At 46.2% G+C, this 57,671-nt stretch carries 56 protein-coding genes and 2 riboswitches (2 of these 58 cut by a window edge); of the genes, 30 read left to right on the top strand and 26 right to left on the bottom strand.

Features of this window, described 5'->3' with window-relative positions; all coding sequences use genetic code 11:
- The 3 genes from ABEW32_RS02550 to ABEW32_RS02540 all read right to left on the bottom strand — a co-directional run.
- Positions 1-312 carry the 5' end (the start) of an SDR family oxidoreductase gene (locus ABEW32_RS02550; RefSeq protein ID WP_430184408.1) on the bottom strand. The gene continues 429 nt to the left of window position 1, outside the view, so only the first 312 of its 741 coding nucleotides appear in the window; it begins with the start codon at positions 310-312; its stop codon lies off the left edge, out of view.
- Between the two features lie 29 nt (positions 313-341).
- Positions 342-920, bottom strand: a complete 579-nt coding sequence (locus tag ABEW32_RS02545) for a TetR/AcrR family transcriptional regulator (RefSeq protein ID WP_430184406.1) — start codon at positions 918-920, stop codon at positions 342-344.
- 134 nt (positions 921-1,054) lie between these two features.
- Complete coding sequence (locus tag ABEW32_RS02540; RefSeq protein ID WP_430184404.1) at positions 1,055-1,600, bottom strand: glutathione peroxidase; 546 nt, start codon at positions 1,598-1,600, stop codon at positions 1,055-1,057.
- 230 nt (positions 1,601-1,830) lie between these two features.
- Between ABEW32_RS02540 and ABEW32_RS02535 the strand changes: the two genes are divergently transcribed.
- Positions 1,831-2,613 carry a YheC/YheD family protein gene (locus ABEW32_RS02535; RefSeq protein ID WP_430184402.1) on the top strand — a complete coding sequence of 261 codons (783 nt, stop codon included), beginning with the start codon at positions 1,831-1,833 and terminating at the stop codon, positions 2,611-2,613.
- Between the two features lie 113 nt (positions 2,614-2,726).
- Here the strand turns inward: ABEW32_RS02535 and ABEW32_RS02530 are convergent, their stop codons facing one another.
- The gene (locus tag ABEW32_RS02530) at positions 2,727-3,437 is read right to left on the bottom strand and encodes an SDR family oxidoreductase (protein WP_430184400.1); all 711 of its coding nucleotides are present in this window, start codon (positions 3,435-3,437) and stop codon (positions 2,727-2,729) included.
- Between the two features lie 31 nt (positions 3,438-3,468).
- The gene (locus ABEW32_RS02525) at positions 3,469-4,020 is read right to left on the bottom strand and encodes an NAD(P)H-dependent oxidoreductase (protein ID WP_430184398.1); all 552 of its coding nucleotides are present in this window, start codon (positions 4,018-4,020) and stop codon (positions 3,469-3,471) included.
- Positions 4,021-4,183: 163 nt separating this feature from the next.
- On the opposite strand from ABEW32_RS02525, the gene ABEW32_RS02520 reads away from it, so the two are divergent.
- Together ABEW32_RS02520 and ABEW32_RS02515 are read left to right on the top strand one after the other, a co-directional pair.
- On the top strand, positions 4,184-4,534 hold the full coding sequence (locus tag ABEW32_RS02520) for a winged helix-turn-helix transcriptional regulator (RefSeq protein ID WP_064962804.1): 351 nt from the start codon (positions 4,184-4,186) through the stop codon (positions 4,532-4,534).
- Positions 4,535-4,688: 154 nt separating this feature from the next.
- Positions 4,689-5,204, top strand: coding sequence for a DUF2798 domain-containing protein (locus ABEW32_RS02515; RefSeq protein ID WP_430184678.1), 516 nt, complete (start codon positions 4,689-4,691; stop codon positions 5,202-5,204).
- A 60-nt stretch (positions 5,205-5,264) separates the two neighbouring features.
- On the opposite strand, the gene ABEW32_RS02510 is transcribed toward ABEW32_RS02515, so the two are convergent.
- The gene (locus tag ABEW32_RS02510) at positions 5,265-6,005 is read right to left on the bottom strand and encodes an SDR family NAD(P)-dependent oxidoreductase (protein WP_430184396.1); all 741 of its coding nucleotides are present in this window, start codon (positions 6,003-6,005) and stop codon (positions 5,265-5,267) included.
- Positions 6,006-6,164: 159 nt separating this feature from the next.
- Between ABEW32_RS02510 and ABEW32_RS02505 the strand changes: the two genes are divergently transcribed.
- A complete protein-coding gene (locus ABEW32_RS02505) occupies positions 6,165-7,052 on the top strand; it encodes a LysR family transcriptional regulator (RefSeq protein ID WP_430184394.1) in 888 nt (295 codons plus the stop codon).
- 45 nt (positions 7,053-7,097) lie between these two features.
- Here ABEW32_RS02505 and ABEW32_RS02500 read toward each other — a convergent pair whose 3' ends face one another.
- Positions 7,098-7,967: an AraC family transcriptional regulator gene (locus ABEW32_RS02500; RefSeq protein WP_430184676.1), complete on the bottom strand. Its 870-nt coding sequence runs from the start codon at positions 7,965-7,967 to the stop codon at positions 7,098-7,100.
- A 249-nt stretch (positions 7,968-8,216) separates the two neighbouring features.
- Here ABEW32_RS02500 and rlmN point away from each other — a divergent pair, with 249 nt between their 5' ends.
- The 3 genes from rlmN to ABEW32_RS02485 all read left to right on the top strand — a co-directional run bounded on the left by rlmN (position 8,217) and on the right by ABEW32_RS02485 (position 11,069).
- Complete coding sequence (gene rlmN, locus ABEW32_RS02495; RefSeq protein ID WP_430184392.1) at positions 8,217-9,314, top strand: dual-specificity RNA methyltransferase RlmN; 1,098 nt, start codon at positions 8,217-8,219, stop codon at positions 9,312-9,314.
- A gap of 140 nt (positions 9,315-9,454) precedes the next feature.
- On the top strand, positions 9,455-10,156 hold the full coding sequence (locus ABEW32_RS02490; RefSeq protein ID WP_430184390.1) for a dihydroorotate dehydrogenase electron transfer subunit: 702 nt from the start codon (positions 9,455-9,457) through the stop codon (positions 10,154-10,156).
- Complete coding sequence (locus ABEW32_RS02485; protein ID WP_430184388.1) at positions 10,137-11,069, top strand: dihydroorotate dehydrogenase; 933 nt, start codon at positions 10,137-10,139, stop codon at positions 11,067-11,069. Before ABEW32_RS02490 ends, ABEW32_RS02485 begins: the two co-directional genes overlap by 20 nt.
- A 101-nt stretch (positions 11,070-11,170) precedes the next feature.
- Here the strand turns inward: ABEW32_RS02485 and ABEW32_RS02480 are convergent, their stop codons facing one another.
- Positions 11,171-11,353 (bottom strand): hypothetical protein, encoded by a 183-nt coding sequence (locus tag ABEW32_RS02480; RefSeq protein ID WP_063207447.1) that lies wholly within the window; start codon positions 11,351-11,353, stop codon positions 11,171-11,173.
- A gap of 288 nt (positions 11,354-11,641) precedes the next feature.
- On the opposite strand from ABEW32_RS02480, the gene ABEW32_RS02475 reads away from it, so the two are divergent.
- Together ABEW32_RS02475 and ABEW32_RS02470 are read left to right on the top strand one after the other, a co-directional pair.
- Positions 11,642-13,228: an ATP-binding protein gene (locus ABEW32_RS02475; protein ID WP_430184386.1), complete on the top strand. Its 1,587-nt coding sequence runs from the start codon at positions 11,642-11,644 to the stop codon at positions 13,226-13,228.
- The gene (locus tag ABEW32_RS02470) at positions 13,225-13,962 is read left to right on the top strand and encodes a response regulator (RefSeq protein WP_430184384.1); all 738 of its coding nucleotides are present in this window, start codon (positions 13,225-13,227) and stop codon (positions 13,960-13,962) included. The genes ABEW32_RS02475 and ABEW32_RS02470 overlap by 4 nt, the downstream gene beginning before the upstream one ends.
- A 51-nt stretch (positions 13,963-14,013) precedes the next feature.
- Here the strand turns inward: ABEW32_RS02470 and ABEW32_RS02465 are convergent, their stop codons facing one another.
- From ABEW32_RS02465 to rhaB, 7 genes are all read right to left on the bottom strand, one after another.
- Complete coding sequence (locus ABEW32_RS02465) at positions 14,014-15,033, bottom strand: 2-hydroxyacid dehydrogenase (RefSeq protein ID WP_430184382.1); 1,020 nt, start codon at positions 15,031-15,033, stop codon at positions 14,014-14,016.
- A 17-nt stretch (positions 15,034-15,050) separates the two neighbouring features.
- Entirely contained in the window at positions 15,051-16,106 is a 1,056-nt protein-coding gene (locus ABEW32_RS02460; protein ID WP_430184380.1) for an AEC family transporter, read from the bottom strand.
- Between the two features lie 439 nt (positions 16,107-16,545).
- Entirely contained in the window at positions 16,546-18,780 is a 2,235-nt protein-coding gene (locus ABEW32_RS02455) for a GDYXXLXY domain-containing protein (RefSeq protein ID WP_430184674.1), read from the bottom strand.
- Positions 18,781-18,922: 142 nt separating this feature from the next.
- Positions 18,923-19,819 (bottom strand): helix-turn-helix domain-containing protein, encoded by an 897-nt coding sequence (locus ABEW32_RS02450; protein WP_430184672.1) that lies wholly within the window; start codon positions 19,817-19,819, stop codon positions 18,923-18,925.
- A gap of 268 nt (positions 19,820-20,087) precedes the next feature.
- Complete coding sequence (gene rhaD, locus ABEW32_RS02445) at positions 20,088-20,933, bottom strand: rhamnulose-1-phosphate aldolase (RefSeq protein ID WP_430184378.1); 846 nt, start codon at positions 20,931-20,933, stop codon at positions 20,088-20,090.
- Positions 20,934-20,984: 51 nt separating this feature from the next.
- Complete coding sequence (gene rhaA, locus ABEW32_RS02440; RefSeq protein ID WP_430184376.1) at positions 20,985-22,241, bottom strand: L-rhamnose isomerase; 1,257 nt, start codon at positions 22,239-22,241, stop codon at positions 20,985-20,987.
- Positions 22,242-22,253: 12 nt separating this feature from the next.
- The gene (gene rhaB / locus ABEW32_RS02435; RefSeq protein ID WP_430184374.1) at positions 22,254-23,735 is read right to left on the bottom strand and encodes a rhamnulokinase; all 1,482 of its coding nucleotides are present in this window, start codon (positions 23,733-23,735) and stop codon (positions 22,254-22,256) included.
- Positions 23,736-24,065: 330 nt separating this feature from the next.
- A riboswitch (purine riboswitch) is annotated at positions 24,066-24,169 on the top strand.
- A 157-nt stretch (positions 24,170-24,326) separates the two neighbouring features.
- Here rhaB and ABEW32_RS02430 point away from each other — a divergent pair.
- From ABEW32_RS02430 to ABEW32_RS02395, 8 genes are all read left to right on the top strand, one after another.
- The gene (locus tag ABEW32_RS02430) at positions 24,327-24,944 is read left to right on the top strand and encodes a xanthine phosphoribosyltransferase (protein ID WP_430184372.1); all 618 of its coding nucleotides are present in this window, start codon (positions 24,327-24,329) and stop codon (positions 24,942-24,944) included.
- Positions 24,938-26,245, top strand: a complete 1,308-nt coding sequence (locus tag ABEW32_RS02425; protein ID WP_430184370.1) for a nucleobase:cation symporter-2 family protein — start codon at positions 24,938-24,940, stop codon at positions 26,243-26,245. Before ABEW32_RS02430 ends, ABEW32_RS02425 begins: the two co-directional genes overlap by 7 nt.
- 683 nt (positions 26,246-26,928) lie before the next feature.
- Positions 26,929-27,131: riboswitch (cobalamin riboswitch) on the top strand.
- Positions 27,089-27,232: a hypothetical protein gene (locus ABEW32_RS02420; RefSeq protein ID WP_430184368.1), complete on the top strand. Its 144-nt coding sequence runs from the start codon at positions 27,089-27,091 to the stop codon at positions 27,230-27,232. Its footprint overlaps the riboswitch before it by 43 nt.
- 114 nt (positions 27,233-27,346) lie before the next feature.
- Complete coding sequence (locus ABEW32_RS02415; protein ID WP_430184366.1) at positions 27,347-28,930, top strand: ABC transporter substrate-binding protein; 1,584 nt, start codon at positions 27,347-27,349, stop codon at positions 28,928-28,930.
- Between the two features lie 15 nt (positions 28,931-28,945).
- Positions 28,946-29,875 carry a nickel ABC transporter permease gene (nikB, locus tag ABEW32_RS02410; protein WP_430184364.1) on the top strand — a complete coding sequence of 310 codons (930 nt, stop codon included), beginning with the start codon at positions 28,946-28,948 and terminating at the stop codon, positions 29,873-29,875.
- A 14-nt stretch (positions 29,876-29,889) separates the two neighbouring features.
- Positions 29,890-30,705, top strand: a complete 816-nt coding sequence (gene nikC, locus ABEW32_RS02405) for a nickel transporter permease (RefSeq protein ID WP_430184362.1) — start codon at positions 29,890-29,892, stop codon at positions 30,703-30,705.
- Positions 30,705-31,613 carry an ABC transporter ATP-binding protein gene (locus tag ABEW32_RS02400; RefSeq protein WP_430184360.1) on the top strand — a complete coding sequence of 303 codons (909 nt, stop codon included), beginning with the start codon at positions 30,705-30,707 and terminating at the stop codon, positions 31,611-31,613. Before nikC ends, ABEW32_RS02400 begins: the two co-directional genes overlap by 1 nt.
- On the top strand, positions 31,610-32,413 hold the full coding sequence (locus ABEW32_RS02395) for an ABC transporter ATP-binding protein (protein WP_430184358.1): 804 nt from the start codon (positions 31,610-31,612) through the stop codon (positions 32,411-32,413). Before ABEW32_RS02400 ends, ABEW32_RS02395 begins: the two co-directional genes overlap by 4 nt.
- A 372-nt stretch (positions 32,414-32,785) precedes the next feature.
- Here the strand turns inward: ABEW32_RS02395 and ABEW32_RS02390 are convergent, their stop codons facing one another.
- From ABEW32_RS02390 to ABEW32_RS02375, 4 genes are all read right to left on the bottom strand, one after another.
- Entirely contained in the window at positions 32,786-33,769 is a 984-nt protein-coding gene (locus ABEW32_RS02390) for a FecCD family ABC transporter permease (protein WP_430184356.1), read from the bottom strand.
- On the bottom strand, positions 33,766-34,788 hold the full coding sequence (locus tag ABEW32_RS02385; protein ID WP_430184354.1) for a FecCD family ABC transporter permease: 1,023 nt from the start codon (positions 34,786-34,788) through the stop codon (positions 33,766-33,768). The genes ABEW32_RS02390 and ABEW32_RS02385 overlap by 4 nt, the downstream gene beginning before the upstream one ends.
- A 1-nt stretch (position 34,789) precedes the next feature.
- Positions 34,790-35,767 (bottom strand): ABC transporter substrate-binding protein, encoded by a 978-nt coding sequence (locus ABEW32_RS02380; protein ID WP_430184352.1) that lies wholly within the window; start codon positions 35,765-35,767, stop codon positions 34,790-34,792.
- Between the two features lie 99 nt (positions 35,768-35,866).
- Entirely contained in the window at positions 35,867-36,664 is a 798-nt protein-coding gene (locus ABEW32_RS02375; RefSeq protein ID WP_430184350.1) for a helix-turn-helix domain-containing protein, read from the bottom strand.
- Positions 36,665-36,778: 114 nt separating this feature from the next.
- Here ABEW32_RS02375 and ABEW32_RS02370 point away from each other — a divergent pair, with 114 nt between their 5' ends.
- The gene (locus tag ABEW32_RS02370; protein ID WP_430184348.1) at positions 36,779-37,795 is read left to right on the top strand and encodes an asparaginase; all 1,017 of its coding nucleotides are present in this window, start codon (positions 36,779-36,781) and stop codon (positions 37,793-37,795) included.
- Between the two features lie 35 nt (positions 37,796-37,830).
- Here the strand turns inward: ABEW32_RS02370 and ABEW32_RS02365 are convergent, their stop codons facing one another.
- Positions 37,831-38,778: a Gfo/Idh/MocA family protein gene (locus ABEW32_RS02365; protein WP_430184346.1), complete on the bottom strand. Its 948-nt coding sequence runs from the start codon at positions 38,776-38,778 to the stop codon at positions 37,831-37,833.
- A gap of 112 nt (positions 38,779-38,890) precedes the next feature.
- Between ABEW32_RS02365 and ABEW32_RS02360 the strand changes: the two genes are divergently transcribed.
- Positions 38,891-39,850: a helix-turn-helix transcriptional regulator gene (locus ABEW32_RS02360; protein ID WP_430184344.1), complete on the top strand. Its 960-nt coding sequence runs from the start codon at positions 38,891-38,893 to the stop codon at positions 39,848-39,850.
- Positions 39,851-39,892: 42 nt separating this feature from the next.
- On the opposite strand, the gene ABEW32_RS02355 is transcribed toward ABEW32_RS02360, so the two are convergent.
- Positions 39,893-40,138 carry a DUF6953 family protein gene (locus tag ABEW32_RS02355; protein WP_013373729.1) on the bottom strand — a complete coding sequence of 82 codons (246 nt, stop codon included), beginning with the start codon at positions 40,136-40,138 and terminating at the stop codon, positions 39,893-39,895.
- A 211-nt stretch (positions 40,139-40,349) separates the two neighbouring features.
- Here ABEW32_RS02355 and ABEW32_RS02350 point away from each other — a divergent pair, with 211 nt between their 5' ends.
- A complete protein-coding gene (locus tag ABEW32_RS02350) occupies positions 40,350-41,750 on the top strand; it encodes a transcriptional regulator (RefSeq protein WP_430184342.1) in 1,401 nt (466 codons plus the stop codon).
- Between the two features lie 210 nt (positions 41,751-41,960).
- Here ABEW32_RS02350 and ABEW32_RS02345 read toward each other — a convergent pair whose 3' ends face one another.
- Positions 41,961-43,697 carry an ABC transporter substrate-binding protein gene (locus ABEW32_RS02345; RefSeq protein ID WP_430184340.1) on the bottom strand — a complete coding sequence of 579 codons (1,737 nt, stop codon included), beginning with the start codon at positions 43,695-43,697 and terminating at the stop codon, positions 41,961-41,963.
- 147 nt (positions 43,698-43,844) lie between these two features.
- Between ABEW32_RS02345 and ABEW32_RS02340 the strand changes: the two genes are divergently transcribed.
- From ABEW32_RS02340 to ABEW32_RS02325, 4 genes are all read left to right on the top strand, one after another.
- A complete protein-coding gene (locus ABEW32_RS02340; protein ID WP_430184338.1) occupies positions 43,845-45,356 on the top strand; it encodes a DUF4153 domain-containing protein in 1,512 nt (503 codons plus the stop codon).
- Between the two features lie 13 nt (positions 45,357-45,369).
- A complete protein-coding gene (locus tag ABEW32_RS02335; RefSeq protein WP_430184336.1) occupies positions 45,370-45,936 on the top strand; it encodes a hypothetical protein in 567 nt (188 codons plus the stop codon).
- Between the two features lie 9 nt (positions 45,937-45,945).
- Positions 45,946-46,101 carry a hypothetical protein gene (locus ABEW32_RS02330; protein WP_430184334.1) on the top strand — a complete coding sequence of 52 codons (156 nt, stop codon included), beginning with the start codon at positions 45,946-45,948 and terminating at the stop codon, positions 46,099-46,101.
- A gap of 209 nt (positions 46,102-46,310) precedes the next feature.
- The gene (locus ABEW32_RS02325; RefSeq protein WP_016822626.1) at positions 46,311-46,748 is read left to right on the top strand and encodes a hypothetical protein; all 438 of its coding nucleotides are present in this window, start codon (positions 46,311-46,313) and stop codon (positions 46,746-46,748) included.
- A 72-nt stretch (positions 46,749-46,820) separates the two neighbouring features.
- Here the strand turns inward: ABEW32_RS02325 and ABEW32_RS02320 are convergent, their stop codons facing one another.
- Complete coding sequence (locus ABEW32_RS02320; protein ID WP_430184332.1) at positions 46,821-47,936, bottom strand: WG repeat-containing protein; 1,116 nt, start codon at positions 47,934-47,936, stop codon at positions 46,821-46,823.
- 237 nt (positions 47,937-48,173) lie between these two features.
- A complete protein-coding gene (locus ABEW32_RS02315; protein ID WP_430184330.1) occupies positions 48,174-48,887 on the bottom strand; it encodes an SAM-dependent methyltransferase in 714 nt (237 codons plus the stop codon).
- Between the two features lie 312 nt (positions 48,888-49,199).
- Between ABEW32_RS02315 and ABEW32_RS02310 the strand changes: the two genes are divergently transcribed.
- The 5 genes from ABEW32_RS02310 (at position 49,200) to ABEW32_RS02290 (ending at position 53,664) form a co-directional block, all read left to right on the top strand.
- On the top strand, positions 49,200-49,517 hold the full coding sequence (locus ABEW32_RS02310) for a PTS sugar transporter subunit IIB (protein ID WP_013312603.1): 318 nt from the start codon (positions 49,200-49,202) through the stop codon (positions 49,515-49,517).
- Positions 49,510-49,842: a PTS sugar transporter subunit IIA gene (locus tag ABEW32_RS02305; RefSeq protein ID WP_430184328.1), complete on the top strand. Its 333-nt coding sequence runs from the start codon at positions 49,510-49,512 to the stop codon at positions 49,840-49,842. Before ABEW32_RS02310 ends, ABEW32_RS02305 begins: the two co-directional genes overlap by 8 nt.
- A gap of 84 nt (positions 49,843-49,926) precedes the next feature.
- Complete coding sequence (gene celB, locus ABEW32_RS02300; protein ID WP_430184326.1) at positions 49,927-51,255, top strand: PTS cellobiose transporter subunit IIC; 1,329 nt, start codon at positions 49,927-49,929, stop codon at positions 51,253-51,255.
- A gap of 74 nt (positions 51,256-51,329) precedes the next feature.
- Positions 51,330-52,739, top strand: a complete 1,410-nt coding sequence (locus ABEW32_RS02295) for a glycoside hydrolase family 1 protein (protein WP_430184670.1) — start codon at positions 51,330-51,332, stop codon at positions 52,737-52,739.
- A gap of 214 nt (positions 52,740-52,953) precedes the next feature.
- A complete protein-coding gene (locus tag ABEW32_RS02290; protein WP_430184324.1) occupies positions 52,954-53,664 on the top strand; it encodes a GntR family transcriptional regulator in 711 nt (236 codons plus the stop codon).
- A gap of 98 nt (positions 53,665-53,762) precedes the next feature.
- Here ABEW32_RS02290 and ABEW32_RS02285 read toward each other — a convergent pair whose 3' ends face one another.
- The gene (locus ABEW32_RS02285; RefSeq protein ID WP_430184322.1) at positions 53,763-55,301 is read right to left on the bottom strand and encodes a family 43 glycosylhydrolase; all 1,539 of its coding nucleotides are present in this window, start codon (positions 55,299-55,301) and stop codon (positions 53,763-53,765) included.
- 364 nt (positions 55,302-55,665) lie between these two features.
- Here ABEW32_RS02285 and hmpA point away from each other — a divergent pair, with 364 nt between their 5' ends.
- Positions 55,666-56,895 carry an NO-inducible flavohemoprotein gene (gene hmpA, locus ABEW32_RS02280; RefSeq protein ID WP_430184320.1) on the top strand — a complete coding sequence of 410 codons (1,230 nt, stop codon included), beginning with the start codon at positions 55,666-55,668 and terminating at the stop codon, positions 56,893-56,895.
- Positions 56,896-57,008: 113 nt separating this feature from the next.
- Here hmpA and serS read toward each other — a convergent pair whose 3' ends face one another.
- Positions 57,009-57,671: the 3' portion of a serine--tRNA ligase gene (gene serS / locus ABEW32_RS02275; protein WP_430184318.1), read on the bottom strand. 627 nt of this gene lie beyond the right edge of the window; only the last 663 of its 1,290 coding nucleotides appear in the window; its start codon lies beyond the right edge, outside the window — the gene reads right to left on this strand; its stop codon occupies positions 57,009-57,011.

Raw genomic sequence — 57,671 nt, 5'->3', positions numbered from 1 at the left:
GGTCACCTCAGCCACCGGCTGGGTAATCATCAGCCCGGCGTTATTAACCAGAATATCCACTCTACCGAATTCAGCAATCGTATTTGTAAATAAGGCTTCAATATCGCTCAGCTTGCTCAGGTCAGCATGGAGAGCTATGGCCTTTCCGCCTTTTTGAGAAATGCCCGCTACCACTTCTTTAGCTCTGTCCGGACTGTTGGCATAATTGACGACTACACTAGCACCTAGATCAGCAAGCTGCTCGGCAATGGCACGTCCAATTCCTCTGGAGGAGCCAGTGATAATTGCTATTTTCCCTTCCAAATGCTTCATAAGTGCTAATCCCTCTTTCCTAATATTTTTTAAGAGATTCCTTTTTCTAAAAGCATCCACACTTCCGAGAACTCCTGATCAATCACCGGGCTCTTCCATTCGTAAGCATGAGCGGGATGATGAAAACGAGCTGTGGCATAGAAAAGCGTACGCGCCAGCTGGGTCGGTTGATCTGCTGTGATGCCACCGCGCACAATAATATCAGTGAGCTGATCCACAATGTGGGTGATATGCTGGTCGATTAAATCCGCAGCTTGCTCGGTAACTCGGGTATACATCTCGAACATTTCCTCGTCATCACGGGCATAATACTGTTTAAGTTCGACCAAGGTCTGTATATATCGTTTTAAATGCGGTGTTCCCAGCACAGAGGAATCCTGACATATCTCCGTTAACGGATTAATAATCTTTTCATCTAGCCATTTCTCGGTCACACCTTCAAGAAGCTCGGCTTTACTTTTAAAGTGTCGGTAAATGGTGCCGTGACTAACTCCTAACACTTTGGCAACATCAGTCACGGAGCTTTTGGCTACACCAAAACGTCTAAGTGTGTCTTCTGTCGCAATAAGAATCTGTTCCTTGGTCAGAATATCTGAGGATTTTTCCATAGAGACACGGTAGGGTTACCGTGTGAGTCACCTCCTTGAGGTCAGGATAACACAAAGAGTATCAAATGACAAATATGCGTTTTTGTCATTTGATACTCTTTTTTTAAAAGAATCTAAAGAAGTGACCAGGAAAACTACAATAGCGATTCGATGACAGGATCAATAGTACAGATTGGCGTTGTTACTTCAAATCTGGCTGTTACATAGCCGTCGCGATCAATCAGGAATTTGGAAAAGTTCCACTTGATACCGTCGCCAACGTATATTTCTGGATATTTCTCCTGCAAGAAATCGTCCATCCATTGGCCGTCTTTGGTAGGGGTATCGAAGCCTTGAAACGGTGCCTGTTGGGTCAGATACTGAAATAAAGGATGAAGGGATGAGCCTCTTACGTCCGTCTTCTCAAATAGTGGGAAGGTTACTCCATGCTTAATTTGACAAATTCCCTGAACCTCCGAATTGCTACCCGGCTCTTTTCCATTGAATTGGTTACAAGGAAAAGCAAGGATTTCAAAACCTTGTTCCCTCCGTCTTTCATAAAGCTTTTGCAGATCAGTGAATTGGCTGGAGAAGCTACACATGCTGGCAGTGTTTACAATAAGGAGAACCTTACCTCTATAGTCTGACAATTCAATCAGATTCCCGTTAATTGAGGTTGCTTGAAAATCATAAACAGACACGTTATCGTTCCTCCTCGTGTTATTTTTAATACATCATATATCTAGAGTTGTTATTGGTCCAATATATTATTGGAATCAAATTTATAGGTATTTGCAATAATCACGTCATGTAAAAACACACTGTTCATCTCTCTCTCTTGAAATCAAAGAAGACTTGGCGTAGAGAAAATAGGAGATTTGCCTCTTCCATAGCAAACTGTGGCATTCGCCGTTACCAAGATAGAATATAGATGCATATTCATGTAGTGTGTGCAAAAACCCAACAGAATCGAGGGATATTCGTGCCCATTGGAAAGATGATTCAATACAAGGAAATGCAACAACATCCCATTTTATGCTCGCACTTGCCTGAAACCCGCTGGATTACGAATGCAAGGACTTTACGGATGCTGGATACTTATCGCACAGTGTTCATCAAGCCTAATTATGGGAGTGGAGGAACCGGCATCATACGTGCGAAAAAGGTAGGGAGGAGATATGAGGTTCGTTGCGGCTCCAGTCGCAAAGTTGTTAGATCCCACGCCGTAAGAAGAGCCATTAGAAGCTACCGGAGACCTCATCGTCGTTATTTGGTACAGCAAGGACTCAAGTTAGCCAAGTACAAAGGTTCGATTTTTGATGCCAGAGTGTATATGCAGAAGCCGGAATCGGAATGGGTCATTTCAGGGATAACTGGCCGTGTCGCTGCACCTCAAAAGGTCGTTACCAACTATCGGAAGGGAGGACATGCGGCGCCGTTGTCCAAAGTGCTTTTAAGGGTTTTTAAAAATGACAGAGCGAAAATGAAAGAGATTTTGGACCAGGTCATTGAGCTTTCTAGAATCATTGCCGACACGATTGATAAAAATCATCCGGTTCGCGAGCTGGGCATCGATCTTGCTATTGAGAAGAGCGGCCAAATCTGGATTATTGAGGCCAATCCGCATCCAGGACATATGTTATTCAGGCAGCTCCCTAATCATAAGATGATTCGCAACATTTTGAGAAACAAACGTCGTATTCAGCGTCATTAGAATAAAGTGTTTTAAATCAATTATGAATAAGATAAGGAGGAGAATGCCCAAGCAGAGGTGCGGGAGCGTTCTCCTCCTTTTGTTGTATGACTGATCGATCTTAGCCAAAGCTTTTATGTTAAAATGTGCCCGCCATCCACATGGAGGACTGTCCCGGTCACAAACTGATTTTCAATCAAATAAAGTACGCCTCGTGCCACATCCTCCGCAAGTCCAACTCGTTTCACAGGAAGCCTATTCGCCACCGTACCATAGAATTGATTACGCGTGTTTTCAGGCATTTTACTGCGGGAAGGTGTATCAATAATGCCAGGGGAGACGACATTCACGCGAATAGGAGCAAGCTCTAACGCCAAAGTCTGACCAAGATTCGAAACTGCTGCATTCACAGCCCCAAGCGCTGAGGACCCAACCATCGGTTTGTATGCCACCACTCCTGAAAATAAGGTAATGGAACCTTGGGTTGAGAGTTGGGAGGACCCATATTTAGCTGCATAATACTGGCCCCAGAACTTATTTTCGAATAGTTTGCGGGCATCTGTCGTTTCCGATTGAAGGAATGATCCACCTGATGTTTCTGCTGCGCTCACTACAAGATGGTCATAGGAGCCCACTTTTTCGAAGAAAGACTTTACCTGCTGCTTATCTGTCGTGTCCAGCACATATATTGTTGCACGAGGGCCCAGCATCTCTTTGGCCTTGTGCAATTTACCTTCCGAGCGGCTGGCAATAATCACTTCTCCTCCTAACGAAATGATTTGCTTAGCTGTTTCTAAACCAATGCCTGAACTTCCACCTATAATCACAATCTTTTGGTTTTGCAAATGAATCCCTCCTATAGTTTAGCTGGATTTGTTACTCTTGGAATACGCCTTTCAAATGAACTGCGAGATCAGTAATAAACTGAGATATATTTGGGTTTTTAATGACGTCGTAGCATGCAAAGCTTTTTAAGGGCTCCATACCGAGAAATGCATGTGCAGAATGCAAATGACGGAGTGCCGCCTCTAGGCCATTGCCCTTAAAAAATTGAGTTGGATCATTAAAAGCTTTTTCTGGAGCATTCCAGGTCGTCGAGAACATATATTTCTTGTTGGTTAATAAACCTCCGCTCCCATATGTGCGAGAACCCGTAAAGAATACACCGTAAGCATAGACCTCATCCATATAGGTTTTTAATAATCCAGGAACACTGAACCAATAGATAGGTGTTTGGTAAATGACCACATCCGACCAGATAAATTTTTCCTGTTCCTCGCTGATGGTATAACCATTCTGAACAGACGTTGTCTTAACTTTGTTCTCTTCGCTTAAGAGACGCACCATATGGTCCATCAATGTTTGGTTCAGATTTCCTTCAGAAGAGTCATACTTTTGGTGACCATTAATGATTAATATATTTTTCAACTCTTCACCTCCTCGTAGTAGAGAAAACGTTATTGGCTACGACGATATTGTATATGTATTAAGTTCATTTATGGAAGTAGTGATATTTAATTCATATAGTTTCCTAAAGGGAACTATTGTGATACCATTGGGTTTAGAAGATTTTTTTGTGGAGGGAGTTCCTATGCATGTCCCAGAACCTATTGAATTGACGAAAGGAATACCAGGTCAGCCGTGCCCTATTGCCCAAACGCTTGATTTAATCGGAACCAAATGGACCTTTTTAATTATTCGTGACCTTCTGATCGAAGGAACACTGAGATTCAGCCAGCTTCAGAAATCCATGAAAGGAATTAGTCCCAAGACGCTTTCTCTGCGCCTAAGGGAGCTCGAAGACAACGGTCTATTAGAAAGAAAGGTTTATCCGGAGGTTCCCCCGCGGGTTGAATATTCGTTAACGGAAAAAGGGAAGCGCCTGGAAGGTATTTTTATTGAGCTGAAGAGATTTGGCTTAGATTTAAAAGCAGATCATTGAGGAATATAACTGAAACATGCAAGGTATCGTTGAATGAACGATGCCTTTTTTGTGTTCTGAAGCAGGTACTTATCGAAGCGTTCACAGATTGTTCACTTATGTGAGGGGTTGGACTATTTATATAATTAGCAAAGCAAAAGAAGGGACGATGGAATTGCCAACAACGAAGAAAGAAAATTTTTATTTTGGTTTAATGATGTGCTTGGGGATGGTCGTTTTCATGACATTGTATAATCTATATACAAATGGCTTGATTGGCACCATATCTCTAAAAGCAATGCTTCTTCAATTTATTTTATGTTTTATTACTGCTTTCGTATTGGAATTATGTATTGTCGGTCCCGTAGCCAAGAAGATAGCCTTCTCATTACCGTACGACAAAACCAAAAAGATATTTGTAATTCTATCCCTTTCATGTTGTATGGTCATGGGTATGGTTCTTAGTATGTCACTTTATGGTTTGGGAACGGCTTACTTTTTTAATAGTCTTTCGGGAGGCTCATTATTTAAAAATTACTTGTCTTTAGTTGTTAAGAATATTGTGTTTGCTCTTCCTCTACAGCTCTGCATTGTAGGGCCACTTGTTCGCTATTTATTTGTTAAATTTGTGAAGGGTACAAGTGTGGGAACATCATTAGGCAAAAACGTAGTTAACGACGGTATACGATAGCTCAACAGCCACCTTCTGCCTAAGAAGGCGGCTTGTTTTTTACCTAGAAGCTCAGCATCTTTATAGCGTTTGTCCGCTGTCTACCGTAATCATCTGGCCTGTCATGGCTTCCTGTTCGAGGGCAGAGCAGACCATGCTGGCAATATCTTCAGGCGTGGAAATGCGCTGTAGCAGCAGATGAGGAGCCAGTTGTTTCATTTGTTCTTCCCTACCTGCCCACCATCTGGTCGCCACCGCGCCTGGCACGATACAATTAACTCGAATATCAGGTGCCAGTGAACGTGCTAACGACTTGGTCAGCCCGTGGACGGCTGCTTTGGATACTGCATAGGGTAGTGAGGAACCTAGCCCTGTATGTCCAGCTATACTCCCCAGATTGACGATAGCTCCTTGTTGACTATGCTTCATATAAGGAGCTACAGCTCTGGCACAGTAAAACATGCCCTTCACATTGACATCCAAGAGATCATTCCACACTTCTTCTGTAACGGCCTCTAGATCGTCCATCGGAATATGATGTGTAATGCTGGCGTTATTCACCAGCACATCAACTGTGCCGTATTGCTGAACAATCTGCTCGATCATCGCTCGAACTTCCTGATCTCGGGAAACATCTGCTTGTAATGCAATTGCACGTCCTCCCTGCTCAAGTATCCTACGTACAGTTTCCTCTGCATCGTCTTTAGAGCGGGAATAGTTTACGACGACTGTAGTCTTTCGGTCCGCCAGCTCCATACATATCGCTCTCCCAATTCCTGTGCCGCCACCTGTAACCAGTGCTACTTTTTGATATAAATTCATGTATATTCGCTCCTTATCCAACTCGCTAGTTTTGTGTGACCCAAATAATACAAACTGATATAGATCATTGTAGAGAATGTATTATATTTTGTATAATTGAATTAAATGAATTTTGAATTCAATAAAATTGAATTAAACAAGCGACTTGGGAGTAAGAGAATGGATATTAAAGCACTTAAAACATTTCAGATGATTGTGAATTACGGGAGTTTTATGCGTGCAGCGGAAGCGCTGAATTATGTACAATCCACCGTGACGATGCAAATACAGAAGCTGGAATCCGATCTAGGAGTTCAACTGATTGAACGGGGCAAGAAAATAAAGCTAACTGCAGCAGGCAGGATGTTTTATGAACAAAGTCTGCACATTGTAAAAGATATGGAGCAATTGCAGGAAAATATGGAGAACCTGCAAAGGGGAACCGCAGGTGACATTCGTATAGGAGTGACCGAACCAACTGCCAGTTATCGTCTACCTGAAATTTTAAAACAATTTTTAACCCATTATCCTCTCATTCGGGTTTCTGTGGAGTTTGGGAATACCCCTACATTAAGCGAGCGTATTCTCCAAGGGGATGTGGACATCGCATTATGCTCTGCTCCGGATTTGGGCTCAGCGCTATATTTTGAACCTTTATTTAAGGAGAACTTTGTAGTTTTGATGCCTGAACAGCACCCTCTTGCACAAAAGGAGTACATTGAACCTGTAGATTTACAAGGGCACCGACTACTTATTACGTCGTCTATCTGTCCTTATCGGCGCAAACTTGAAATGGTCATGAAGGAACATGGAATAACCATGCTAGACACGATGGAAATTGGCAGCATGACAGCACTGAAATCTTATGTGGAATGCGAATTGGGGATTGCCCTGGTGCCACAAATTCTGGTCGATCCTGTCCCGGCAGGAACAGTGGTCAGGGAATTAAGCGGCAGCCTGATCGATATGACCCTTGGTCTTCTGTGTAAAGCAACCGAGGCACCGCTGAAGCTGGCAAGCTCAAAGCTATATTCTGTGTTAAAAAAGGAGCTTGGACAATTGTCCTGAGCATACGATATCAAACCGACTGCAGTAGGCAGCCGGTTCGAATGTTTATTTTTTCGTAATCGGAATCCATACTTCACTTCGGTAGTCCTCTGCATGAGCGTCCCCCATAGTATACACTTCCAGCTCGGGACCGCCTGAATGCTCATAATTGCTGGCAGGGAACCATTCCTGGTAAATTCTTTGCCATACCTTCTGGATCGAGTGCGGCATAGGGCCGATGGATGTAAACACGGCCCAGGTTGCAGCCGGGATGGTTCTGGCTTCTAATCCGTTCGAGGTTGCTACGTCTTCGTTACCCTCTGCGGCGATAAGGTAGCTAAACGTCTCCTCACCATGCTTCATGTCCAGACATATACCGAGTATATCGTCGCCTGTCCCCAAGGCATGAATGCGATCTGATGTGCCATCTGCGTTAAGCTGATCCCAGAATTTTGGGATTTCCCGAAGATTATCACCGTTTTTAGTAGTAACTTGAATGGACTTCCCAATGACCGTAAAGGCCGCCTTCTCTACAATTTTATAATCCATTTCCTGGTCTCCCTTCAGCGATAGGTGGAAGGTGATGCGCGGAAAGGCTTTCAGGTTCACTCCCGGGTTTCTGGCCTCAGAGGGAGAAATACCGTGTACCTTTCGGAACGCTTTAGAAAAAGATTCGGGGGAATCATATCCGTATTTGAACGCAACATCCAGTACTTTGGTGGTAGAAAGACTCAACTCCTGAGCAGCCAGGGTCAATCGACGTTTGCGCACATATTCTGCTACCGTAACGCCAGTCAGCATATAAAACATCCGTTGAAAATGAAAGGGAGACGAGTAGGCCGCCTTTGCAATTTCATCGATATCGAGGGGCTGCTGCATTCTCTCTTCCATTAGATCAAGTGCGTTCTTGATCCGAACCAACCATTCCAACCCCATCACCTTCCTTGGTTGTAATCATATCATTCACGGTGTCCATCATCCTGTCTTTGCGTGCTGTTATTGGACAGGATTTCATCAGCCTGCCCCCTTGTGTTCATAATTAAAATTTGGGACAATAAAAGAAGTGTTTGAATAGCGCAGAGCGCTCAAACATGCTATGATGCAATGATAGTTGAGACGAGTCGTGATGGCTAGGGTTTATATATAGAAATACGAATTTTAACGTTTGTGAAAAGAGGATCGAACATGAAAAAGGAATCCATTTATGGATTAACGCTAGACCAATTGGCAGCATGGCTCATGGAGCATGGACATAAAAAATCTCGGGCATTGCAGGTATGGGACGCATTGTACCGCAAACGGATTACTGATTTTGCGGCGATGACGGAGGTTCATGAGGATTGTACTCGCCTGTTGGCAGAGCACTTCTCTATCGAAACCCTGGAAGAGCACGTGAAGCAACAATCAGCAGACGGGACGGTCAAGTTTTTGTTCCGCTTGCAGGATGGTAATCTAATAGAGACGGTACTGATGCGGCACAAGTTTGGGCTTTCCGTATGTGTGACAACACAGGTGGGCTGCAACATTGGATGCAGCTTCTGTGCGAGCGGATTGTTGAAGAAGAGTCGTGACCTTTCCAGTGGTGAAATTGTAGGACAAATCATGAAGGTGCAGCTGTATCTGGACCAGGAACGTCCGGGCGACCGGGTTAGTCATGTCGTAGTAATGGGCATTGGCGAACCGTTTGATAATTTTGTGAACCTGTCCGATTTCATTCGGGTCATTAAGGATCACAAAGGACTGGCGATTGGGCCACGGCATATTACTGTGTCCACCAGTGGTCTTGCTGATAAAATCATTGAATTTGCAGATTCGGATCTGCACGTCAACCTTGCGATCTCCCTCCATGCTCCGAATAATGAGATTCGTACCCGCATTATGAAGATCAATCGGGCGATCCCGATTGAGAAGCTCATGCAGGCGATTGATTATTATTTGGACAAAACCAATCGTCGGATTACGCTAGAGTACATCCTCCTGAAGGATGTTAATGACGGTAAGGAGCATGCGCTCGAACTGGCTGAGCTGGTGGGCCATCGCCGTAATCTGGCGAACGTGAACCTGATTCCGTACAATCCGGTGGATGAGCATAGTCAATATCAGCGGAGTGAGTCGGAGTCGATCACTGGCTTCTATGATGTTCTGAAAAAACAAGGCATTAGCTGTAGTGTTCGGCTGGAGCACGGAGTTGACATTGATGCGGCCTGCGGACAGCTACGCAGCAAGCAAATTCGCAAAGATGCCAACAACAGCCGTAATGCGGAACGCGAAGCGATTAGCTAAAATGCACAAGCGTACTCTCTAACAGGAGTACGCTTTTTTTATACATAAGCTATGGAACAAAACGCCAACTGTAAATGTGAAAATAGTCACGTATTAGTTGCTGCTTTTACGTTATAGTGAGTGGTTAGTGGAGGGGTTATATGGCTAACGTAATTTCAAATGTGGCGCTCGTTCCGGGCATTTATGTAATGAAGATAGAGGGCAAATTTAAAGGGAAAATGGGTCAGTTCTACATGCTGCGCAGCGGGAATGGTTACCCACTCCTGCCCAGACCCATCAGCATTTATGATATCGGGGAAGAAAGCATTTCCTTTTTATACCGGGTTGTTGGAGAGGGGACCAATCTATTTTCCCAGTTACAGCCTGGTCAGGAGATTCAGTTGGAAGGACCTTTCGGAAACGGGTTTCCGCAGGTCGAGGGCAGTTTAGCTTTAATCGGCGGAGGCATGGGTACAGCCCCATTGTTATTAGCTGCAAAATATTACCCGCATGCAGACGTTTATCTGGGGTTTGCACAGCAAGCTTTTGGGGTTGAAGCGTTCGAGGCCGTGGCGGCATCTGTGCAAGTTAAGGTAGGGGGAAGCATCGTCGAACAGGTAGATCCGGCTCGCTATGCGAATATGTTTTCTTGTGGGCCCACTCCGATGCTGCAAGCACTCGCGCTGAAAACGGCGGGTACATCGTCCCGTTTATATATTTCAACAGAAAGACACATGGCCTGTGGTATTGGCGCATGTTTGGGCTGCACCATGCGTACCCGTGGAGGCAATCGGAGGGTATGTAAGGAAGGGCCTGTATTCCCGGTGGAGGAGGTGGAGTTTGATGATCTCCATGGCATGTAATATAGCAGGTGTACCGTTCAAAAACCCGATTATCATGGCGTCCGGTACGTTTGGGTTCGGGCGTGAGTATGCGGAATTTTATTCTCCTGAGCTACTCGGCGGCATCGTCGGCAAGGGACTAACCCTTCATCCGAAGGCAGGGAATACGGGGCAACGAATACATGAGACAGCATCAGGCATGCTGAATAGTGTAGGACTGGAAAATCCGGGTGTGGCGGCTTTTTTGAAGGATGAACTGGATGACATGACTCGTTGGAATACGGCTATTATTGCCAATGTAGGCGGCTCCAATCTGGAGGAGTACGTACAGGCCGTAGCTATGATTACGGAAAATGCGCAAAAACGCCGTACAATGAACCGTAGAGGCGTTGATATGCTGGAATTGAACATATCATGTCCCAATGTGAAGCAGGGTGGAATGCAATTTGGTATCCAGACGGAGGTAGCACGGGAGGTTGTGCGTCAGGTGCGCAATGTGACGGCGCTTCCGCTAGTTGTCAAGCTGTCTCCCAATGCAGAGAACATCACGCAGATGGCGGTTATGTGCGAGGAAGAAGGCGCGGACGGCGTTTCGCTGATCAATACATTTTCTGCAATGAAAATAGATATACACCGGCGCCGTAGTGTGTTCGCCAACACGTATGCAGGTCTTTCCGGCCCGGCAATCAAGCCGATTGCCTTGCGTATGGTTCACCAGGTGGCGCAGGCGGTATCGATTCCCGTGATCGGGATGGGCGGGATTAGCTCGGTGGAGGACATTATTGAGTTCACCATGGCAGGGGCCGCCGCCATTCAGGTAGGAACGTATAATTTTGTCCATTTACATGCAGGGGCTGAGCTAGTATATGGTCTGGAACAATGGATGCAGCAGGAAAAGGTACAGTCGCTGGATGAGATACGAGGAATTTTGTGAATTTTGGACTCGTTTGTGCATAAACTTAAGCATACAAAACCGGCTTGTCTTCTAAGGCAAGCCGGTTTTGTATTTTATTTTTCCGAACCAGCCAGACCCGATTAATGATTAATATCGCATTTGTTCAAGATGAACGAAATTTGATTTTCCAGCCGATGAATGGCTTCCTTAGATGCTTGGTCGTTGGCACCTTGTGCCTGAAGCGCGGCAAGCTCCTGCTTGAGCTGATGAAGGTCTTGTCCTGCATGAGCGCAGTCGTAATTGCTTTCGAGATTGTCAATCATCCGTTATCCTCCTTTTCGTTAGGTATACGTCCTTATTATGGAGAATTGACCTTTCCTTATTCAGCATATTGTTTATTTCAGGCAAAGGCTGTGTTAATCACCAATGGGGCGCGTAAAGCTTGTAAAATAAGAAGGTAATTTGTCAAACAATGTCGAATAAAAAGGGATTATAGGGGCAAGATAGACTCTTCTTCTCAATGGAGAGCTTGATAAAGAAGCTGGGTGATAGGATTGCGGTTAAAAGATAAATCGAAACCGAGACGACAATTCAAAGTTTCACTACAATTGATGATTATTATTCTGGTTGTTTTAGTTATTATTATTTCCTTGATTATATCCTTGCTTCTCATTCGCAATTTCGTGATTAACAAGCATTTTGATAATACGAAGGAAAAACTCTCGGGTGTTGCCAAGGTGGTTGCCAGTGACAACGATGTGATTCGTAATGTTGAGCGGGGCGTTCCTGTAAAGCAGATCCAGGACTACGCGCTTGGAGTCATGCATAACGTTAATGTGGATTTTGTAGTCATACTGAACCATGATTTAATTCGGCTATCCCATCCAAATGAAACCATGATTGGCAAGCCGTTCTCTGATTTGAATGATGCGAGAAAAGCGCTATCCGGTCAGGGACATTTTTCTGAGAATATCGGTATTTTAGGCCAAGGCTATCGTTATTTTACGCCGATAGTTAATCAGCAGAATGAGGTCATTGGCATTGTATGTGTAGGCTTGACCATGAGAACGCTAAATCATGATTTGATGCAGGCGCAGTATACCATTTTTGGAGGACTGATGCTGGGACTCTTTAGTGGAGTTCTGGGGGCAATCATTCTGGCGCAAAAAATCAAAACGATTTTATTTGGGCTTGAACCACAAGAGATAGCAACACGATTACGTGAAAAAGTAATTATTGAAAATGAGGTCGCTGAAGGAATCATAGCTATTTCGGCTGACAAAAAAATTATGCTCATGAACAAGGAAGCTCAGGCCAAGTACCAACTAGCTAATCAAGACAAGAAGGCCCCGATTGGCGAGCAGATCGATACCAATTTTTATAACGTGCTCTTCAAGAAAGTGTTTGATGACAAGAAGAAGATCAAGGACCGCTCATTTTATGTGAACGGTATAGAAGTCATTGCGACAGTAACCCCTATACATGTAGAAAATGAGTTTTTTGGGGCAGTGGCTACGCTGCGCGACCAATCCGAGATGATTCATCTTAGCAATCAGTTAAGTGGCACCAAATATTATATTAACTCTCTTCGTGGGCAGACGCATGAGTTTATGAACAAAATGCACGTGATCTCCGGACTGATTGAGATGAGGAAATATGAAGAGGTCAGTCAGTATATTCAGCAGCTAAATCACCGGTATCAAAATGAAGTAGGCTTTCTAACAGAGAGAATTAAAGTTCCGGCATTAGCAGGTTTTATTATGGGAAAAATCAACGAAGCACGAGAGCAAAATATTTCGGTTCTATTGGAAGAAGGCTCGAACGTCACTAATCTAGAGATGCAGGACATTGTCCATGATGTCATACACATATTGGGCAATTTTTTTGACAACGCAATAGACTCCATTTTACAAAAAAAGCAACCAGGCAAAATTGAATTAAAATTGAATTATGAGTGTGAGGGAAACGTGTTTATTTTGAAAGTGAAAGATAATGGCATGGGGATTGATGCTGAAATGCAAAACAGAATATTTGAGCATGGCTTCTCAACTAAAGGAGAAGACAGGGGTTACGGTTTGAATCTGGTTAAAACCATGGTGGATAATCACCAGGGCATCATTGAAATTGATAGCCAACCTGGCCTGGGAACAAGCATCTATGTAGAGTTGCCCTGTACATTGGAGGTGACGAGTGAATGAAGGTACTCATTGTGGAGGATGATCCCATGGTTGCTGAGCTCAATCAACAGTTTATTGAGCGTATGGACAACTTGGATGTGGTATGTAAAGCAGACACCGTCCAGAAGGCACAGGATTGTCTTCAGAAATTCACGCCGGATCTGGTATTGCTGGACGTGTATTTACCGGGAAAAAGCGGCTTAACCTTGTTATCCCATATGCAGGAGCAGCAGTACCATGCTTCGGTTATTTTAATTACGGCTGCAAAGGATATCCAAACGGTGAAGGAAGCCGTTTTTTATGGAGTGGCGGACTATTTAATCAAGCCTTTTACATTCGAACGCTTTAAGCTGGCTGTGGAGAAAATTCAGCGTCTGGCCACGGTGATGGAGGAAGGGAACGGAATTAATCAAGCAGTCATGGACCAATATTTTAACAAAGAAGAGCCTACGGGTGTGAAGCAGAAAAAGCCTGCTGAACATCTCCCCCCAGATCTATCCAAAAATCTGGCTAAAAATTTGTCCAAACTGACCATGACTACCATACTGAAGAGTATCCAGGAGCTGGATGGACCTTTTTCGGTTGAAACCTTAGCCAGAGAAGTAGACTTGTCCCGTATTACAGTCAAAAAATATATTCAGTTCCTGGTAGACGATGGCCTCCTGATCGAATCGATAGAATACCACAAGGTAGGAAGACCACTAATGCTCTATCAGATCAATTCTGATATAAAAGAACCGCTATTTCCAGGATGATCTGGAGATAGCGGTTCTTTGCTGTCCAACGAGTGTGCCAAGCCTCCTGCATTATTTCATAGCGAGAACAGGAAGTGGGACCAGATTGTCCGAAGAATGAGTCGTAATGATATCATGGAAGTTTTCATAGCTGGTTTCAATCATGTTGGATAATGCAGTAACGGTATTCGAGCCGGCATGAGGTGTGACCAAAACTCTTGGATACAGCTCCACAAGCTTCTGAATCGTTGGGTCCGGGAGCATTTGCCATGGGTCAAATGCTTTGAAAAATAGCTCTTCCTCTCTAGGAAAGACATCTGTTCCGAACCCTTCCAAATGATTGCTGAGCAAGGCATCCAGAATGGCCTGGTTGTCTTGTAATTCCCCACGCGAGGTATTGATGAGAATAGCTCCCTTTTTCATTTTTTCCAAAAAGCTGGCATCAATCATTTGGTCGTTCTGTCCCGGCAAATAAGGAACGTGGACACTGACGATATCACTTTCTGCCAATAATTCATCCAGGGTAGTGAATGGAATGACGGCTTTGGCTGCGTCCGATTGATACACATCATAGCCGATCACAGAAGCACCTAATCCTTTAAACAGTTTGGCTTCCGTCAGACCGATGCGACCGACCCCGATAATCCCAACTTTACAGTTGTGAATCTCTTTGCTGAACGTATGCTCGTCCACAATAAAATTTTTGAAAGAGCTTTTGGTAGTCATATAAGCGGTGTGGCGGAGCAGCATCATAGCCAGAGTTAAGGATAGTTCTGCAATGGCATTCGGAGAGTAGGACGGCACACGTGCGACCTTCATTCCGAATTCGCTGCAAGCATCCAAATCAATGTGGTTGATTCCGACGGTTCTGGTGAAAATATATTGAATGCCGTACTTATTGAACTTTGTGAGATTTTCACGATTGGCAGCACAGTTTCCTCTTAACAAAACAGCATCGTGATGCTGCGCCAGTTCTGCATTGCTGGAGGTTAGCAGCTCTTCTACCAGTGTTAGTTGGAAGTTATATTTATTAAGCTCATGGAAATAGGGTTTCTCGTATGAACGGGCACCATAGCAGATGATTTTTAACATGTTGTTTTCCCCCTGATTTAGAAAATTCCAATTTTATCGATGACATTGAGCGTAATGATCCACACCGGAATCATGACGACCGAAGTAATAGTGGATAGAAGCGATGCGTTGGAAGTTAGTACAGCTTCCTTATCAAAGCTGATGGCATAGGCTGCGGCTACGGTCGCTGTAGGAGTAGCCATCATAATGACAATAGTAGATAAAGCGACAGTATCGACCGACAGGATATGAGATACAGTTAACAAAGCCAGCAAAACGATGTTCACAATAGGTACAAGCCAAACTTTAACAAGGCTGTAATACCATGATGTCTTGTCTGTAGCTGCCGACTTGAAGCTGATCTCCCCTAATGTGGAGCCAATCGATAACCAGGCCAATGGTGAAGCTAGTCCGGCAAGGTAGGTCAGGGGCTTGAACAGCCAGACAGCGGTTTGGTCAATTCTTAGAAAAGCAAACTGTTGAATAGCCCCATCCTCTGTAGCCACACTCATCTGTGGTAAATAACCTTGGAACAACCAAACAAACAAGCCTAGAAAAGTGGCAATAACGATTGGGTTCAAAAACATAGTTTTGAGATTTTTAAGCTCCATTTTTAAGCCGCTCATTTTGATGTAGCCATAAGAATATAAGAAAATGCGGTACCCTATATTAAAAATAGAACTGTACATTACTCCGGTAGGACCGTAAATGGCACCGACAATGGGAATTCCGAAAAAGGTAGTAGAGCCGAAAATAGTGAGTACCCGCAGAACATCCTGCTTATCCTTGTTGTAGCTCAGGAAGAACGGCTTGGAAATAAAAATGAGAATGATATAAATGAGAATCCCCCAGATTAAAACATTCATGCCTTGTTTTAATATTGTAGGATTGATATCCTGCATGAAAGAATTAAAGGCTAGTGCTGGCAGAGCCACAGTGAGAACAACCTTAGATAGCATCTTTCCTACGGCTGCGGTAAAAATCCCCTTCTTGCGGCAAAAGAAGCCGAGCAGGATAATAAATACGGTAGAAGCGATAGAACTGACAATACTGTTATCTGTTAAGGTCGCTGTAATCATTTCAAGTAAAGACATAGATAAAACCCTCTCTTGTACCTTTTTTCACATAATTGCCGATGCAAAATGTGACCATGCAATCCCCTGATCTTTTGGCCAAAGTGTTTGGTTTGCACCTTTATAGTAAAAAAACTTTGTGAAAAAAAGAACAATATCTAATTAATTTAACTTATGAAACTAATTTAAAAAATTTATACATTACATCGAGATGTAAGAGTAGGTGCTTAATCTGGGGGAGGAATATGAACCGGTCACTAAGACGTGTTATTGACCATATATGTACAAAAACCTTCGGACAGAGTGCCTGTTCCTTTGTTGCAAAAGAAAAAGCAGGCTAAACCGAGCTGTGCTCCAGTAATTGGAGCGGCCTGGTTTAGCCTGCTTTTTGTGAAGATACATTTTTAAAGCCCTGCTTCGTTCATTATTTCTCTACCTCTCTACCGCTTTGCCAATTAGATCAGTTTTCCACCAAACGTTCCAGCAGTGCGTCTCCATTGCGGCTGACCCGAATATAGGCATAATGAGCGTTCTGTTCAACAGTACGTCCGGTTCCCTCAGGAATGAAATAATTCTCAATACCGTACAGAAGACGAGAACCATTCCATTGTCCATTTAGAACAATCTCATGATGGGCAAGTTTCTCGCCATCCTGATACAGATGATCAGCGATGTATACCCCTTGATGATCGGGTATGAGAACGACTTTAACCTTGCCTCGGGTCCAGTCCTCCTGAATAGGGCTCTTGGGAGGAGGAGTAGAAATATCGTAATTCAGTGCTACATAATCGCCCTGCAACAGGGAACGTGGATCTATAGGAGCCAGCTTGAGCTTAACGGAGGCACCTGTGGCGAGCAGGGTTTCACTTCTCGCCGTCTGATAGCCGATAATTCCCAGCTGTAGCACGATGACAATGGCAATGAGTAACGGGCTTAAGCGCATAAAGCTAAAGCTACGGTGGTCGGTATCGAATGCTGCTTTGCCGCTATGGGCCATCCGCCGATCGAACCACCAGGTAATTCCCAGTGCAATGATCCCCAGCAGCGCCAGCGTAAAAGACTTATACAGCAGCGTCCACAATAAATCATAGTATTTAAAGCCGATAAAAATAAACCAGAATACGACGCTCATAATAGCCTCTGATTTTTGTTTGTGGCGGATAAAAGCAAAGACCATCCATGTAACGATAACAAAATAGAAAATGTTAATGATCATATATGAGTATGGAATGACATCCTCGAAAAACGTCGTCCAGAACAGGAACAATAAGCTGAAAAATAATGAACTATCCCGAAGATGTTCTTTTAGCTCTGTCGTGAGTACAAAGTAGCTTATCCCATACAACATGGCATTAAGAATGAATAGGGCGAAGATGACGAACTCATAGGTCCAGTCCCAACCATACCATTCTTGATACTGTTGAAATAAAACAGTCGCCATACTCAGGTTTACAAAAGTATAGGCAAAAAATTGCTGCCTTTTCCCCTTGGAGCGAAACCATCCAGCGATGGAAACGACCAGAAATAATACCGAAAGTAACGCCTGATCCGCCCATACAATGGCTGCCAGGCCGGTAATATAGCTGATGGTCAGCAGTGTATAACGGATTACAGAATCCAGCCTGGATTCCGGTATGACAATCATCGTAATCATCAGCAGCAAAGATACACCCAGCAGTACATATTCAGTGTGGTTTACGTTCGTGCTAATCATAATCAGCCCGATGAGGGATATACTGCCGATCAACACTCCAACCACTTTGATTACGCGGGACACAGTTTTGCTGATCCACTCACTGCTATGTTCCTCAGGAATGGCTGTCTCATCTGGAGACGGTTTTCCTAAACGATTTAAATAACGGAAAAACCATACGTTACCTGTCAGCAGCAGTGCCACAAAAATCAAACCGAAAACAAAGAACAGAGATGAAGAGTACGCCTCGGCCAGCTCTATAAACTTAAAGACGGCAAACGCCGAGAGCGCCAATGCATTCAAGGTCAGTAGCGTTTTATTCAGCCGAACCTTGCTAAATATATAAAATCCTAAAGCCATCACAGAAATATGCGGTATATTCATGATCAGACCGTAACCATCGAATGCAAAGGAGTTGGTCATCGCCAACATAGCTATATGGAGAACAGTAAAGCTCATATATTGTAGTGGGGCAGAACGTATACGATAAAGGAATGTCAATAAAAATAGCAACAGATTACATATGGCGAACAGTCCAGCAATGGACAACGATTCCAGTTGGCTATAAGGAGCACTTTGCATCGTTGGATAAAAATAAAGCCATACACCCAGATGAATCAGTACATAAGAGAGCATATAAAAAGGATTGTAGCGAGTGATCCAACTAAGCAGTAGAGCCGGCACCGACCAAATGATAAACAACCCGTAGCTGTCTGCATGGGAATTGTAGATTTGGCCAAGCAATGCCACGGAAACACCGAAGGCTACACAGCCAGCCACCAGAAATATGTTGGACAGAAAAGCTTGTTGCCCGGGCACAGCACGTATACGTGTAAACACAAAAGACAAGCCATAGAACAAAACAATAAGCGCAACAGCTAACATAATCTTGACTGTCCGATCCATTCCACCCCAATTGGAGGCGAAGAAATAAATAATCGCAGCCAGTATCAGTGAGATGCCCAGCAGATAACCTGTACGTATAGCATTGAATCGCAGCATGGAATTCACGTACCTTTCCTGTTGGTTTGATGCTTATTATATCGTTGAAAGAGCTTGGAACCAAGTACAAATTAGGATCAGGTCATAAAAAAGGGAGAGCCGCCGTATATGGTGGTTCTCCTGTATTATTACTGAATTCCGATTAAGCGTTGGCAGTGTGTATCTCTTGCCGGGACTGATGCCGGAAGCGATACTCTCGAGGCGGGATTCCTGCTGTTTTCTTAAATGCCTTGGAAAAGGTGGACATATCGGTATAACCGATGGATTGGGCGATAATCGACAAATTGTAAGTAGTCTGTTCCAGCAATCTTTTGGCTTCGTTAATTTTGAGGGTTTGCAAATATTTGGCGGGGGAGATGTGGAAGGTGGAATGGAATTTACGTGAGAAATGCGCACGATCCACACCTACATGCTCAGCGATTTGCTCGATTGTAACACGGTCACAATAATGCATTTCGATGTAATCTTTCCCCTGCTGGAGCCAATAATCAGAGCACACAAAGTTGCGCAGTACGCCAGATTTGTTGCGGGACAATTCCTCGAAGATCTGGTGCAGTGTAATTAAACGGGCCAGATCGCTGCCCTGTCTGTTATGGTCGTTTACGATGGAAAATAGGTTGGTGATAAGTTCGAGGATTTCCTCATTCACTGCGTTAGCTATAAATGGTTTTGAGGGGGTAATCCCGATCCGCTCCAGCAGCGCCAAAGATTTTGGTCCCTCAAAGGCGATCCATACCTTTTGCAACGGGTGATCTTGATCGGTGTAGTATTCATGGGCAAGATGCGGAAAAAAACAAAATACATCAGACTTTTGAATACAGTACTTCTTTTCCTTATAAATGAACTCAGCCTGACCTTCGAGTACAAAAATAAAATAAAAATAAGGGACAGCCTTGGGGCCGACATGACTGCTTGTCTTCGAAATATCCATACCCAGTCTGACTGGCCAAATGGCACTGGATTTTTCCAGTTCGGTTGTTGTGAAATAGTGGTCTTCCACGATGTCGAAGTGATCTTCATTCTTTGTTCTTCTCATTATTGTCACCTCTCCTTTGGTGGAGATAAGGGGATTTTGACTTCATTTTATATAAAGGATAGTATAATTACAAGTTAATTCATTGGAATTTAGGGTTATAAAATTAAAATGGTTCTGGAGAATGCTGCTTAAACCGGCTGTCAGACCGTGCTATCAATGGAAAAACCGCTCCAGCAATGGCATTCAGATATGTATGATAAAGGCTCCATGGCTGGTTTGAGACGAGCCGTGGAGCCTTATAGAGTTCTGTGCTATACGATTTAGCCTATGTCTATACGTTCAGGATGCCTTCTTTTGGAGTAACATTAAAGGCTTTAGCCAGATCGGACAATTCCTGGTCCGTAATCCGTTGCTTGATATCATGCTGAGCAATCAGCATATAAATTTGCGCTGCTTTTTCAATTGTTTCAATCAGGCCAAATGCTTCATCAATGGAGCTACCTGTTCCGAAAATGCCGTGATGAGGCCATAATACCGCGTGATGATCCTTCATTTTTTTTGCTGTTTCGCGGCCGATTTCACTGGAGCCTGGTACCATCCAAGGGATTACACCGATACCGTCTGGAAAAACTACGATACATTCGGTACACATTTCCCACAGCGTTTTGGTGAATTGGTTTTCGTCCAGACTATGAATGAAGGTCATGGCAATGACATGGGTGGCATGATTATGGATTACAACCCGATGGTTAGAATCGACCTTCAGGCGCTCAATGTGGCTCATAAAATGAGACGGCAATTCGCTGGTAGGAACCGCGTCATGCTTGAGCCCCCACAGGAGTTCCAATTGTTCACCATCCTGAGAGACACGCAGGACACCCAGATTAGCTTCAGGATCGGCAATGACATTCTTAAAGTATTTTCCCGATCCAGTGACGATAAAATATTTACCTGCCAGTTCGTTCACGGGGAAAGCGGGTTTAATGGTACGGATAACATGATGGATATCCATATATTTGGCAACCTCAGCTTCGTCCAGAATATAACTTACATTGCCTCCGTTGCGTTCATCCCAGCCGAATTTCCACATGTTTTGTGTAATTTCCGCCATCTCGCGAACAAACGGGATATCCAGTCCGGATTTTTGTTCCTTTTGATTCTCCAGCACAGTAGTCATGGATGATCTCTCCCTTTGGATGATATTTATATAAAATTAACAATGCAATAATTAACGTTTTAGCAGGACTTGTTGTTCATAGTTTTTAGCTTCGGTTAGCCATTCCTCACGAACGGGAACACCGTTTTGAGCGCAATAGTAATCCCATACAGCCCCAAACGGATAGGATTTAAACTCTTCGACCAGGGCAAGGCGTGTAGTGAAGTCTCTTTCCTCTTCGGCTTTTTTCAGTTCCTCAATCGGTTCCAGCATGGCGCGAAGCAACGCTTTGATGGTGTTGCGTGTGCCGATGACCCAAGCAGCCACATGGTTGATACTGCCATCGAAGAAATCAAGGCCGATATGAGTGCGGGAAAGCAGTTCACCGCGAACGAGCTCACGGGCAATGTCCAGCAATTCGTCGTCCATCGTCACGACATGATCGCTGTCCCAACGAACGGGTCTGCTGACATGGAGCAATAATTGATTGGTGAACATCAGCACAGAGGACAGTTTGTTCGAAATGACCTCTGTCGGGTGGAAGTGGCCGGAATCGAGACAGATAGATTTACCCCTTGTCAGGGCGTACCCCATATAGAACTCATGAGAGCCGACGACATAGCTTTCCGAACCGATGCCGAACAGCTTACTTTCAACCGCATCGATGTTGTAATCTTCACTAATTTTCTCACTGAAAATCTCGTCCAGCGCATCCCGCAGACGTTCTCTTGGAGCCAAGCGATCCACCGGAGTATCCTTGTAGCCATCCGGCATCCAGTGGTTTGTGACACACGGCTGACCGAGTTCTTTACCAAAATGTTCTGCAATCCTGCGCGATTTTTTACAGTGTGTGATCCAGAAATCCCGAATATCCGGGTCCTTGTGGCTCAGTGTGAAGCCATCCTCCGCTTTGGGGTGGGAAAAGAGGGTCGGATTAAAATCAAGTCCAAGCCCTTGCTGTTTGGCCCAGTCTACCCAGTTCTGAAAATGGCGTGGCTCCAGTTGATCCAGATCTACTTGTTCTGTAGTATCCGCATAGATCGCATGCAGATTAACCTTGTGTTTACCGGGGATGAGCGATAGAGCCTTTTCTAAATCCTGACGCAGCTCATCAGGCGTGCCTGCTCTGCCCGGATAGCTGCCTGTTACGGCAATTCCCCCGCTAAGCTGTTTATCTTTGAACAGGAATCCCTGCACATCGTCTCCCTGCCAGCAGTGTAGTGATATTTTGATTTGTGAAAGTTTCCGTAAAACGTCATCCACCTGAATACCGTGGCGGGCATACAGCTTTTTCGCTTCGTTATAACTGGCTTCAATGGCTTCGTTCATGGCTCTACTCCTTTATTGAGATATGTGAATAGGAGATGCTGCTTGTATCTTGAGGCGCTCCCAGCGGTCCAGAAGCTCTTCCATGCCTTCCACCGGTTGTGGCTCATATAGCCGAGTCGGGAAGGAGTTAGCTATGGTTCGGCCAGCAGCCTTCAGATCTTCAAGAGCACCAGAGCTGATTAATTGCACGACAATATTGCCGATGGCCGTCGATTCGGATGGCCCTGCCTGAACCTGAATTTCTAAAAGGTCGGCTGTTAGCTGACATAATAATTCGTTGTTAGCGCCTCCGCCGACAATGTGTAATCTGGTAATCGTTTCGTCTGTTAAATGTTGTAGCTCATGTAAAGCATCCCGGTAGCTTAAGGCCAGACTGTCGAAAATACAGCGCGCAAGCGTGCCAGGTGTACGTGGGACAGGTTGCCCGGTTGCTTCACAGAACCTCTGAATCTCAAGGGTCATACTATCCGGATTTAAGAAAGAGGACTGGTTACAGAGGACGAGACTGACAAACGGTGTCTCTGCTGAAGCCAGTTGGGCCAATTCGGCAAAGCTATGTGCAGAGCCACCCTCTCTTCTAACCTCCTGAATCATCCATAAGCCCATGATATTTTTCAAAAAACGGTATGTGCCGTAAGCGCCCCATTCATTGGTATAGTTCGCCTGCATAGCTGTCTTGGTATTCAAGGGTTGGGATCGTTCCATACCCAGTAGCGACCATGTTCCGCTGCTAATATAAGCCCAGGACTGTTCCCGCAGTGATGGGACACCTGCAACTGCCGAGGCAGTATCGTGCGTAGGCACAAGGACGAGCTGGCAGTCTGGAAGATCATATTTCCGAACAAGCTCTGGCAAGATGGGGCCCAGAACGCGTCCAGGCTCAGCCAGCTCCGAAAATTGATTGCGCCGAAGCTGGAGCAGGGAGAGCAGGTCCTCATCAAACTCACGAGTGTTCACGTTGAGAAGCTGCATCGTGGATGCATTGGTCATTTCATTGACCATAATGCCTGTCAGGCGATAGTACAGATAATCGGGTACCATCAATATTTTATCTGCTTGGGCGAGTTGTTCCTGATCATGGACGAACAGTTGGTACAGGGTGTTAAAGTTTAGTTCCTGGATGCCTGTTTTTTCATATACCTCTTCTCGGCTGATGAGCTGATGCAGCTTGTCGGGGGCGTGTAGAGTGCGGGCATCGCGGTATGCGTACACCTCATGGATGCGGCAGCCTTCCTTATTAAGCAACACGTAATCTACAGCCCATGTATCAATGCCAAGCGTACAGGAATCAATCCCGTTTTGCTTGGCTTTTTGTAGTCCCTGGATGATCTCACCAAATAGCTCGTCGACATTCCAGTAATCGTGTCCGCTTCTCTCAGTAAAGGAGTTGTTGAAACGATGAAGTTCTTGCAAGTGAATTTGTTCACCTTGTAGAGTTGCACTCACGAGTCTTCCGCTTGAAGCTCCAATATCAACAGCAAGATAGTTGTTCATATCTAACTCTCCTTGCATGGATGAAATCCCGGCAGCCTAAAAGTCTGCCTTTTTATTTCTTAACTAACTCCATACTACTTCCGTTTGTCTGTGCAGTCAACATAAACGGAAGTATAATTTTTGGTTTTTCTTTTGGATTTAAAAATGAAATTAATTTTATGTTTTGTTTTATATTGTTTTTTGTTTTTTAATATCTGCTTTCTACTATATATATACTTCAAAAAAGGATCGGTGTGTTGCTGCGATATTCAAATTGTGGAAGGTTCTCCAAATGCCGCTGTTTGTATGAAAAATAGTCTTGAAACCGTCCGCCAGAGGGTGTAGTATACAAGATATCAATTTCATATGACTCGTATAATATTGGGGATATGGCCCAAAAGTTTCTACCGGATGACCACTGTAATCGTCCGACTATGAGTGATAGCGCATCAGCTTCGGATGAATGCGGGCATTTTATTTGTGCGCCAATCCGTCAGGGATTACGACCCCAAGGACAGGCTTCACTTGAGAAACAACTCAAGGGAGCTTGTCCTTTTTTGGTTTTGGCAGGTTTTATTCTATTTTTAAGTACAGAGGAGCGATATTCGCATAATGAAAGCTTTGGAAGAACGTATTCGTCAAGAGGGGCAAATTTTATCTGATACGGTGTTAAAGGTAGATTCATTTTTGAACCATCAGGTGGATACAGCATTGGCATTGGAGATTGGCAAGGAGTTCGCACGCCTGTTCGGCAGTGCTCCGATTACCAAGGTGCTTACCATCGAAGCTAGTGGTATTCAATTTGCTATGGCTACTGCTATTGCTTTGGGAGTACCATTCATTTATGCGAAGAAAAAGAAGGCGATCACGCTAAATGAACAGGTATACTTTGCAGAGGTTCATTCATTCACTCGGCAGGAAACCTACCAGGTGAGCATTTCCCAAGTATATCTCGATGCTAGCGATCATGTGCTGATTGTGGATGATTTTTTGGCTACTGGTGCGGCTTTGGTCGGTCTTACGGATATCGTGAAGGAAGCAGGAGCAGAGCTGGCCGGAGTTGGCTGTGTAATTGAAAAGAGCTTTCAGGAAGGCCGTGGACTGCTGGAGCAGAGAGGCATTGCTGTACGTTCTCTTGCGCGTATCGCTTCCATGGCACCGGGCGAAGTCCATTTTATAGAGGAAGCTGGCACGGTGATTCCTCCCGTTAAGGAGAATGTAGGATGTTAAGTAAACAAAAACTATTTGCACTGGGCTTCCAGCATGTCATGGCGATGTACGCCGGAGCCATTGCCGTTCCTCTAATTGTAGGGGGAGCACTGCACCTGACGCCAGCTCAGATGGCCTATCTAGTGGCTGCTGATTTATTCACTTGCGGGATTGCTACGTTATTACAAATTATGGGCACACGCTTTTTCGGTAGCAGACTTCCTGTCATTTTGGGCTGTACGTTTACAGCAGTAGGACCTATTATCGCGATTGCTTCGACCTCGAATCTGGCGACAGCGTACGGTGCCATCATTTTGTCCGGTATATTTGTAGTGCTTGCGGCACCGCTATATGGAAAACTGTTACGCTTTTTCCCAACGGTGGTTACTGGCTCGGTCGTTACGATTATCGGTCTATCCCTCATTCCGGTGGCGATGAACAATGTAGCGGGTGGTCAGGGCAGCGCGGATTTTGGACAGCCACGTAATTTGCTGCTGGCGCTGGTTACACTGCTGGTTATTCTGCTTGTTAATCGAGTAGCCAAGGGCTTTTTACGCTCGATTTCCGTACTTATTGGTCTGTTCGCGGGTACTGTAGTTGCCTATGCGATGGGAATGGTGCATTTTGCTCCTGTAGCGGACGCTTCATGGGTGAGTATTGCGCAGCCATTTTATTTTGGCAAGCCGGAGTTTAGCATTATGGCAGTATGTACGATGATTATTGTCAATATTGTCAGCATGGTCGAGTCTACGGGGGTTTATCTGGCAGTAGGCAAGGCGATCGATCAAAAGGTAGAGCAAAAGCAAATCGTCAATGGACTACGTTCGGAAGGGCTTGCGATTATGCTGGGCGGTATTTTTAATGCATTCCCTTACACGGCCTTCTCGCAAAATGTGGGTCTAATCTCGCTGACTCGCGTCAAATCACGTAATGTTATTTTTGCAGCGGGCGGTATCATGGTCGTCCTTGGTTTGTTGCCTAAGCTGGCTGCCTTGACGACAGTGATTCCTAACGCTGTGCTGGGCGGGGCGATGATCGTCATGTTTGGCTCGGTTGCTGCATCAGGCATGTCTATTTTGTCAGAAGTGGATCTGCGGAAGGAAAGCAATCTGCTGATTGCAGCATGCAGTATTGCCGTGGGCCTAGGCTCTGCCGTTCTGCCACAAATGTTCGACCAACTGCCGAGCTTTGCCAAAATGCTGCTGCAAAATGGCATCGTATCCGGCTCGATTACGGCAATTGTCTTGAACATTGTTTTGACGAGAAAACAAAGAGAATCGGTCAAAGGCGTAAATGTCTCTGAGGTTCCACAGAAGGTTTAATGAATAGAAAGTAGGTAAAAACAGCCGGAGAGAAGACGTGGCCTCTTTTCCGGCTGTTTGGCATGGAGTTACCCAGAACAGGTTATTTATTAAGCAGCATGAAATTATTGATAACCCACCCTTCTTGTATGAAAATGGGGGATTGAGAACCTACTAGAAAAGTTTGCTAGAGCTGTAGGTGAAGGAATGGTATAATCTACCTTATGGTTTTTTGAATAGTGGTGGATGTTTTCGGGCCATGGCGTAGCTTCCCGAAAGGGGTGAAGCCGATGGTCGGAACAAGCGAAAACCCACCGCGTAATTAGGTTGGCCCCTAACGGTGGGTTTCGTTCGCATTAACATTCAGTTATGCAGCGCGCCGTGGTGGTGATCCACAGCCTTTCAAGTCCTAAGAGTCTTTGCCGTTGGCGCGGCGAAGGCTCTTTTTAGTATACGGATACGGTGGTTATCTCTATACCTAATTTTAGCACGTGAATTGCGTGCACGTAACGTTAAGACATACCTTCAATTGCGCGCACGCAATGAATAGCCATAGTCCTGATTCTTGCCGGATCGTTCAAATTTAAATAATTATGCAACACTTGTTGACAAGCCAGTAGCAACAAAATAAGATAATCCTAATTCGTAATGAAATGGAATAAAGGAAGAAAACAGGTGTGGGCCGGACAACTCTATGTACGAAATTTCGTTGAGACGATGTGGATAGTTGTTGAGCGTGTTCACTTAAAAGGGAAGTTCGGTAAATTCCGACACGGACCCGCCACTGTATACAGGCATCAGCAGGGTATGCTGGAGCTTTCAGAACAGCCACTGGAACTGTAAAGAACCGGGAAGGCCTGAGAGATGCGCCTGAAGTCAGGAGACCTGCCTGTTTTGACATCACTGTTGGACCCACGGGATGCTGGGGAGGTGGTTAGGCGTGCTACATACGGAATGTCTGAAACCGATCTGATCCCTGCTATGTTTTTGGAGTTGGCTTTGAGGTGAGTTTTGACATTTTATAATGAAAGCATTTCTGACTGCTGATCAAGTGGCCGGGAATGTTTTTTTGCGTTATGCGTAGGTTTATACGATTTAACAAGCTAGAGGGGGAAATGTGGAATGATAGGCAATGGCAAAAGGCGTTCATGGTTCATATGTACTGGATTGCTGCTGCTAATGGCAGTTATAGCTCTATCAGGATGCGGCACAGCCGCGAAGACGGAGGATCGCTCGGGTAAGGGCGAGAAATCGCCTGCCCAACAGACTAAAGCAGATAAAAGGCTGGTGATGGCGTATACGTGGAAACCGTCAGGCGTTGACCCGCACGGAGACAATAGTTGGGATGTGATGCGCTCTGGTGCCGGTGAGACACTCATTCGTTTGAATGAAAAGTTGGAGCCTGTAGCTTGGCTGGCCAAGGAATGGAAGCAAGACAGTTCTAATGTGTGGTCGTTCAGTTTGCAGGATAAGGTCACTTTTCATGACGGAAAAAGTATGGATGCAGCAAGTGTAAAAGCATCTTTGCTGCGCTCTATTGAGAAAAGCCACCTGGCGAAGGATTTACTCGATGTGAAGTCTATTGATGTAACTGGCCCGTTGACGCTGAAAATCACGACAAACCAGCCGAATGCAGCGCTGGTATCCAATTTGGCTGATCCGTCAACGATTGTACTGGATGTGGCATCCATGAAAGATGAGCAAAGCTACCCTGCGATGACAGGGGCCTTTAAAATCAAAGCCTTCAACAAGGATCAATCTTTGGTCGTAGAGCGTTATGACGGATATTGGGGTGAAAAGGCGCGATTGGCTGAAGCGACGATGAAGTTCATTACAGACGGTAATTCGCGCCTGATGGCGCTGCAATCCGGTGAGGTGGATGTAGCGACGGATATTCCGGTAGATAACGCGGAGGTACTGAAAAAGAATGACAAGCTCCAAGTGCTGTCGGCTCCATCCTTGCGCACCCATATGATTGTGTACAACATGGAATCGCCTGTATTCAAGGATGCAACCAACCGTAAGGTGGTGGACAGTCTGATTCCGCGCGCATCCATTGTGAGCGCCGTTATGAGGGGCTTCGGCACGGAAGCAAGCAGCCCGTTTCCAAGCATTCTTCCCTTCGGTAAGATTGAGCGTAAAGCATTGGACGGAACAGCGGAGCAGCTGTTGACGAAGGATGGCTGGCAGAAGGATGCCCAAGGCACATGGTCCAAGCAGGGCAAGCCATTTGAAGTTACGCTGCTGACTTTCCCACAGCGTCCGGAGCTATCCGTCATGGCTGAGGTTATTCAGAGCCAATTGCTGAATGAGGGAATCCAGGTCAAGATTCGCAAGGTGGAAAATATCGACGAGGCATTGACCAAAAATGATTGGGATTTTGCTATGTATAGCATGCTCACGGCCCATACAGGGGAGCCGCAGTATTTTATGGACATGTTCTATTCCTCTGCAAGTGAGGCTAATGTAAGCCGTTATGTTTCTAAGCCGCTGGAAAATATCCTTCAGAGCTTGAAATCGGCGAAAGATACCGCACAGCGTAATACGGTAACACTGCAAGCGCTGGATATTATCAACACAGACTTGCCGCAGTCGTTTATTGTTCACCCTGACAATGTGTTTGGCGTGAAAAAAGGGGTAAAGGGCTTTACGCCGCATCCGATCGAGTATTACTACATTACAGCGCAATCCGATATTGCAGAATAACGAGCTACGCATCCTATGATTCGTTTTATACTGGAACGTGTGGCGCAACTGCTTATCATTGTATTCGTTGTATCGACGCTGACTTTTGTGCTGATGAGGCTGGCTCCTGGTGACCCTGCTACCATTTTGCTTACCGCGCATAATGTTCCTGCTTCTGAGGAGGCGTTGACGGCGCTGCGAGAGGAACTGGGCTTGAATGAGCCGCTTCATATTCAATATGTGAACTGGCTGAGGGATGTATTTACGGGACACTGGGGAACCTCGTATGTATCCAGGGAGTTGGTGCTTAACGAGCTGTGGAGCAGGCTGCCTGCTACGGTGGAGCTAGCTTTAGCGGGCTTTGCCGTCATGACGGTGCTCACACTTGGGATGGGACTGGCTGCCTCGTTAAAAGTTAGCGGCCCGCTGGATCGCCTGGGCAGGCTGTTTGCCTTATTGGGATCGTCGATCCCTTCTTTTTGGCTTGGTTTTCTGCTAATCTATCTATTTTCTGTTCGTTTGGGCTGGCTTCCGTCCATGGGAAGGGAGGACTGGACACACTTAGTGCTCCCAGCGCTGACGCTTGGTGTAGGATTGGGAACGGTGCAAGCCCGTGTATTTCGCGCTCAAATGCTGGAGCTGGGTGATCGAAACTTTGTGAAAGCAGCGAAGGCTCGGGGTTTTTCCCGTATGCATATTCTCTTTTTTGAGCTATTTAAACATGCCGTTCTGCCTATGATTACGCTGTTAGGTACGAATCTATCATTTATGCTGGCAGGTAACGTCATCGTAGAGACCATTTTTTCATGGCCAGGGCTGGGCAAGTATTTTATAGATGCAATTACGCAGCGGGATTACCCGGTGATTCAGGGATATGTTATGTTTGCCGCATTTTTAATTGTAGGTGTTCAGGGTTTGGTGGATGTGGTTCAGACTATGATAGATCCGAGGTTGCGTTTGCGTTAAGGGGGAAGCTGCAAATGAAAAAAATACGGCTTTCCTTTAGAGGAAGCTTGCTGGCAGGGGGCGCGCTGTTTGGTCTGATCGTGGTGCTCGGATTGCTGGCTCCGTGGACTGCTCCTCATGATCCTCTTCATGTGGACCTTCTGAACCGTTTGGCACCACCGAGCCGGAAGTATCCTTTTGGTACGGATCATCTAGGGCGGGACGTGCTGTCACGGCTCATTTACGGGATTCGGACGAGCGTGCTAATTGCGTGTGTGATTACGGTAGCTACGTTGTGTATTAGTCTGCCTACAGGCTTGCTCATTGGTTATGTACGGGGCCGCGTGGATCAGCTGATTATGCGGGGAATCGACGGCGTATTGGCTTTTCCTGATATTATTTTAACGGTGGCGATTGTGGGTATTTTGGGACCAAGTTTCGTCAATATGACCTTAGCGATTATTGCGGTACGGTGGGCGGGCTATGTCCGCTATATCCGTAGTTTGGTTCAAAAAGCCTGCCAGGAGGACTATGTACGGTATGCTCGTTTGTCTGGCAATTCACACGTGCGCATATTGAGACGTTATGTATTGCCACAAGTATGGCCGCGATTGTTGGTTTATGCGGTATGGGATATTGGACACGTGGTATTAATGATCGCTGGACTCTCCTTTCTTGGACTGGGTGTACAGCCGCCCAAACCAGAGTGGGGCGTGATGCTGCATGATGCAACCTCGTATTTTCAGGTGGCTCCGCATGTCATGATCTTCCCAGGCTTGGCGATTATGCTGTTTGTGCTTGCCTGCCAGCTTCTGGGTGATCATTTTTCGGAAAAGGGGGCAGCGAAATAGTGGGGGAACAACCAGCCATAGGGCGGAAGGATACGATAGAGCAAGCTACCGTACGAAAACCTTTGTTACACGTGGAACATTTGGAGATTTGCCGCACAGGTGCAAGAGCAAGGGAAAGCAAACCGTTATTACGAGATGTGAACTTTTCCGTATATCCAGGGGAAATTGTAGCCCTGACTGGACCAAGTGGATGCGGCAAGAGCCTGACGGCACACGCAATTGCGGGTCTGCTGGACCCAGGTGTTGGTGTTACGCAAGGGTGCATTTACTATAACGGGGAGGATATTATCCCGTTTCATGAACAGCGCTGGCAAAGATTGCGCCGTGAGGATATTGCCCTGCTCATTCAACAATCGCTGAGCGGTCTGAATCCAATCCGTACCGTCCGTGCCCAGCTGACGGATACGCTTAGACTGCAAGGACGACGCCGGTTGCATGCCCAGAAGGAGCAAGGGCAAGCTGATGCTGCTCCGTCCCGCATTACATCGCAGCAGCCTCACTCACAGGGCGTCATGTCACGAATGCAGCGGATGCTGAGCCGTGCCACGGAGCTGGCTGGAGGCCGCACTACTCCAGGTCAGGAGGTCGATTTGCGTTCTCTGCTCTGCAAGGTCGGGTTTGCAGACCCAGAGCGTATTCTGTCATCCTATCCTTTTGAACTAAGCGGAGGGATGTGCCAAAGGGTACTGCTGGCTGCAATGTTAAGCTCCGGTCCGCGCCTCTTTATTGCCGACGAGCCTACTACAGCACTGGATGTGATCAACCGCGACAAGGTTCTGGCATTGCTTTTACAGTTGAGAGAGGATTTCGATCTCACTATTTTGTTGATTTCACATGATCGCCAGGGTATGAGCCGCGTAGCAGATCGAGTACTGGAGATGACCCCGGAAGGAAGGATGCAAGCGTGATATTGGAATTGAAGAACGTCACCAAAGCTTATCCTGCCCGCAGACGGAAAAAAGGCTGGTTCAACACAAAACAAGGTGAGCAGGCTATAAAGAAAGTGAGTTTGGAATTACGGCAAGGAGAATGCCTTGGACTGGTTGGAGAAAGTGGAAGTGGCAAAAGCACGCTGGCGCAGTGTATCTTGGGGCTGGAGTCGTTGACCTCGGGGGAAATCTGGCTGGATCACCAGCCCATACATACCAGAAGGATGAAGGATATTCATCTGTACAAACGAATCCAGCTAGTCGCACAGGACTCAGCCTCCTCATTGCATCCCCGTATGACCATTCGAGATATTTTGATGGAACCGATTCGTAATTATTTTCCTGAGCGAAAAGTAAGGGCACTGGATATCTGCCTTTCCCTACTGGAGTCGGTAGGGTTGGAGGCTGATACTCTGGGAAAATATCCTGCGCAGCTAAGCGGTGGACAAAAACAGAGGGTGTGCATCGCTCGGGCGTTGGCGGTTGAACCAGATATCATCCTGTTCGATGAATCCGTCGCCAATCTGGATGCAACAACCCAGTCTTCCGTGCTAGACATGCTCAAAAGAATGCAGCTCGAACGCCAGCTTTCCTATCTTTTCATCACCCATGATCTTCAATCCACCCGTACGTTCTGTGATCGTGTTGCTGTTATGGTTCAGGGAGAGCTTGTGGAAATATTTAAGGATTGGGATGAAGAACTACTGGAGCATGAATACACGCGGATGCTGTTTCAAACGTTGGCACAGGAAACGAAGCGTCTTCCACTTCATGAATAACAACTGACCCGCAAGGGTCTTTTTTTGGTACAGCATCAGCATCGGGTCGTGCTGCTGGAGCATGGTATAATCGTAGAACAGAGGCAGGTACAGTAGTTTTTCAATCATCCGAATGAAGAACAGACACGGGAATTTCTGGGCAGAGCTTTGGGGGGTAAGAACGTTACAGGAGCAATCGTAATTCCGTAAAATGATGTGGAATGGGTAGAACTTAGAGTAAAAGCACGTTAGACCCATCGCAGGAGAAGGAAAACCTGCATTTGTCTGACGTGCTTTTTGGCGTGTCATTATAGATGAATCAGACTACTGTGGATGGACCCGGAGACATTCTCCAAGTACGATGAAAGCTCCTTTTACTGTGGGTAGCAGGAATTAGAATGATCTTCTGCTGCGTTCCCTCCGTAGTAAATACACAAAATAAGGAGCGCCCACAAGTGCCGTCATAATCCCGACGGGTATTTCACGTGGAACAATGAGTACTCTGCCTAAAATGTCGCCCAGCAGCATCAGGTTCGCTCCCAGCAGGGCAGCTAGCGGAATCAGCCACTGATTGTGGCTGCCGACAAGTCTTCGAGCCATGTGGGGTGCCATCAGTCCGATAAAGCCGATGGCACCGACGGCCGAGACGGAAATCCCTGCCAGTGCAACGGCAAGCAATAGGAGCAGCAGACGCTGACGAGTCATATCTACCCCGAGGGAAGTGATGGTCTCGTCACCAAGCTGGTAAATATTCAGCTTATGGTAGCTGCCCCAGGCCAAGGGCAGCAAGACAATGATCCAGGGCAGCAGGGAGATGACCTCTCGCCAGCTTCGACCCCACAGGCTGCCTGACATCCAGAGCAAAGCCGTGTTCACATTGGTCGGATGCATGACGATGAGATACTGCGTGGCTGCCATGAAAATGGCCCCCATAGCGACCCCGACCAGAGCTAGAGCTGCTGGCGCCAGCGTAAGTCTACGGCTGAGCAGCAGCAGAATCAGGAATGTTCCCACGGCCCCGCCAAACGCCGCCAAGGGCAGGGCGTAGGCTGGAGACTGGGGGAACAGGAAAATCACAGCCACCGCTGCCAATCCGGCTCCTTTGGAAATGCCGATCACGTCAGGACTGGCCAGCGGATTGCGGATCAGACTTTGCAGAATAGCTCCTGCCACGGCTAGTCCCATGCCTGCCAGCAGTCCAACCAACGTCCGGGGCAAGCGAACCTCGTATACGATAAAATGAAAACGGCTGTGCGTGTTCAGCAGAGCCGGACCGATATCACGCAAGGGAATAGGTAGTGCTCCCACACTGACCGAAACGATGCCGAGCAGGAGCAGCAAAAGCAAGGCGGCCACAAGATAGAAAGTTCTAGTCATCGTGTCCCCCTCCTTTTTTTACGGGCCAGATAGATAAAAAACGGCCCCCCGATAGCAGAGGTTACAATTCCCACGGGCGATTCGAACGGAAAAGAAATGATGCGGCTGAGGAGATCCGCATACACCAGCAGCAGTCCTCCGCCAAGCGCTGTCATCGGAACGAGCAACGAGAGACGTGTTCCAACCAGCGCCCGGGCGATGTGGGGTACGATCAGACAGACAAAGCCGATCGGTCCGCATACCGCCACGGCTGAGCCTGCCATGACGATAACCAGCAGCAGAGCCAGCGCTCGAACAAGAGGGACGCGCTGCCCTAGTCCGGCTGCGATCTCATCCTCCAATAGCAGCAGTCGCAGGGCTGGCAACAGCATAACGAGCAGCACAAGACTCGCGATGAAGAAAGGAAGAATCATTCGTACCTCTGTCCAGCCCGCCTGACTGACAGAGCCAGCCAGCCAGAAAATCATGGACTCCGTAGAGTACTGATTTAATATAATGAAGCCCTCTGTTAGTGACGACAGCATGAAATGAATGGTGATGCCCGCCAGCGCCAAGCGAACAGGCTGCTTGTCTGCGAATCCAGCCAGCGACCAGACCAGCCATGCACCTGCCGCTGCCCCAGCAAAGGCCAGCAGCATCGTGGATGTTGCCGATAGCTGTGCGGATAAGACGAGTCCCAGCACCACGGCGAGAGAAGCCCCAGCGTTAATACCAAATACATGTGGTGAAGCCAGCGGATTTCGGGTGGTGAACTGGGTCAACAGCCCCGCCAGCGCCAGCAGGATACCGACCATGCAGGCGGTCAGGGTGCGCGGCAGGCGCAGTGTCTGAATATACAGATGTACCTTGTCGCTGCGCTGATAGGTCAATGCCTGATACAGTTCAGCCCACGATATAGAGGCAGGGCCCCATTTGAGGCTGAACAACAAGCCCAGGATTAGCAAAATAAAAGACACTAAAAACAGGAAGAGCAGAAACCGCGAACGGCTCTGCTTTTTTGAGGATATGGAATGGATCATTTTATTTCTCTCCCAGGCTGTTTACGATGTCCTCGGCTATTTTTTCACTTCCCAGCATCCCGCGGGACAAGGACCAATTACGCCGTTCTACCGTAAATACACGGTTGTTTTTAACTGCGTCTATTTTTTGCCACAAGGGATTGCTCTCCCACTGATTCACGATCGTTGTAGGGTCTGTTGGCATCAGGAATAATACCTGTGGGTTAGCTTCAACCAACTGCTCCAGCGTCAGCTCGGGATATGCCTTGTCGCTGTGTACCGGATCGGTAAAGCCTAACAGCTTCACAATAGAGCCAGTATACGCATGGTCCGAATGGGCAAAGAAGCCCTTAGGATTGACGACAGCAGGCAGTACGGTCAGAGAGGTGCTCTTCAGCTTCTTTTTGGCTGCATCTATTTTGACCTGATGTTCTTTTAGGCGTTTTTGAGCCTCTTCACTTTTACCTATGGCCGTAGCGAGGATGGTGTAGTTTTTCAGCATATGCTCATAGTCTGCCTGAAAATCGTCCAGTGCCAGCACTGGAGCAATGCCTTTCAATTGTGCCAGGGCGTTTTTGTGCTTATTAATATCCACAATAATCAGATCAGGCTGCAATGAGCTGATCAGTTCAATGTTGGGTTCATAACGGGAGCCTACGGAAGTGTAGTCCTTCAGCTTGCTTTTCACGGAATCCATGAACAGTTCAGGCGTACCGTCATCAGCAATTCCGATAGGCTGCACACCAAGAGTCGCCAGCATGTCCGTAAAGCTGAAATCCATCGAAATGATACGTGCAGGCTTGCCTGGTAAGGTGACTGTTCCGAGTGCGTCCTGAACGGTGATACGGTCTCCGTCAGATGAGCTGTTCGCTGGTTGGGAACCCGTCGAATTGCCGTTTGCCGCAGTCTGATTTGTGGAGGATGAACTACAAGCTGCCAAGCTAATAGCGAGCAGTAAGGTGAAGGTAAGGCCAAATATACGTGTAAACCAATGATGCATCCTGTTTCCCCCTGATAATAATAATTATTCTCATTTGAATTCTAGCGGCAACCTCACTTTTATACCATGTCTGATTTGTAGACGCCACATGTTATATTATTAGATTCTTTGGAACTCGGTGGGAGAGCAGCCGACTTCTTTTTTAAAAATACGGCTAAAATGAAAATAATCCGTAAATCCGACTCGTTGAGCCACTTCCTTGGCTGGAAGTCGGGTCTGCTGGAACATTTGCTTCGCTTTTTGGATGCGGAGATGACGTAAATACTGGGTCATGGTCATGCCAGTGGCTTTTTTGAACAATACCGTGTAATGTCCTTCGCTCATGCCCGCCCGATCAGCCAGCAGCGGCAGGGTCAGCTTGAGCATATAATGCTCATGGATATAAGACAGGGATTGTTCAATAGATACCGACGAGTTGTGGCTGTCCTGCACCATATGCGTCTCATAGATATAAATGAATAGCAAGCGCTCCAGGAGCAGCCTTTTTCGAAATTGCTGGGCCGCTTTTTCCACGCCAGCTTCATCCTGAATGCTTGGGGCTGTTGTTCGCAGCAGCTCATCCAGCATATATTTGATTTTATATTCACTCAAGGTACGCAAGGGACCATGCAGGGTCCAATCCGTGGATTCGCTTCGCAGCACACGATACGTAATTACGACATATTCGGCTTCCCGGGTTTTGGGGACCTGAAGGCTGCAAGCGCCATATTGATTATGAAAGGCAAAGCCCTGCGTGAAAATAACCGGCTCTTGGTCTTGAGCTGAGAGAGTGACATGTCCATGCAGCGCAACAATCAGGAGATGGCTGTCGGAGCTAGGATGCAAGGTTTGAGAAGTGTTGCCGTATTCGATATGCTCCAGCAACGGGACGACGGCTGCTAGCTGCTCCAGATTCATGAATGCACCATCCTTCATTATTTCTTTTCTTTAGCAAAGTAGCTAATCACCCTTATTCATGATAAATTCTAAGAACAATAAAGTGAAGTTGTAATCGGGAAGGAACATTGGCATATGAAAAAGGTTCTGTTCATTAATACCGGAGGAACAATTTCCTCTTCCTATCAGGAAAACGGCCTGACTCCGACCCAATCGGCTGAAAATATTTTGGCTGAAATTCCGGAGCTTCAGGAAATCTGCAAGATTGATGCCTACAATCTGATGAGCATTGATAGTACCAATACACAACCAGAGGATTGGGCTTCCATCGCTCGGATGGTACATCGTTCGCTTGATCAATACGACGGTATTGTTATTGCGCATGGCACGGATACGATGGCTTATACAGCTTCAGCCCTGAGCTTCATGTTGGGCACCGTAGACAAACCCGTCGTTGTGACAGGTTCGCAGGTATCCATATTAGCGGAGCACAGCGATTCCAAAAAGAATGTAATTGACTCATTCCTGACCGCATGTGGCGAAGTGGCAGGGGTTTTTGTCGTGTTTAATGGCAAAATTATCAACGGCAGCCGCAGCTCGAAAATCAGAACACGCAGCTATAACGCCTTTGAGAGTATTAACTATCCGTACATCGGTCTCGTGGAAAACGGTAAGGTGGTCTATACAGAGGGCGTATTTGCAAATCGTGATACCGTTCGTCACCCGTACAATGACGGCTATGCCTCTGAAGTATTTCTGCTTAGGCTGATTCCGGGTACAAATCCGGCGATTTTCGATGCTATTCAGAGCTTGGGCTATAAAGGTATCGTCATTGAGGGCTTTGGTATGGGGGGCGTACCTTTTAAAGAGAGAAGTCTCATCAACAAAATTGAGGAGCTGATGAAGGACGGTATGAGTATAGTCGTCACCACGCAATGTCCTTATGAAGGCGGGGATTTGACGATTTATGAGGTAGGGCAGAAGGTACTGGAGAAGGGTGTTATTCCGGGGTATGACATGACAACGGAAGCGCTGGTGACAAAAATGATGTGGGCGTTAGGGCAGACGACAGACCCAGCCGGGGTAGCCAGAATTATGGCCACGAACTACGCGGATGAAGTGTCCCTGCCTACAGAAACAGCTTCCTTATAGGAAGCTGATTTCCATAGATTTCGGCTAACTACCGATTAACGACGAGTCTGCTCCAGTCTATTTTTAATCTCAACGGCCATTTCCAGTGCTTGTACGGCCGCCTCTAGGGAAATGAGGCATTCTGCATGTCCGTCAAAACATTCAAGAGCATGCTCCCAACTTTTTTTGTATGGATTGGCGGATTCGAGATTGATTTTTTGCTGTCCTGATGCGGTATACTCAAATAATGCGGTGGGTATAGGATCATTTTCATCACTCTCATGAAATACCAGCTTGGCTTTTTCAAAATAAGCTTCATAGGCCACCGTGAAGGGATAGCTTTTCGGCATATGGGAAGAAGCGATGACTTCTGTGAATGTATCCCGATGCTGAAAATAAGCCCGAACCTGTGCCTGTTCGGGATGGTCTACTTCTGTACCCCACACTGTATATGGATCACAGGGACCTAACAGCCAGGTTAGCAGATCCAGTTCATGAATCATGAACTGCGTAGGGATGGAGCTTAGTCCAAGGTCCCCCCACAGGGGAGGGGTTTCTCTTTTCAAGGACAAGGAAATGAGCTTTCCGTACTTTTGTTGGCGATAAGCCTCATACAGATAGGTATAGGCAGGATCAAACTTAATGAACTGGTTGACCAAAATTTTTTTGTTATATTGCTTCTCAGCTTGTTGCATAAGAAGAGCATCTTCGAGATGAAAGCAAACCGGTGTTTCACAAAATACATGCTTCCCATGCTTTAGCGCATCAATGGCATGTGACCTATGCAGGTGGGAGGGCAGGCATAGATCGACGATATCCACGTCCGGATCCAGCAGAATATCCTCTATATTTTGTGTGACTTCTACGTTTAGCTCCTCTTTCAATTTTTGCAGCTTGGTTTCGTTCCTTCCAAATACAATGAGTCTGTTTACCTTGGGATGGTTGTTTAACAGCGAGGCATGATACGCGCCGAATCCCGTCCCCAAAATTCCAATATTCATCATCCATTACACCCCTTTACTTCTATGATACACACCTATTGCTGCCAACAGGGTGTCAACAATCTTTGCATCATCTTTTCATTTCGGGTTAACCATCTATTGTGGAGGTATGATTGTGAGACTGCATCGTTTAATCGCGATTTTATTATGTATCGAATCTAGAGGGAGAATGAAGGCCAGGGAATTGGCGTTGGCACTGGAAACCTCTGTACGCTCCATTTACAGGGATATCGACCTGCTGGCTGAAGCCGGAGTTCCGATTGTTACTGCATCCGGTCCGAAGGGCGGAATTTATTTAATGGAGGGTTACACGGCGAACCTGAAACAGTTAAATGGCGGGGATGTCATCCAGTTGTACTTAACGGGGATGGGCATTTATACCGGCGGCTCCACAGAATCGGGTTTGAAGTTAAAGAATACGCTGCTCAAACTGGAACAGACGATGCCGGCCCCATACCAGTCCGATATTCGAAAAGCCAAAGCGCGGTTTTATTTTGATGATACACCGTGGTGGACGGAACGTGTAGCAATTCCTTGCCTGGAAGCGGTGAGAGCTGCGGTGTGGGGGTCCTATAAAATAACGATTCAATATGAGAAGGCTGACGGTTCTTGCTCTTCTCGCCAGGTACATCCCTATGGACTTGTGGTGAAAAAAGGAGATTGGTATCTTATTGCCTTTTGTGAAGTCGGGCAGGAGATTCGGACTTTTAAGTGTGAGCGAATTATGGAAATTCAGCCGTCTGCCGAAGTCTTTGAGGTTCCTGGAGATTTCTCGCTGGAACATCATTGGATGAAGCAAGAAAGCGCGTTTAAGCAGCTTTGTAGAGAGAAAGAATACTATCCTGTTCTGATCCGAACGACTAAGAAGCAAGCGGCGATTCTAGCGAAAAGGTTGGAAGTCATCCAGTCTGTACAGGATGGAAGTCACTTCATTCTCACAGTCAACATGTATAGCTATGAAGCAGCCTGCCGCGATGCTATGGATTGGATCGGCCGGGGTGAAATCGTGGAGCCTGCAACACTCCGACAGTTTGTGAAGGAGGAGATTAGCCGACTCCAGAGGATATACGGTTAAATCATCAAAAAAACATCTGCCTATAGCAGATGCTTTTGCTTGTTAAGTCCAGGCCCAGAGGAATGCATCACGATCCCAGGCGATTCGGCCACCATGTAGCTTGCGAAATGCCTTTTTGATTTCTTTTTCCAAAGATACATGACCATGCTCGCTTATAAACACATACTGCTCTCCGTATTCAGAGCGTACATATGCAATGGCATCTTCTTGTTTCAGAGTGCCCACTTCACGGATTTGCGCGACCATCCATTGGGCAATTTGTTGTTCTATAGTTGGGGTGTTGTCCATTTGTCGTATCCTTTCCTGCGACCGATTGGGTGTAGCTGTTCAGCCTGCCTCCTGTAGTATACGGCAATTCGGAGAATTATTGAATTTTTTGATATAAATGTACTTATGCAGTTGGCTAAGTAGGCTTTCTTTTGTATAATTAAGGGAATATTCACGGGAATTTTCTTTTTTTGTATTGAAATCATGCAAGTTATCCCTGGGGGTGCCTGATTTGAAGGAAACAACCACTATTCGCGCAGAGCTGGAGCAGTACATCAGACGAGAAGGAATTACGATTAGTAAGTTTGGGGAGAACACAGGTATTAATGCAGGAACAATCAGTGCCATTATTAACGGCAATCGACCGATTGCGATGTTGCTACTGGACCGGATTGGTGAGGGGATGGGGCTTGAAGAGGGAAGCCTCTATGAGCTCTACATTGATGAATTTATAAAGAATACGGCACCGAATTGGCGGCGGGTTCGTCCCTTTTTGCATCGCTGTGCCGAGCTGAACAAACTGGACTGTATTAAGCAAGTCGTGGAGTTTATGATGGACTATCTCATATACGCCCCTGCTTTGTTTGAGACAGCGGAGGAATTGTTCAGCGAAGGTAGGTTCGAGGCTGCGGCTATTATTTATAAAAATGTCTCGGAAAGCGAGAAGTACCAACATTCAGAGCGGCTGGCGCTCTGCCAATACCGTTTGTTTACGATTACCGTTGGCGATGACCAGGATGAAAATTTATGGGCAGCTACACATTTTGAAAGCTTTGTGGAGCGATTGGGTGAAGCAGACCAACTGGATGCCTTAAGAGACCTGGCTAATACGTACGCCTCCTTGCGGCGTTGGGATAAAGTAGAATGGTTTGCTGAAAAAATGGCTCAGAAAGCCAAGGTACAATACGAGCAAAAGTACGGGAAGACCAGAAAATCAGAGCGTGGCAAGGAACCCAAAGGTCCTTTGTTCATGTATATTGTATACTCTTACGTACTGCGTGCCGGGGTGTGGGATGAGCGCGGGGATTATCAGAAGGCGCTGGAATATGTATCCCTGTACTCTGACTTGAGCTGGGTGCAAGAAGATACGGAAGAAGTTCGGCGGTTGAAGGCTCTTTGTAGCAATTGGGCCGAGGCCAATGGGTATTTGTATCAGCTGATGTCCGGTAGCCTGGATGTGATTCCACAGTATGTAAATTATTTGGAAAAAAATGAGGGCGAAATTCTGGTGGGGTTACATAAGATAATGGTAGCGGCCAACCGTTATGATTTTAATGTAGATCATGTACTGCAACATTTTGAAAAACAAATTGAGGCATTTGCAGAGCAGCATGTTAAGGTAGGTACCTATACCGAGCAAATGTCGGCAGATCTCTATGCACGGTTCCTAGCAGAGATGGCTTGTTACGATCTCAACAAACATCGTTATTCCAAAGGTATGAAATTCCTGCTTGAGAGCCTTTCCTATTCTGTCGTGCTGAATGGTAATCCTGTCACCATCAAGTGTGTAGGACTATTTGAAAAGTATCGGCATACTGCCACTTCTGAGGACAAAGAGGAATATAAAAACTTACTTGGAGAGGTAGAGTACATCCATGATAAAAAAGATCGTTTTTTCTCTGCTCGCATTTAATGTTTTTATCCTATTGAATTTTCCACCCATCACCCCTCCTATAGAAGACCCTAGCGATGTCCACAGTCATGGGTTGGGGGGATGGGCATTGTCATCTCCTGAACCATCGGCTTAGAGGGTCTAGATAACATTAAAAAAGGTATTCTCTTATGAAGAGGATACCTTTTTTATTTGCAAGTGCGTTTGAAGGTTGAAGGAGCGTCCTTGCCGTCAAGTGTGAGGAGTTGGAGGTTGAGCAGGTGGAAACCACACATGACGAAGATCCACCCAGCCCTGGCTGTTAAAGGATACGCCGCGAACAGTAGGAAGATAGGCCGTCTGAACGGGCTTTTCATATAAAATATGCAGCTGGTGCTCATCCATCAGCCGGGTTTCAATATGCTCAAATTGCTGGGCTCTGACGGTATGATCGGCCTCACGTGCGATTTCGCGCAGCAGTCTTTCGATATCCACGCGGCTATGTGGCTCCACATGCCCGGACACATTGAGATACAAATCAAACAGACGTAATTGCTCATCACGATCCCGAAACAAAGAAAAGATGATTAAGTCTGACTCCAGACGAATAGAGGAGCTTTTAAATTCATTCATGGATGCGGCCACGATGTTACAGGTATATCCACAGGATTCGAGCTGGGCCGCGACCCGTTCGGCGTCTGCCCTATACTCGGGGATGGTAGCAATTTGCAATGTAGCCAGTGGTTCATATGAATCGCTAGATGAGTCCACCCCTGAAGGAACGTGTCGTTGATCCAGACATGCTACGATGCGAGCACGTATTTCCGGGTTGCGTAGCGGTCCATCCTTGTATGTGTTACAGGTAATAAATTTGCGTACCGAAGCCGCCGAGTGAATCTGACTCCATGCGGTATCCGTGTCTCTAGCTGGTATAGGATTATGGATAATGTGAAAAGAAGAAGCGGTGTCTTCCATATCCGGTGATTCCAGCTTAGTCGCCCACGGGAGTTGGACAATTTCTACCCGATCTAGATGGGCACGACCTTGAAAATAAGGTGCAAAGGCTTCAAGTAGGCACAAGCTTTCGTTCATTTCGGTCACCTTGAAAGCCCCCGTACCGATAGGACGGATGCCAAAGGCAGCCTCGCCCACCTGATTAAGCTCACGCGGTACAATCGCAGCCCGACTAGTACACAGGAAAGATAAGAATAGCTCGTTCGGCTCCTTTAGTACGAAGCGTACCATCGTCGGGCTTAACGCCTGAACGTGCTGAATTTGCCGGACGATAAAATGGTAAAGTCTCCTTCCCGGCGCCCGACTTAGTCGCTCAAAGGTATAGACGACGTCTTCCGCGGTTAGTATTTTTCCGTTATGAAACAGCACTTCTTTACGCAAGAAAAAGGTCCACTCTGTACGGGTGGCGTCCACTTCCCAAGCGTGCGCCAGTCCCGGCAAAATCTCGCCGCTCTCATTCGCCCGGCGGGCCAGCCCGTCAAAGACGTGGCTCGATACGAAGGACTCGGCAAGCCAGTTCAAATACAGCGGGTCCAGCGTATAGAGCTGCTGGCGAATAGGCAGACGCAGCGTGTCGATCTGCTGCTGATCACTGCGCACCTCCGCGTGGTGCCCAAAATAGTTCAGTAGCCAGCCTTGTAAATGCTCCTGCATGGTAGAGGAGCGTGAATGAACCCGAATTTCATCCAGCGCGCGTTTAATATCATGGCGGTCTATGGCTTGCATCATGGATTGCACGGCAATGTCCTCCGGCTGAATGAGGAAGCGTAGGCTGGAGCGACGTCCTCTGCCCCGGCGAGGAGTCCATTGGATCCAGTCGTGCTGCTCCATTTTCTGAATGATCATCAAGGCATTGCGGTGGGTGCAGTCAAAGATAGCCGCCAGTTCATCCAGCGTAGTCTCTATGGTATGGTTCTCGTCCCTGTCGTCAGCTGCGTGGGAGTGAAGCCGTAAAAATTGGGCGTGAAGTTTCATTCAGGAATGCTCCGTTTCCCCTATGCTTAAGTAAAAGCGTAACTGCTTTTATAAAATAGGAAATTTTGTTTCGATTAATTTCTCTTTATCTTCTTATTTTATCATCTACAATAAGGGTTATAAAGCATAGTTGTGGAGGTATTTACCATGCATGACAAGATGAGTGGATCGTCTTTGCCGAAAGCGTCGTTGTTGTCCGCCTTTGCTGGCGCCATTGTGCTGGCGCTGGTTCATCAATATCTGTTCTTCGGACATGGGCTGGGCGTGTCTATGCCTATTTTTGTTATTGTATTTTACGTGTATATGTATTCCTTTAATCGAGATCGTTGTCAGCCCATTTCATGGATAGGACGTCTGCTGTTTGTGGTCATTATGATGCTGGCACTGACATATGTGCTGTTCGATAACCCGATCTTCTATGTGTTAAATGCACTGGCCATATCTGCTCTGATTAGCGTACATATGGTGTTGCTGTTCGGGGAAAAAAGGCATGGTTGGTCGGAAGTCGGTATTATCGGTCAGGCGTTAAGCCATTGGTTTTATCAAAATTTTCGCCATATCGTGACTCCATTTCGAATGTTTAAGACGGCAGCCTTTCGGAATGTAAAAGATGAGCGTAAGCGTGTGTTGGGTAAAGTGATAATCGGTCTACTTATTGCCTTGCCGTTGCTACTCATTATTATATCTCTGCTGGCTTCCGCAGATGGGGTGTTCAAAGAGTTGTTAGCTGGCATACCCGCATGGATTGGCACATTGACCTTTGGGAGTGGTTTACCGCGGCTGATCTGGGCCTGCTTTTTTACCTTCTGTTTTTTCTGTTACTTATGGGGATTTGTACAGCCTGCTCCGCGGAATACGGAAAGAGAGGCTCAGTCAGCAGCAGTACCTTACCACGAACCAGTCGCAATCAAGTTGGATCCTGTCATTACCGCTACAGTGCTGATGGTCATGAATCTGGTGTATGTGGTGTTCGTCGTGCTGCAGTTCGGATATTTGTTTGGTGCATGGGAAGGTGCTTTGCCGGAAGGAACCTCGTATGCCGAATATGCGAGAAGAGGATTTGGAGAGCTGGTAATGGTAACAGGTATCAATTTTGTGCTGATGATCAGTGTATTGAAGTGGACTGAATTCGGCTCAGGTATAGTGCAAACATTGAACAGCGGCCTGCTGTACATACTCGTGGGTTGTTCGGGTGTGATGCTGTACTCGGGATATACCCGGCTGGTCATGTACGAAGAAGCATACGGCTATACGTATATCCGTTATCTGGTCCACGCATTTATGATTTTTCTGGGCTTGCTGCTGCTCATTGCAGCCGTGCGTATTCATGTCCGCCAGCTTCCGCTGGCGAAATACTATATTGTACTCGCTCTAATCGCCTATGTCGTCGTGAACTATGTCGGTATTGATGTACGGATAGCTGAAAATAATCTCGAACGGTATCGTACAACATCGGTGATAGACAAGGAATATTTGAGTGAGCTATCCGCGGACGCGATTCCACTGTTGATTGATTTTAGCCGTAAGGAACATGGAGCGCTGGATGAGTTTTTACAAGCTCGCTTGATGAGGATGACGAGAGACGAATCAGATTGGCCTGAATTTAATTGGGCTACGTATCGAGCGCAACGGGAATTGCACAACTATATTTTGGAATGAGAGGTGTTTGGGAATGATCGGAACAGATACGTTACAAAGTATGGTACTGGAGCTACAGGATGAAATGTCACAGTACCAGCATCAGTTTGGTGTAAGGCGGAACGATTTTCTCGTGGAGGCTACGTCCTGCGGAATGAGTGAGGAGGAAGCCCATGCTTATGCTATCCAGCGTATTGGTCCAGTCGTTCCCGTCACCTGTATGCCTACGTTGGCTCTAGGTAAAGCGAGACCGCTCAGTCCAATGTTGGCAGCGCGTTACCAATATGCAGGAAGTTGGAAGGATATCCATGAGCATCTGCTCCTTCCTGATGAAGTGCTGCGGATCGCAAGTACAGAGCGCTTTCGCAGCTGGATCAGCGATATGCGGAATTACTGGGTGGAATCGGCCCCTTACCGATTCGGGGATGATCGTCTTTCGCTGCTATCAGTTGCAAGTGAGGAAGAAGGTCACTTTTCCATGCTCGTCTGGAAGGAACCGGGGGAGGAGCCGGAGGTGTGGACATATGCTTCCCAGCATGAATATCGATTCAGTCATTTGCTCCACTGGTTCAAGTGGCTGAACGGGCGCAGTGAAGAATGAGAGGTACAGATGATGAAAAATAAGTGTAATTGGATCGTGCTGTTTGTCGGCATTGCTATAATGGTGGGGGTTGCAGACTATTTTACACCAGCTAAGCCTACTACTCCTGAGCTTATCGTTCCAACCATAATCAGTGATGAAAGCCTTCAGCTAAGCGATGATTAATGAAGCAGAGGCTCGAGTTACGCTGTGGATGGAATTTAAATAGGAAAAATAAAGTCCATTTTCTGTGGTATTACGTTGTTAAAGTAAGCCGAAAATCACCCTAATAGTTGAGAGGGAATTGAAGCCAACATCAATTGAATGTGGAGCCATTCAGATGTTCAAGCGACTCCGTCATTTCCTCTACAACTTATATTCAGGGGGAATTTTCAATGGCTAGAAGTGCAAGCACATACGCATCTGTAATCGACGGTTTTAAGGTAGAAACGAACAAAAAGTATTCGCCAGTAGGTGGAACCAAATGTAATATTTTTGCACAAGACGTGATGGCTGCGATGTCGGCTTCCTTGCCAAGTGGCTTAGCCAATCAAATGGCTGATGCTTTACTGGGTAACAACACGCCGGGCTGGTACTCCGTAACTTTTCAGGATGCTCAAAAAAGAGCAAACCTCGGGTACCCAACCATCGGGATCAAAAAAGCGGATGGCCATGGTCATGTCGTCGTTGTCAGACCGAAGGGTTCATCGATTACGATCCTGAAGGAAGTACAGATCGCTCAGGCGGGCACCAAAAATTACAACAGTAATACTATTAATTACTCTTGGGTGGCAGCTGATCTGCCTGGTGTAAAATTCTATACACACGACTAAGTGGTTTTGAAATATTGGCAATCTAAATAACCCTGGAAGCAGATCCATTCGATCTGCCTCCAGGGTTATTTTTTATTTTGAAACAGCAGGTTTGGATACAATGAAGGCTTTGCCTGGCTTGACAAAAGCAACAGCATAACCATTAGAGAAGGAAGAAGATTCCGATCTATATTCAAGCTTGGTCAGCAGTTGACCTTGGCGATTGATGTAACCGAATTTTCCGTCCGAGACAGATGAGTTTGCTTGTTTACCAACTAAAGCAATGCCTTCCTTGAATGGAGATGTAACATCATATTTTTGTTGATATTTAATGACCAATGTTCCGGTTTTATCAATAAACCCAACCTCATTTTTCGCATTTTTCACACTGGCCAAGCCCTCGCTAAAATCCTGTGCATCCATAAACTTAAAGGGAATCACGACTTTTCCCTGCTTATTGATGAATCCCCATTTACCCTTGGCATTTTGTACTGGAGCCAATCCTTCCGCGAAGTCTCCGCCGGATTTGTATTGAGGTGGAATGACTTCTTTTCCTGCCGTATTGATATAACCGTATAGCCCCTTGCTATTTTGAACAATAGCCAGGCCATCCGAGAAACTACGGCTGTATTTGTATTGATAAGGGATCGCTAGCTTACCGGAAGCATTCACAAAACCAATCTTCCCAGTGTTAGGGGCATAGGCAAGGGCCAGACCTTCTGTAAATACATATTCTGAGTCCACATTTTCTTTAAAATGAGAAAGGATTTTTCCCGTTCGATCTATAATTGCATTTTCTTTGGTATCCGCTATGGTGACCTTGGCTTTGCCTTCGGAAAAGACATTGGCCTCAGTATATTGGCAGGGAATAACCAGTGTTCCTTTGGTATTAATGTATCCATAGAGATTGGTTTTTGTATTTTTGACTACAGCTCGTTGCTCCTGAAAATCACCGACAGGTTTAAGCTCGGCGGGAAGAGAGAAAGCCTTTTGACCTTTGGTATTGTAATACACAAGGTTTCCGGCAGATGTTTCAGCGGCCAATAAGCCATCGTGAAAAGCGCCATCGCTTGAAGGACGAGCAATGTTGTAATCTACAGCAGTTTTAGAGACTTCAATGGCTGTTGTGCTGGGTGCGGCCCAACCTGTTCCAATAACAGAGATGCCAGTAACCAAAATCAATGCAGCTAATCCTAACTTTTTCAACATGCATAAGCTCCTTTGTGGGTTGATTTTTAACTTTGGGCTTCAAATAATTCTGCCCTCATACGTAAGGCCTTCCATAATATAGACGATAAAAATGTAGGAATGTTTCTTGATATTCAAAATTTTTCTAATTCTCAGCCTGTGAAGGCTCTGCTTCCAAGTAGGGTGCTTACTATTTTTATCTCTATAACCAAGAAGGGAGCAAGCGATTAGCTTGCTCCCTCTACAACTAAACCTGCCCTATATTTTCCGAATGCTCAGCAGAGAGTTGCCGTTACGCATAAACTCATACGGGACTCTGGCCTCCGTCACCCGTAAGCCTTCTGCCTCCAGCTCAAAAATCAAACGATCTAGCATAGTGTAACGAGTGCCTGTTAAATCGGTCAGAGGAAAAATGCGGACTTCCTCTGAAGCCACTCGCAGCAGTTCGTGTACCGTCTTTTTATGAAACTCATAGTCGAGTCGATCACTATACATAAATAGAAAATGGGCAGACAGCACAATATTAAACTGTTCATCCCCAAAGGGGAGCTCCGGCAGTACCGCAGCAACGTAGCGTTCTGGGTGCTTTCTCATATCCTGTGTGCAATCTTGGAGTGCTTGATGCCGCTGCTCGCTAAGCCCTTGCACATCTCCATAACAGCTCCAGACATAATTATCTTTTGCACGTTCTAACGTTTCCATTGCATGCTCAATATCCAATAGGCCTTTACGTTGTAGATCATCAATCTGGTGATCATAGGCGATATCACTTGCGGTGATATCCAACGAGGATTTGGTGCCCAGAGCAGTGAATGAACATGCTCCCGCAGGACAGTCCAAAATCTTTTTGCCTTCAAGTTCGGACATGTGCAAATTGAACATTTGTACGTACTCCTCAAACGTGCGACCGATGAACACAATCCGATCCAGTTCTTGCTTGGTTTTACTTTGACTCGTCTCATCTCTACTCATCTCTTCTCACCTCAGCTATTCTTTGGCTACGGAGGGGTGATCAAGTTTACTCCGTAAGCTCATGTTAACATTTTACAGAATCGAATAACATATCATGGGTAGAACCTCTTAAAGTGATCATCGATTATTTTGAGAGATTAAAGGGAAGGGATCAGTTTATTTTCATAAAAAAGAAGAAAATGTGTCATTTTAAAAAAAGTCTATACATATATGTTAAATGTATAGACAAATCCGAAAAGCGGATTTATAATTACGCTGTAAACGTTTTCTAGTAGTTATCATCCAATCAGACCTTGAAGGGAAGGAACAATCATGAAGAAAATTTTACTGGCGTGCAGCTCAGGTATGTCTACAAGTTTGCTGGTTACCAAGATGCAGGATTATGCTAAGTCCATTGGAGACGAGGCTGAGATTTGGGCAGTAGGTCAAGACCAAGCTGCAGAAGATATGGCTAAGGCTGACGCTGTATTGATCGGCCCGCAAATGAGTTTTCTTAAAGGACAGTTGGAAAAGGAAGCAGCCCAATATGGTATTCATGTAGAAGTGATTGACATGATGGCATATGGAATGGTTGACGGTAAGAAAGCCTACGAACAGGCTGTGAAGCTGGTGGAACGTAAAAATGGATAAAGTTAATATAGCTGATCTGACGGAAGAACAAATTAGTTTCCAGCTTATTTTGCATAGTGGAAGCGCTCGCAGTAAAGTGATTCAGGCGTTGACTGAATACAGAAATGAAAATGTAGAAGGTGCAGACGAACTGCTCAAAGAAGCCAAGCAGGATTTACGTGCTGCACATGATATTCATTTTCAAATGGTTAAGAAGGAAGCGGGAGGAACCCAAACTCCCTTCTCGCTCCTCTTGATGCATGCCGAGGATCATTTGATGTCCACGGCTACCATGAAGGATTTGGTCCAAGAACTGCTGGAGCTGTTCAAATCCAGAAGTTTATAGCTAGACCTGTAAATTTGTGAATTTTGGGACATGAAATGCTTGCAACCCTATTGATGCAAGTCACTTCGCGGGGAGGAATAGGCTTTGTTTGAAAAATTAAGCCGGATACTGATACCTATTGCCGGTAAACTGAACAACAACCGCTATCTTAGTGTACTGCGTGATGCATTCATGCTGTCATTTCCATTAACAGTTTTTGGCTCCATCATCGTCGTTATTATCAATCTGCCGTTTCTAAAAGGGTGGATGGGCGACGGCAATTATGCGACTTTTAGCAGTCTGCTGAACATTGCGCCTAATGCCACACTGAATATTATGACCTTATTTGTCATCGTCGGGATTGGTTATTATCTATCTCGGAGTTATAAGGTCGAGCCCATATTCGGTGGCATGATCGCGTTGGCCAGCTTCTTGATGCTCACACCGTTTGTACTGACACAAGAAAGCGGTGCCACAATTGCTGGAGTCATTCCAGTGGATCGGATCGGTGCCAAAGGCATGTTCCTTGGTATGATCGTCGCCTTTATCGCGGCTGAGATATACCGAAGAGTGACACAACGGAATTTTGTCATTAAAATGCCTCCAGGCGTTCCGCCAGCAGTTGCCAAATCGTTTGCCGCTTTGCTTCCGGCATGTATCACATTGGGCATATTTTTGATCATCAATGTTGTAGTTACACTGACTCTTCATAATAACCTGCATGATCTGATTTATCATGCTGTACAGGCACCTCTGGTGCATTTGGGCAGTGGTATTATTCCTACATTAATTGCTATTTTCTTTGTGCAGCTTTTATGGTTCTTTGGGCTTCATGGTCAAATTATTATTAACTCGGTTATGGACCCAATCTGGAATACGCTGGCACTCGAAAACTATGAGGCGTACTCCAAAGGAGCAGAATTGCCGCATATTATCACCAAGCAGTTTGTGGATATTTACACAGTAGGTATCGGTGGTACAGGTATGACACTGGCTGTCGTGCTTACGATTCTGATCTTCCTGAAGAGCAAGCAATTGAAGCAGGTCAGTAAGCTGGCCCTTGGACCGGGTCTGTTTAATGTCAACGAACCCGTCATATTCGGTCTGCCGATTGTGATGAATCCGCTTATTTTCGTCCCATGGGTTATTGCTCCAATGATCGTTACGCTGATTACTTACTTTGCCATGACTACGGGGATTGTACCGCCGCCCAACGGGATACAGGTTCCTTGGACGATGCCGTTGTTCTTTAGTGGAATGATGGCTACGGGTTCTCTAATGGGAGGCATACTGCAGTTGTTTAATATGGCTGTCGTCTTTGTCATCTGGTTCCCATTCCTGAAAATTATTGATCGGATGAACGTTCGTAAAGAGCAGGAAGAAGAGCTTAAACAAGCAGCCGTTGCGGGTAAGGATCAAACTATTGGAATGTAACGTGAATGAGCTGCTAGTGTAGTGGACTTGTTCTTTGCAAAAGAGAGAGGAGTAGAGCTGTGAATCATACCGAAATGAAAGATATAGAGCAGCAAGCCATTCAATACCGTTTTCCAACCGACTTCTGGTGGGGTTCCTCAGCTTCGGCTACCCAGACAGAAGGAACTGTGGAGGGAGACGGCAAAGGACCGAACATTTGGGATTACTGGTTTGAGCAGGAGCCGAACCGTTTCTATGACGGGGTCGGTCCTGCCGATACATCTCGTTTCTATACCCGTTATAAAGAGGATATTGCACTTATGAAAGAGCTTGGCCACAACTCTTTCCGGTTCTCTATTTCCTGGTCACGTCTGTTTCCGGCAGGGAGAGGCGAAATAAACCAACAAGCGGTCCAATTTTATAATTCCGTCATTGAAGAGTTGCACCAGGCGGGTATTGAACCGTTTGTGAATTTGTATCATTTTGATTTGCCGATGGCTTTACAGGAAAAAGGAGGCTGGGTAAACCGGGAGACGGTCGAGGCTTACGTCGATTACGCGAACACTTGCTTCGAGTTGTTCGGGGATCGTGTAGCCAAATGGTTTACGCATAACGAGCCAATTGTCCCGGTGGAAGGCGGCTATTTATACGATTTCCACTATCCGAATGAAGTGGATTTCGGTAAAGCTGTACAGGTGGGATATCATACCCTGTTATCGAGCGCGAGTGCCATTAAGGCTTACAGAGAAGGTGGCTATAAGGGCAAAATCGGTATTATTTTGAACCTGACGCCAAGCTATCCGCGTAGTCAGCATCCAGCAGACGTGCGGGCTGCTGAAATATGCGACGCGTTCTTTAACCGCTCCTTTTTAGACCCATCTGTGACGGGAAAATTTAATCCATTGCTCGTGGAGCTGTTACGCCAAGAGGGATTTGTACCAAGCATGGAAGACGGAGATCGGGAAATTATACGCCAGGGTACTGTAGATCTGCTGGGGATTAACTATTATCAGCCACGCAGAGTTAAGGCCCGCGAAAGTCTGCCGAATCCAGATGCGCCTTTTGTGCCAGAACGATTCTTTGATTATTACGCCATGCCTGGTCGTAAGATGAATGAGATGCGGGGCTGGGAGATTTATGAGAAGGGCATTTACGATATTCTGACCAATGTCAGAGAAAATTACGGCAATATTGAATGTTTCATTTCTGAAAACGGAATGGGCGTTCAAGGTGAAGAAAAATTCAGAGATGAACAGGGTATGATCCACGATGAATATCGTATTGATTTTATCCGTGAGCATCTAAAATGGGTCCAACGAGCCATCACAGAAGGCTCCAATGTGAAAGGCTATCACTTATGGACGTTTATGGACAACTGGTCCTGGACGAACGCTTATAAGAATCGCTACGGCTTTGTATCCGTGGATCTTCAGAACGAGGGTAAAAGATCCGTTAAGCAGAGTGGGTACTGGTTCAAACAGGTGATCGAAAATAACGGATTCTAAAACAGGGTGGTAGGTGGTCCTTTGGACCGCCTTTTTTTCTTCATTGTTGCAAGGGAAGCTGTGCTGTATACCGCTGGTGAGAAAGTATAATGTTCGGTATACTTACTTATACCGTAATACCTTAACGTCCCGCCTGCAGAACAGAAAAACCAGCGCTACCGATGTTTTGGTAAAATGCTGATATAAAACAATTTTTAGTACAGGTGGTAGACAGATGAACAAATACGAGCGGATTGCACAAGAGGTCAAAGAGCGTATCATGAATAAGACCTATAGCAGTGATGATCCGATCCCCGATGAGATCTCACTGGCCAAAGAGTTTCGTGTAAGTCGAATGACGATTAAGAGGGCATTGGACACATTGGTGATGGACGGACTGTTGAATCGTAAAAGAGGACACGGGACCTTTATCGTCAAATCGGTCTACAATGGCCCGGTTAATGTCGTTGTGAATGAAATGCTGGGGCTGACCAACGTACTGCGCGGGAAAGAAATCAAAAGTAAAATCATAGCCTTTGACGTTCAATTTCCATCCGAGGAAGTAGCAACTCATCTGTTTATTGACGTCAATTCTCCTGTATATCATGTGATCCGTCTGCGTATTGTGGAAGGTGAGCCTTATGTTATCGAGCGCACATACATGCCAACCAAGCTAATTAGCGGTATTACCGAGGACGTGCTGTATGGCTCGGTGTACAAACATATTAAGGAGGAACTGGGCCTTAATATTGTGGGTTCACATCGTACCATCCGGGCATCCAAGTCGACGGAACTGGATCGGGAGCATCTGGACTGTGCAGCGGATGACCCAATCTTGGAAATTGAGCAAGTGGGTTATCTGGATACGGGGATACCATTTGAATACTCATTCTCGCGCCATCGGTATGATAAATTTGTGTTTACCACAGTGAATCGGATGCGTTGAGCCAGTGAGTAAGAGACGGATGGTAAAGCACAAGCATGGCAGAAGAAGGCCTAACTGATGTGGGCACTCTCCTGCCATGTTCTTTTTAATGAAGCAAATTAATTGCCAAGCAATCTCACTTCATGCACCGTCGGAGTATACCAGTTGTTCGGATTATTGAATAGCACTGCATTTACAAGATTGATTCGCACGTAACGGGCTTGAAAATTTACTTTGTCACTGGTAAAGCCGTAAGCAGTATTGCTCGTGCGGTCAATGGTGGAATAATTAACGCCATCCGTACTATATTCGATCTTATACTTATAATATGCCTCAGATCCTTTGTACATAAACCATGAAATATCCACTTCGCTAATTGTCTTGGTACTGCCCAAATCCACCTGCCACCAAGCAGGCCAAGATGCAGATGTAGCCTTCCATGAGGTTTGGGGATTGCCGTCGTTCGCCAGTGAGGCCGGGGAAGCGGATGCGGCTGAACTGGCAGTAGCTGTTTTGCCTTGCGCGTGATTCACAAGGGATGGCAGGATGACTGTGCTTGTTGCAGCATCCCAATCCCAGCTACTGTACCAGTTCAGGGTAGCCGTTTTATTGGAGTCATTCAGGGTCAGTGGTAACCAGATGAATTTGTGATCGCTCAGATTGAGCGGGTTCCATCGATCGCCCATATAGATGTAACTGGTTCCTGCGCTGCCTGTAATTGTGGCGATGGAATGGATCTGCGAACCGTAAGCTGCCGGATCACCGAAAGGCGACAGAGCAGACCAGCTTCCAGTCATGGAGCTGGCGGTTGCATAAGCACCCTGATTCGGATACCAGCCGGATGCCTGCGAGGTGAACAGGTAGTAGGTGTTGTTCTTTTTCACAACAGCGGGGGCTTCGCGATATCCATTTTCAAAAATCCAGCCAACGAACGACTGCACGCCTGTATAATCGGCTGTTAGCTTGAAAATCGCCATTGTATCATTGGCGCCGCCATTTTTACGTGAAGCTGTAATGAGGTAACCGCTACCGTCGGTATCTGTGAACACCGTCATATCACGAGATTCATAATTCAGCGGGCGGAAGCTGCCTTGGTAGGTAAAGTTCCCGTCGGGTGTATCGCTGGTGGCAACAGCTACGCGACCGAGTGAGTAGTCTGTGCCATTTTCATAGTGTGCCCATAGTACATATTTTCCGGTGGATTTGTTGTAAATGACTTTAGGCCGCTCGATTTTGCTCGAATTCAGCTCAGGAGCGGAATCTTTGGTGAGGATACTACTGCGGAAGGACCAATTCTTCAAATCAGTCGAGGTATATACGTTCACTTTTTCAAATTTCCAGTTCTCAGCGTGCTCTCCGTACCAATAATAAGTGGAGCCTACTTTTAGGATATTACCGCTATTCGCCTGAATCGGGTTCCCAGCAGTGTCCTTCCAATCTGTTCCGTTCGTAATAGCTGTGCTTGTTGTTGCGCTCAGTGATAGTTTGGCATTGACGGCATCCAAACCATTCAGTGCTTGGTCCGCTTCAGTCCCATAGGTTGCCTCGGTCACACCTGTCATACTGGCATGGGCTGCATCAGGTTGAAGCCCCGTACCCACCGCCGCGAGTATAAGGCATATCCATGCGCCTAGCCATTTGCTATTGATCCACTTCACGATATCATCTGCCTCCCTTAAAACGAATAGAATGGCCCGGGAACAGCTTGTCCGGTACTAATCTAGATTTTATCGCAATTGGAAGCGTTTACAAGTGGAATAAATTGAAGTCTTTAGAATAACGAGATAAAAATAATTTGAAATGAATTTAATAGCGTATTGTCAATTAAAAGGTTGATTAAGGTGGTAACGATTGTGCGTTTTGTCATTGACATGTTCGAATAATTCAAATTTAAAGTGACTGTAATCACATAAACAGTTCCTTCATGTGGGTATACTGGGCTTTGTATTAAGGGTTAACAAATGGGACGTATATTGAGATGTCCTTTGTTCATCTTATTTTGGAGAGAAGAGGGATACAAAGATGCTAAGTGAGCAAACCATTGCAACGATCAAATCGACTGTACCTGTTTTAGAGGTACACGGAACTACAATCACCAAGCGTTTTTACCAGATGATGTTCGAGGCCCATCCCGAGCTTCTTAATATATTTAATCATGCGAATCAAAAGCAAGGACGTCAACAAGGCGCGCTAGCCAATGCTGTATATGCGGCCGCACAGCACATTGACCGTCTGGAGGAAATTCTTCCGGTGGTACGTCAGATTGCGCATAAGCATCGCAGTTTGGGAATTAAGCCCGAGCATTATCCTATCGTCGGAAAATACTTGCTCGCTGCGATCAAGGACGTGCTAGGGGATGCAGCAACAGATGAGATCATCAATGCCTGGGCCGAAGCCTATGGTGTGATTGCGAATGTATTTATAAGTGTGGAAGCTGAAATGTACAAGAATGCTGAACAGCAACAGGGAGGCTGGTCAGACTTTAAGAACTTTGTTGTGCAGAAAAAGGTTAAGGAAAGCGATCAAATTACGTCTTTTTATCTGGTGCCGCAGGATGGACAGGTGTTGCCTACATTCGAACCTGGACAATATATCAGTTTGCAGATGCAGATTCCGGGTGAACATAACACCCATATTCGTCAATATAGCCTTTCCGATGCACCGGGCCAACCTTACTACCGGATATCCGTAAAACGCGAGGACGCCGTTGGGTCCCGCCCAGCGGGTAAAGTATCTGTGTATCTGCATGAGCAGGTGCAGGAGGGCGATGTGCTGCGGGTGTCTGCACCTGCGGGCGATTTTACACTGGATCAGACAGATCGCAGACCTGTTGTATTGATTAGCGGTGGAGTCGGGCTAACCCCGATGGTCAGTATGCTGGCTTCCTTGGTGAAGTCTGCTCCAGATCGGCCCGTCACCTTTGTCCACGCAGCAGTCAACGGAGATAACCATGCTTTGCGTAATGAGGTGGAAAAGCTGGTCGCCACACATGCACAAGCCGCCGTTCGGTGGTGCTACAGCCGACCAACCGAGCAGGATCGTCTAGTCCAGGCTTTTCACAAGGAAGGACGTTTGGATCTGGCCTGGCTGCAATCCGTAATACCGGAACGTAATGCGCAATATTACTTTTGCGGTCCTGTGGGATTCATGCAATCGGTATACAGCCTGTTGAAGGAGTGGAATATCCCTGCATCGGATATCCATTATGAATTTTTTGGCCCTGCTAGTGCATGGGAAGCAGAAGCGCAGTGAGCCATCAAAAAAGACGAAGGATCGTTATCCTTCGTCTTTTTTGTGCTTATCACCATGAGGAAATCCTATCATTGGGCTTTACGCTTCATAGTGTGTTCGTGTGGTTCGTGCGCTCATAGCACGGGCGGACGCAAAAATTCTATATGTTGCGGCATATACGGGCGTAAAGCTTCTGGAATGCAGATCGAACCGTCCTCCTGTTGGTGATGCTCTAGCAACGGGATCAAGATCCGAGGCGAAGCGACCGCTGTATTGTTGAGGGTGTAACAATATTGTAGCTTGCCGTTCGCATCACGGTACCGGATGTTGGAACGACGCGCCTGAAAATCAAGCAGCTGGGACGACGAATGCGTCTCCCCATAAGCCTGTCGGCTAGGCATCCAAGTCTCAATGTCCACCTGCTTGTAGGTTTTTTGCGACATGTCGCCTGTACAGACAGCCATCTTGCGGTAAGGCAGCTCCAACAGTTGAAGCAGATCTTCCGCATTGCGCGTAATCTCCTCAAACATCTGCTCTGAAGCTTCCAGACTCGCTTCACAGATTATGACCTGTTCCACCTTGGCAAACTGGTGCACACGGTACAGCCCGTGCACGTCCCTTCCAGCCGAGCCAACCTCGTTGCGGAAGCATACGGATACGGCTGCCAGCCGAATTGGGTCCGTAACGTCCACAATCTCACCGCTGTAATACGAGACTAGCGGAACCTCCGAGGTGCCTACTAGCCATTGATCCTCCCCTGCGATGCGGTATGTCTGATCCAGCCCGAGAGGGAAAAA

Origin of the sequence: Paenibacillus jamilae, assembly GCF_050482105.1 — a bacterium.
GTDB lineage: Bacteria > Bacillota > Bacilli > Paenibacillales > Paenibacillaceae > Paenibacillus > Paenibacillus jamilae_B.
This window is presented reverse-complemented; position numbering and strand designations above follow the sequence as displayed.

Coding starts and splice junctions, on each gene's coding strand:
- ABEW32_RS02545 (WP_430184406.1), bottom strand. CDS start 920: ATGGAAAAATCCTCAGATATTCTGACCAAGGAACAGATTCTTATTGCG.
- ABEW32_RS02535 (WP_430184402.1), top strand. CDS start 1,831: ATGCATATTCATGTAGTGTGTGCAAAAACCCAACAGAATCGAGGGATA.
- ABEW32_RS02520 (WP_064962804.1), top strand. CDS start 4,184: ATGCATGTCCCAGAACCTATTGAATTGACGAAAGGAATACCAGGTCAG.
- ABEW32_RS02510 (WP_430184396.1), bottom strand. CDS start 6,005: ATGAATTTATATCAAAAAGTAGCACTGGTTACAGGTGGCGGCACAGGA.
- ABEW32_RS02505 (WP_430184394.1), top strand. CDS start 6,165: ATGGATATTAAAGCACTTAAAACATTTCAGATGATTGTGAATTACGGG.
- ABEW32_RS02500 (WP_430184676.1), bottom strand. CDS start 7,967: ATGGGGTTGGAATGGTTGGTTCGGATCAAGAACGCACTTGATCTAATG.
- rlmN (WP_430184392.1), top strand. CDS start 8,217: ATGAAAAAGGAATCCATTTATGGATTAACGCTAGACCAATTGGCAGCA.
- ABEW32_RS02490 (WP_430184390.1), top strand. CDS start 9,455: ATGGCTAACGTAATTTCAAATGTGGCGCTCGTTCCGGGCATTTATGTA.
- ABEW32_RS02485 (WP_430184388.1), top strand. CDS start 10,137: ATGATCTCCATGGCATGTAATATAGCAGGTGTACCGTTCAAAAACCCG.
- ABEW32_RS02480 (WP_063207447.1), bottom strand. CDS start 11,353: ATGATTGACAATCTCGAAAGCAATTACGACTGCGCTCATGCAGGACAA.
- ABEW32_RS02475 (WP_430184386.1), top strand. CDS start 11,642: ATGATTATTATTCTGGTTGTTTTAGTTATTATTATTTCCTTGATTATA.
- ABEW32_RS02470 (WP_430184384.1), top strand. CDS start 13,225: ATGAAGGTACTCATTGTGGAGGATGATCCCATGGTTGCTGAGCTCAAT.
- ABEW32_RS02465 (WP_430184382.1), bottom strand. CDS start 15,033: ATGTTAAAAATCATCTGCTATGGTGCCCGTTCATACGAGAAACCCTAT.
- ABEW32_RS02460 (WP_430184380.1), bottom strand. CDS start 16,106: ATGTCTTTACTTGAAATGATTACAGCGACCTTAACAGATAACAGTATT.
- ABEW32_RS02455 (WP_430184674.1), bottom strand. CDS start 18,780: ATGCTGCGATTCAATGCTATACGTACAGGTTATCTGCTGGGCATCTCA.
- rhaD (WP_430184378.1), bottom strand. CDS start 20,933: ATGACTACTGTGCTGGAGAATCAAAAGGAACAAAAATCCGGACTGGAT.
- rhaA (WP_430184376.1), bottom strand. CDS start 22,241: ATGAACGAAGCCATTGAAGCCAGTTATAACGAAGCGAAAAAGCTGTAT.
- rhaB (WP_430184374.1), bottom strand. CDS start 23,735: ATGAACAACTATCTTGCTGTTGATATTGGAGCTTCAAGCGGAAGACTC.
- ABEW32_RS02430 (WP_430184372.1), top strand. CDS start 24,327: ATGAAAGCTTTGGAAGAACGTATTCGTCAAGAGGGGCAAATTTTATCT.
- ABEW32_RS02425 (WP_430184370.1), top strand. CDS start 24,938: ATGTTAAGTAAACAAAAACTATTTGCACTGGGCTTCCAGCATGTCATG.
- ABEW32_RS02420 (WP_430184368.1), top strand. CDS start 27,089: ATGCGCCTGAAGTCAGGAGACCTGCCTGTTTTGACATCACTGTTGGAC.
- ABEW32_RS02415 (WP_430184366.1), top strand. CDS start 27,347: ATGATAGGCAATGGCAAAAGGCGTTCATGGTTCATATGTACTGGATTG.
- nikB (WP_430184364.1), top strand. CDS start 28,946: ATGATTCGTTTTATACTGGAACGTGTGGCGCAACTGCTTATCATTGTA.
- nikC (WP_430184362.1), top strand. CDS start 29,890: ATGAAAAAAATACGGCTTTCCTTTAGAGGAAGCTTGCTGGCAGGGGGC.
- ABEW32_RS02390 (WP_430184356.1), bottom strand. CDS start 33,769: ATGACTAGAACTTTCTATCTTGTGGCCGCCTTGCTTTTGCTGCTCCTG.
- ABEW32_RS02385 (WP_430184354.1), bottom strand. CDS start 34,788: ATGATCCATTCCATATCCTCAAAAAAGCAGAGCCGTTCGCGGTTTCTG.
- ABEW32_RS02380 (WP_430184352.1), bottom strand. CDS start 35,767: ATGCATCATTGGTTTACACGTATATTTGGCCTTACCTTCACCTTACTG.
- ABEW32_RS02375 (WP_430184350.1), bottom strand. CDS start 36,664: ATGAATCTGGAGCAGCTAGCAGCCGTCGTCCCGTTGCTGGAGCATATC.
- ABEW32_RS02370 (WP_430184348.1), top strand. CDS start 36,779: ATGAAAAAGGTTCTGTTCATTAATACCGGAGGAACAATTTCCTCTTCC.
- ABEW32_RS02365 (WP_430184346.1), bottom strand. CDS start 38,778: ATGATGAATATTGGAATTTTGGGGACGGGATTCGGCGCGTATCATGCC.
- ABEW32_RS02355 (WP_013373729.1), bottom strand. CDS start 40,138: ATGGACAACACCCCAACTATAGAACAACAAATTGCCCAATGGATGGTC.
- ABEW32_RS02345 (WP_430184340.1), bottom strand. CDS start 43,697: ATGAAACTTCACGCCCAATTTTTACGGCTTCACTCCCACGCAGCTGAC.
- ABEW32_RS02340 (WP_430184338.1), top strand. CDS start 43,845: ATGCATGACAAGATGAGTGGATCGTCTTTGCCGAAAGCGTCGTTGTTG.
- ABEW32_RS02335 (WP_430184336.1), top strand. CDS start 45,370: ATGATCGGAACAGATACGTTACAAAGTATGGTACTGGAGCTACAGGAT.
- ABEW32_RS02330 (WP_430184334.1), top strand. CDS start 45,946: ATGATGAAAAATAAGTGTAATTGGATCGTGCTGTTTGTCGGCATTGCT.
- ABEW32_RS02325 (WP_016822626.1), top strand. CDS start 46,311: ATGGCTAGAAGTGCAAGCACATACGCATCTGTAATCGACGGTTTTAAG.
- ABEW32_RS02320 (WP_430184332.1), bottom strand. CDS start 47,936: ATGTTGAAAAAGTTAGGATTAGCTGCATTGATTTTGGTTACTGGCATC.
- ABEW32_RS02315 (WP_430184330.1), bottom strand. CDS start 48,887: ATGAGTAGAGATGAGACGAGTCAAAGTAAAACCAAGCAAGAACTGGAT.
- ABEW32_RS02310 (WP_013312603.1), top strand. CDS start 49,200: ATGAAGAAAATTTTACTGGCGTGCAGCTCAGGTATGTCTACAAGTTTG.
- ABEW32_RS02305 (WP_430184328.1), top strand. CDS start 49,510: ATGGATAAAGTTAATATAGCTGATCTGACGGAAGAACAAATTAGTTTC.
- ABEW32_RS02295 (WP_430184670.1), top strand. CDS start 51,330: ATGAAAGATATAGAGCAGCAAGCCATTCAATACCGTTTTCCAACCGAC.
- ABEW32_RS02290 (WP_430184324.1), top strand. CDS start 52,954: ATGAACAAATACGAGCGGATTGCACAAGAGGTCAAAGAGCGTATCATG.
- hmpA (WP_430184320.1), top strand. CDS start 55,666: ATGCTAAGTGAGCAAACCATTGCAACGATCAAATCGACTGTACCTGTT.